This window comes from Actinomyces haliotis (assembly GCF_015355765.1).
Lineage (GTDB): Bacteria > Actinomycetota > Actinomycetes > Actinomycetales > Actinomycetaceae > Actinomyces > Actinomyces haliotis.
This window is the reverse complement of the sequence record NZ_JACWNA010000002.1, coordinates 167447-225117: the sequence shown is the minus strand read 5'-3', so window position 1 is coordinate 225117 and position 57671 is coordinate 167447. Positions and strand designations below refer to the sequence as shown.

Here is a 57671-nt window from a genome sequence, read left to right as displayed (position 1 = left end):
CGCCGTCATCACGACCGGCCTGGTCAACATCCGCCGCTTCTCGCAGCGCGCGGTCGAGACCCTCGTCGTCGGAGAGCTCCTCGACCGGGTCGTCACCCTGCGCGACTCCGGGGACTCCGTGACCGTCCGCGACGTCGCCATCGAGCGCGACCGGGAGAAGGACTGGAAGGTGACGCGCCTGTTCGTGCAGCGCGCCTCGTCCGGCCCGCTCGGCCTGCGTCGGGGCGAGACCTTCAACGTGCGTCCCGACGAGGTGACGGGCCTGGCCGGATCGACGGCCCAGCAGGGCGCGACGGCGCTGCTCGCCACGATGGAGGACCTCAAGCCCGCCGACCTCGCCGACGTGCTGTCCGACCTGCCGCTACCCCGTCAGGTCGAGGTCGCCGCCGAGCTCTCCGACGAGCGCCTGGCCGACGCCGTCGAGGAGTTCTCCGACGACGACGCCGTCGCCCTCATCTCCGCCCTCGACACGGCTCGAGCGGCCGACGTGCTCGACGCGATGGAGCCGGACGACGCGGCCGACCTCGTCGGCGAGCTCCCCCAGGAGAAGGCGGCCGAGCTGCTCGGACTCATGCAGCCCGACGAGGCGGAGGACGTCCGTCGCCTCATGACCTACGACGAGTACACGGCCGGCGGCCTCATGACGACCGAGCCGATCATCCTGCCGCCCGAGGCGACCGTCGCGACCTTCCTCGCGCACGCCCGCAAGTCCGAGGTGCCGCCGGCCCTCGCGGCCGTCGCCTTCGTGTGCCGCCCGCCCCTGGAGGCCCCGACGGGCCGGTTCCTCGGGATGATCCACCTCCAGCGTGCGCTGCGCGAGCGCCCCCAGCGCATGGTCGGCTCCATCGTCGACAACGACCTCGAGCAGATCGGGCCGGACGACTCGATCGGTACCGTGACGCGACTGCTCGCGACCTACAACCTCACCGCCTACCCGGTCGTCGACGACTCCGGGCGCCTCCTCGGCGCGGTCTCCGTCGACGACGTCCTCGACCACCTCATGCCGGCCGACTGGCGCGACAACGACGACGAGGTGACCGACGAGACCATCGAGAGGAACGCCAATGCCTGACTCCTCGCTCGACCAGCCCCTGGCCAAGGGCCGCTCGCGCTGGATGCGCTGGACGAACCCGTCCCGCGGCGCCGCCTCCAAGTCGGACACCTCGGGTCGCGTCGCCGAGGCGATCGCGCGATTCTCGGGCACGCCCACCTTCCTCATCTGGCTGACCGTCTTCGTCTTCGTCTGGATGGCGTGGAACAGCTGGGGCCCGGAGTCGCTGCGCTTCGACAAGGCCTCGCTGGGCTTCACGGCCCTCACGCTCATGCTCTCGCTCCAGGCGTCGTACTCGGCGCCCCTCATCCTGCTGGCCCAGAACCGCCAGGACGACCGTGACCGCGTCATGGCCGAGCAGGACCGTCAGCGCGCCGAGTCGAACCTCCAGGACACCGAGTTCCTCACCCGTGAGATCGCCTCGCTGCGCCTGGCGATGAACGACGTCGCGACCCGTGACTTCGTGCGCTCCGAGCTGCGCGACGTCATGGAGGAGATCCTCGCTGAGGAGCGCCGCTCCCGCGAGGAGATCGTCGGTGAGATCGTCGAGGAGCTCGCCGACGAGGACGACGACGAGCCGCGCGCGGACACCGTCGATCCGCGGCAGCAGCCCGGCACCGCGGACGACCGGGTCTGAGGAGCCCGTCCCCGTAGTGCCTGGCGCCCCTCAGTGCTTGGCGAGTGAGGCGATGGCCTGGTTGACCGCCTGGGCGTAGATGGCGCCGCCCTCGGGGCCGGGGTGCACCTGGTCCTGGGCGAGCAGGTCCTCATGGCCCTTGATGGCCTCGTCCCAGGCCGCGACGGCGACCCGGTCGGGGTGCTCGGCGGCGAAGGAGCGGATCTCATCGTTCGCACCGGGGATCCAGGTGGTGCGGGCCGGTCCGTAGCCGGTCACGAGGATGAGGTCGCGGTCCTCGCCGATCGCGGCCAGCAGCGCGTTCAGCTGGTCCTCGGAGACGCCGGCGTTGGTGGCGAGCCCGACGACCACGTACGTGCGGGCGCCGTAGGCGGCGTCGGCCGCGGCGAGCGTCTGGAGGGCCGCCGTGTAGTTGCGCGAGACCTTGGCGTCGACGCCCACCCCGGGGAAGAGCGCCTCCATCGAGGGCGCCGAGGCGAGGGCCACGGAGTCGCCGATGACCTCGACCTGGTCGCCCGGCACGGCGGCGCCGTCGGCCGGGACCTGGCTCGGGGCGGGCGTCGCGGTCGGGGTGGCGCTCGCGCCGGGCGAGGCTGTCGCGGAGGGGGCCGGGGTGGCCGACGGCGGGGCGCTCGGGGTACCGCTCGCGGAGGCGGTGGCCGACGGCTGGGCGCTCGGGGTCGCCAGGGCGAGGGCGCCGGCCTCGATGGCCTGCTGGGCGCTCGACTCCCGCGGCTGCGCGGCGAAGGCGAGGGCGACGAGCATGACGACGACGGTGACGGCGGCGCTGAGTGAGACGAGGCCGCGGCTGGTCATCCCGCGGGCGGAGCGCAGCCACGCCGCGACGCCGTCGCGCCGGATCGGGGTCTCGATGAAGCGGTAGGACAGCTCCGCGACGACGACGCTGACGACCGTGACCGAGGCGGCGACGGCCCCCGGAGAGGTGGCGGCCGGGGCCGCGTAGAAGGCGAGGACCCACAGCGGCCAGTGCCACAGGTAGAGGCCGTAGGAGCGGGTCCCGAGCCAGCCCAGCGGCTTGGCCTCGAGGATCCGCGGCAGGATCGCGGCTGGGCCGGGTGCCTCGGCGACCTCGCGGGTGAGGGACTGGAGGATGAGGGCCGTCAGGACGGAGGCGAGGGCGAGCCAGCAGGTCGTCTGGAAGGGGCCCGCGCCGCGCGCGCCGTCGTCGGCGACGCGACCGACCACGAGGAGGCCGGCGAGCCCGACCCAGCCGAGGGCCCCGCGCAGGCTCCTCGCGCGCGGGGGCGCGGCGGGGAGCTCGGGGTCGAGGGCGCGCCCGTGCCACAGGGCCAGGGCGGCTCCGAGCATGAGCCCGAAGGCGTGGGCGTCCGTTCCCATGTACGTGCGCGAGGACGAGGCGCCGTGGGCGGCGAGCACGCCCGCCCAGACGAAGGAGGCGACCGACAGGACGAGGGCTCCGACGGCGGCGCGCCTCGTGGCCCGGCGGTCCGTGCGGCCGGCGAGCAGGAGGATGAGGACGAGAGGCCAGACGACGTAGAACTGCTCCTCGACCGCGAGCGACCACACGTTGGTCAGAAGGAGGGGCTGGGCCTGGTCGAAGTAGCTCGAGCCGGCGGCGATCTCCACCCAGTTGTAGACGAGGGCAGCGGCGCCGAGAACCTGGCGGCGCACGCCCAGGAGGACGTCCCCGCCCAGCGCCGCGGCGAGGGACACGACGACGACGACGGCCAGGAGCAGCGCCGGGACGATGCGCCGCAGGCGGCGGCTCCAGAAGCGCTTGAGGTCGGTGCGACCCGTGCGGCGCCGCTCGTCGACGAGGAGGGTCGTGATGAGGAAGCCGGAGATGACGAAGAAGGCGTCGACGCCGACCATGCCGCCGGCCATGGCGCGCGGGAGCAGGTGGTAGACGAGGACGAGGGCGACCGCGACGGCGCGCAGGCCGTCGACGCCGACGATCCGTCCCCGGCGGGGGCCCGTCGGGCGGGGCGCGGCCCCGCGTCGCGGGGGCCGGGCGGCCGGCGGTCGCACGGCCGTGCGCGTGCCGGGGCGCCCGGTCCTGGCGCTGGCGACGCCGGGGCGGCGTCCACTCGTGCCGCGGTTCGGGACGGGCGTCGTGGCGCGGGCGGAGCCGCTGCCGTCGGAGCCCGCGCGTGCTCGGGCGGCGCGCTGGGCGCGGAGGGCGGCCGCGGAGCGGGCGGCGCTGCCCGGCTCGCGGCTGGTGGAGCCGCCGGTCCGGGGGCGGCCGGGTCGGGGCTCGTGGGTGGAGGTCATCGACGTGGGGGTGCTTGTCTCGTGAGTCGGGGCGGCGCTGCCGTCGCTGTCGTCGTGGTACTAACAACCCTATGCGTCCCCGGCCCGGGATTCTCTCAGCCGAGAGGACGACTCGCCCGCCACGTGCTCCTCACCACGACGGAGGGCCTCTGGGCCACCCGTAGGATGGGCTCATGTCCATCCCCACCGAAGAGCAGGTACGCGAGGCTCTCACCCGCGTCATCGATCCGGAGATCCGGCGGCCCATCACCGATCTCGGCATGGTCGAGTCCGTCGAGATCAGCGACGACGGCGTCGTCACCGTCGGGGTCCTCCTCACGGTCTCGGGATGTCCGCTCCGGGACACGATCACCGCGGACACCCGCAAGGAGGTCGGCGCCATCGACGGCGTCACCGACGTGCAGGTCCGTATGGGCGTCATGAACGACGAGCAGCGAGCCGAGCTGCGCACGCGTCTGCGCGGAGGCGCCGCTGAGCCGGTCATCCCCTTCACGAAGCCCGGCAGCCTCACCAAGGTCTACGCGGTCACCTCAGGCAAGGGCGGCGTCGGCAAGTCCTCGGTCACCGCGAACCTCGCCGCGGCCCTGGCGGCGCAGGGTCTGTCCGTGGGCGTCGTCGACGCGGACATCTACGGCTTCTCGATCCCCCGCATGCTCGGCGTCGACCAGGTCCCCACGCAGCTCGACGGCATGATCGTCCCGCCCGTGGCGCACGACGTGAAGGTCATCTCGATCGGCATGTTCGTCGAGGACAAGCAGCCGGTCGTCTGGCGCGGCCCCATGCTGCACCGCGCCGTCCAGCAGTTCCTCTCCGACGTCTTCTGGGGCGACCTCGACGTCCTCCTCCTCGACCTCCCGCCCGGCACCGGCGACGTCACCATCTCCGTGGCGCAGCTCCTGCCGAACGCCGAGATCCTCGTCGTGACGACGCCACAGCAGGCCGCTGCGGAGGTCGCGGAGCGCACGGGGCTCATCGCGACGCAGACCCACCAGAAGGTCGTCGGCGTCATCGAGAACATGTCCTACATGCCGCAGCCCGACGGCTCACGGCTCGAGATCTTCGGCTCCGGCGGCGGCCAGGCCGTGAGCGAGTCCCTCTCGGCGACCCTCGGCTACGAGGTGCCGCTGCTCGCGCAGCTCCCGCTCGACATCCGGCTGCGGGAGGGCTCGGACACGGGCACCCCGGCGACGGTCGCCGACGGCGGCAAGCCGGCGGCGGACGCCCCGGCGGCGCTCGAGCTCTCGCGCGTCGCGCAGCAGCTCGGGCACGTGAAGCGCGGCCTTTCCGGCATGCGGCTCGGTGTGAGCCCGGTCAACAGCTGACGTCCCGCGCCCGGGAGGGCGACCTGGCGGCACGGGACGAAGGACGGGGCCCGCCCACGAAGCGATTGGTGGGCGGGCCCCGTCCTCGTGCTCGGGGAGAGAGGCTGACGGCTCGTCGGCCTCTCAGGCGTCGACGCGGGCGCGGGCTGCCTCGGCGCGGGTCCGCGCGGCCTCGTTGGCAGCGCGCACGATGTCGCGCGGCGAGACGGGGCGCACGCGCTCCGCCGAGGCTCGTGGAGCGCCGTCAACCGGCGCGACGAGTGAGGAGGGGACGACGGGAGCGGTGCGCTCGGGAGCCGGGTCGGCTGGGGCGCCGGCACCGGTTCCGACGAGGACGCCATGGGGCGCGGGAGCGGCTGCCTCGACCTGCTCAGCACCATCGGCCTCGGCGGTCTCACCCGCTCGGTCCGCGAGGGCGTCCTCGATCGTGTCGGTGGGGTCGAGGATCCCGGCGACGTCCTCGACGACGTCGCCGGCGGACTCCGCGGCGCCGGCGAGGAAGACGCGGCGCTCCGGGTCCTCGACCTCGTCGTCATCGTCGGCGGCGGCACGCGGCCCGCCGGACTCGTCCCCCGCAGCCTCGATGGCGGCCTCGGGCTCACCAGCACCCGTGGAGTCCTCGGTGGAGGTCTCGTCCTGGGCGGTCGCGCCGGTGCGCGCGGCCGTCTCCGCGTCCGTCACCCCCGCGACACGGGCGGCTTCCTCGGCGGTGGCAGCGTCGGCAGCGTCCTCGCTGGTGGCGTCACGGGCGTCACCGGTGGCGGCGACGGCAGCGGCCGCGCCGGTCGCCGTGGCACCCGACGCCACGGCACGGGCGGCACGCGTCTCCTCGGCCTTGTCGTCGATCATCTGCTTGAGCGACTTGTTGGTGGTACCGGCGTTGACCTCCGCGTTGACCTCCCCGGCGGCCTCGTCGGCGCTGCCGCGGGCGGCGTCGACGACCGACTTGATGGGGTTCTCGAAGTCCTTGCGGATCGCGTCGATGTCCTCTCCGAGGGCGTCACGGACGATCTTGCGCGGGTCGTAGTTGCGCGGGTCGAGGTCGGAGAGGTTGATGTCCGCGAGCTCGGGGCCGACCTCCTCAGCGATCTGCTGCTTGGCGTTGTCGAGGAAGAGACGCAGCTGACGCACCCACTGCGTGACCGTGCGGGTGTACTCGGGCAGGCGCTGCGGGCCGACCACGATGGCGATGACGAGGAGGATGACGAGGAACTCGCCACCGGAGATGCCGAACACGCGGCAAGTATAGGGAGCGGCCCGCGCGGCGGACGTGCGCCGTCCCACGCCGCCCGCGTGCGCATCGCCACGGCACCATGCGCCCGCCCGGGACGCGGACCTGGAACAATGAGCGCGCAGCCGACGCGCGCCGCGCGCGGCCCGGCACGGCGCGTCGAGCCAGGACGCAGGTTAGGAAAGGCCACATCGTGAGTGCTGACAAGACCCTCAGCTGGTCCTACACGGAGGACTTCGCCTCGGAGGGCGAGCCCGCCGCCCAGGCACGGGTGCGCGGTGTCGAGCTGGGCACGGATCCTGTCTCCGTCGGCACGGGTGCCGCCCTGCGCATGCTGACCGCCGCCGTGGGCGCCCGCTCCGTCGCGGAGATCGGCACAGGCACCGGCGTGTCAGGTCTCTGGCTCCTGGACGGCATGGGCCCGGCGGGTGTCCTCACCACGATCGACGTCGAGGCCGAGCTCCAGCGCGAGGCCCGTCGTTCCTTCGAGGCCGCCGGGTACCCGTCGTCGCGCACGCGCCTCATCCAGGGCCGAGCGGCCGACGTCATGCCCCGCATGGCCGCCCGCTCCTACGACATGGTCGTCCTCGACATCGACCCGGAGGAGGCCGCCGAGCTCGCCGAGAGCGCCATTCGCATGCTCCGGGCGGGCGGAGCCCTGGTGGTGACGCACGCCCTTCAGAACGACCACGTCGGTGACCCCGCGCGCCGCGACGCCCAGACCGTCGCGGCCCGCGAGCTCGGTCGCCGTCTGCGCGAGCGGGAGGACATGCTCACGACGCTCCTGCCCGTCGGCGACGGCCTCCTCGTCGCGGTGCAGGCCGCCTGAGAAGCGGACCACGCCGCCGGACGTCGGCCTGAGGCCGCCCTGCCGGCACGACGAAGGACCGGGTCCCTCACGGGGGACCCGGTCCTCTCTCGTACCGTTCCGCCTCACGGGCGGCGGCTCCGCGCGACGCGTCAGTGGCGCGTGACGGCCGTGGCGCTCAGATCTTGACGGAGGACAGAGCCTCCTGGAGCTCCTTGATCTCGTCCGGGGTGATCTCGACGACGAGGCGGCCGCCGCCCTCGAGCGGTACCCGCATGATGATCGAGCGGCCTTCCTTGACGACCTCGAGCGGCCCGTCTCCGGTCCTGGGCTTCATGGCAGCCATGGGCTCCCCTTTCGGTGCGTTTCCGCGGATCCTCCCCGCGCTACCAGGTGGATCTTACCGTATGGAACCCGCAAGCAGCGGGCAAAGGTGGCCGACTCCATTCAGGTTCAACCACTTTGCTGACGCCACGGCACGATCCAGTCGAGCGCCTCACTCCATCGCGTCGGCGGCCTCCACGGCCTGAGCGGCGGCCTCGGCCGCCGCCTGCGCCGCGGCGTCGGCACGAACCCGCCTCGCGGTGCCGACGACGAGCTCGACGGCCTCCTCAGCGGTGTCGACGACGTGGAGGAGGTCGGGGTCCTCCGGGGAGACGGTGCCCGCCTCGACGAGCGTCGAGCGGATCCAGTCAACCAGGCCGCCCCAGTACTCCCGTCCCACGAGGACCACGGGGAAGGAGAGGACCTTGCGCGTCTGGACGAGGGTGAGAGCCTCGAAGAGCTCGTCCATGGTCCCGAATCCGCCCGGCATGACGACGAAGCCGTCGGAGTACTTGACGAACATCGTCTTGCGGGCGAAGAAGTAGCGGAAGCTGACGCCGAGGTCGACGTACTCGTTCATGCCCTGCTCGTGCGGGAGCTCGATGCCGAGGCCGACGCTGACGCCGCCCGCCTCCTGGGCACCCTTGTTGGCGGCCTCCATGGCGCCGGGACCGCCTCCCGTGATGACCGCGTAGCCGGCGTCGGACAGTCGGCGGCCAATCTCCTCGGCGACGGCGTAGGAGGGGGCGTCGGGGCTCGTGCGCGCCGAGCCGAACACGCTGACCGCGGGCCCGAGCTCTGCGAGCGCGCCGAAGCCCTCGACGAACTCGGCCTGGATGCGCATGACGCGCCACGGGTCGTTGTGGAGCCAGTCGGTGTCGTCCCGGCTGGCCAGGAGGCGCGCGTCGGTCGTCTGGGCGGGGATCTGGGTGCCGCGCAGCAGCACCGGACCCTTGCGGTAGGACTCTCTCTTGGTCATAGGGGGAATGATCCACCCGTCGCGGGCGTGCTCCCTGAACAACACCCGGCCGCCGGGTGAACGCGGCCGCCCCCGCCGCGAGCGCGAGCTCAGGAGAGCCAGTCGCGCAGGACCTCGGCCACGCCGCGCACCTGGCCGACGGGGCAGTGCTCGTCGTCGGTGTGGGCGAGGAGGGCGTCGCCGGGGCCGAGGTTGACGGCCGGGATCCCGGCTGCGGAGAAGCGGGCGACGTCGGTCCACCCGTACTTGGGACCGACCGCTCCCCCGCGCCGGCGCACCGCGTCGATGAGCTCGGCGGCGAGCGGCGAGTCGAGGCCGGGGCGGGCGGCCGGGCTGAGGTCGTCCAGAGTGACGGTGACGGGACCGGTGCCGCCGTCGATAACGGGGTCGGTCGCACCGTCGTCGCCGCTCCCGTCGACGGGCAGGCCCGCGAGGACGCGCTTGGCGCGGGCGAGCGCGGCCTCGGCCGGGAGGTCCGGAGCGAAGCGGTAGTTGACGGCGATCCTGCACGACGGCGGGATAGTGTTCGCGGCCACGCCACCCTCGATGAGGGTGACGTTGAAGCCCTCGCGGTAGGCGAGGCCCTCGACGTCGACGGTGCGCACGGGCGCGGCGGCGGCGCGACCGATCAGCACGCCCGCGGCGTGGACGGCGTTGGCGCCCACCCAGGCGCGCCCGGAGTGGGCGGCACGACCCGGCACGTCGAGGATGAGGCGGAGGGTGCCGTTGCAGCCGCCCTCGATGTCGCCCGCGGTTGGCTCGCCGAGGACGGCGAGGTCCGCCGTGAACCAGTCGGGGTGGGCGTCGAGCGCACGGCCGAGTCCGTTGAGGGAGGCCTCGACCTCCTCGTGGTCGTAGAGGACCCAGGTGACGTCGCGGCGCGGGGCGGTGAGGGTGGCCGCGAGGTGGAGGATGACGGCGTCGCCGCCCTTCATGTCGACCGAGCCGCGCCCCCACAGGACCTCCGCGCCGTCGCGGGTCTCGAGGCGACCGGGGACGTTGCCCTCCGGCTGGTCGGGCGTGACGGCGACGGGCACGGTGTCGAGGTGCCCGGCGACGATGACGCGCTCTGCGAGGCCCAGGTTGGTCCGCGCGACGACGGTGTCTCCGTGCCGCAGGACCTCGAGGTGGTCGTAGGTCCGCAGAGCAAGCTCGACGGCGTCGGCGAGCCCGGTCTCCTCCCCGGAGACGGAGCGGACGTCGACGAGACCGCGGGCGATCTCGACGGGGTCGCCGTCCAGCGCGGGCAGGACGACGGGGGCGCTGGCGGGTCCGGGGCTCTCGGGCTGCTCGCTCATGCGGCCAGGGTACGGTCGGTGCCGTGACCTCTACTCAGGACGACAGCATCCGGATCCTGCGCGAGGACGACCCCGAGCACGCCCGGCTCCTCGCGGAGGGCTGGGAGGTCGTCGCGGAGTCATGGGGCGCCCGGCTCCGCCTCGGCGACGACGCCGACCTCTCCCTCCTCCTCGACGCGGTGGCAGTGGCCCAGGACGACGGCTACTCCGTGGAGCGGCTGCACGCCCAGGACGCCGAGGACCTTCGCACGCTTCAGGCCGCCGTGCTCCCCGACTACCCCGCCACGCCTGCGACACCCGCGACACCCGCGCCGGACGATCTCGAGGAGCTTCTGCGCACTGACCGCTGGCTCGCCTTCGGCGCCCGCGCCGCTGACGGGTCCCTCGCCGCCTTCACGACGATCGAGCATCTCGAGGACGAGGACCGCTGGGAGGTCGACCGGACCGCCGTCGCGCGCAAGCACCGGCGCCACGGCCTCGCGAAGGCCGTCAAGGCGCTCAGCATCCTCACGACCTACTCACTGGGAGCACGCGTGTGGGGCACCGGCGGGGCCGCGGTCAACGCCGGCAGCCTCGCCATGAACAAGGCGCTCGGCTTCGAGCTCGAGCCGCTCTGGCACTCGCTCCGGCGACCGGGAGCCTGAGTCCCGGACCTCAGTCCTGGCCGCCGCGGTGGGAGACCCGCTCGCGCCACATCGCCCACGGTCGCGCGCCTTCCCACGCCTCGACCGGGCGCATGGGAGTGAAGCCGAGGCGCTCGTAGACGCGTCCCGACTCGGGGGTCGAGGACTCGAGGTAGGCGTCGTCGTCCTCGGCGTCGATGATCGCGAGCCGGTAGCGCATGAGCGCGGTGCCGATCCCCCGGCCTCGGTGCTCGGGGGCGACTCCGAGGACCTTGAGGTACCAGGACGGCCGCTGCGGGCGGTGCGCCGCCACGACGTCGTCGGTGCGGGCGGCGCGCAGCGCGCCGGACAGCCCCAGGGCGCGCACGTAGCGCGGCAGGGTGCGCGCGTGACCGCGCAGGCCGACGTGGGTGCCCGTGGGGCAGATCCACACCCCGACCCCGACGATCCGTCCGTCGATCCGGGCGACGTCGACGGTGCCGGAGGGCAGCGGCCCGTCCTCGAGGATGCAGGCGAAGAGGCCGGCGGAGCGCGAGGGTGGCACGGGTCCGTGCAGGCCCAGCGTGGCGCGCAAGGGCGCGTCGTCCTGGAAGGCCTCGGCGAGGACGCGGGCGGCCTCGGACGCGTCCGCGGGTGCCGCGGGCGTGACGGAGCAGGCGGAGGCAGGGACCTCCGCACTCAGGCAGTAGGGCATAACTGAACCCTATGCCGCACTGACTGATCCGGGAGACCAGGATGTGAGGTCACGAGATGATCACGATCCCGCCCGGTGCCCAACCCCTCGCGTCAGCGCACGTGGAGCTGGCGCGCCGCCTCCGTGAGCGTGCCGGACAGGGACGGGTAGACGCTGAAGGCGTTCATCATCTGCTCGACGGTGAGGCGGTGCGTGACCGCCAGGGTGACGGCGAGGATCTGCTCGCTGGCCCGGGTGCCGACGACGACGCCGCCGAGGACCTCCCCCGTGCGGCGCTGCGAGAAGAGCTTGATGAAGCCCTCGTTGAGGCCGAGCATCTTCGCCCTCGGGTTGCGCGCGAGCGGGACGGTCGTGGAGACGGCGTCGTACTCGCCGGTGGAGGCCTCGGCCTCGGTGATGCCGATGGCGGCGATCTCGGGGACGGTGAAGACCGCCTGGGCGACGGTCTCGACGGCGAGCGGGGCGACGGCGTCGCCGAGGGCGTGGCGCATGGCGGTGCGCCCCTGCATGGCGGCGACGGAGGCGAGCGGGAGGACGCCGGTGCAGTCGCCGGCGGCGTAGACGCGGTAGGCCGTCGTGCGCGAGACCCGGTCCACCCGGACGTGGCCGGACTCCGTGACGCCGACGCCCGCCTCCTCCAGGCCGATCCCGTCGGTTGCGGGGACGGCGCCGACCGCCATGAGGCAGTGCGATCCCGAGACGACCCGTCCGTCAGCGAGGGTCACCTCGACGCGCTCGTCCTCGGTCCCCTCCCCCACGACCCGGGCAGCCTGGGCACGAGCGCCGGAGAGGACCTCCATGCCTCGGCGCCGGAAGCCGGCCTCGACGAGGTTCGCGGCGTCCGCGTCGACAGTGGGGAGGACCCGATCGCGGCTGGAGACGAGGGTGACACGGGAGCCGAGCGCGAGGTAGGCGCCGGCGAACTCCGCACCGGTCACGCCGGAGCCGACGACGATGAGGTGCTCGGGGAGCTCGGCGAGGTCGTAGAGCTGGGTCCAGGTGAGGATCCGCCTGCCGTCGGGCGCCGCGTCCGGCAGGACGCGCGGGCGGGCGCCGGTGGAGACGAGGACGACGTCGGCGAGCAGGTCGCGCTCGACCCCGGCCTCGCGGCCGTCGCCCTCGGCGACGTGGACGGTGCGGACCCCCTCGTCGTCGAGCGTCCCGAGACGACCGCGGCCGCGGATCACCTCGATGCCCTTCTCGGCCATGCGCGCGGTGAGGTCGCGCGACTGGTCACCGGCGAGACCGCGCACCCGGCCGTTGACGGCCCCGAGGTCGACGTGAGCGACCTGCTCGCCGTCACCGACGGTGATGCCGAGCTCGTGGGCCTGCTCGGTGGTGGTGAGCCACTCGGCGGTGGCGATGAGGGTCTTGGACGGGACGACGTCCGTGAGAACGGCGGAGCCGCCGATGCCCTTGGCCTCGATGAGCTGGGTGCGCGCCCCGAGCTGGGCCGCGACGAGGGCGGCCTCGTAGCCGCCGGGGCCGCCGCCGAGGATGACGACCCGCAGGCCCTGGCGCACGGGCGAGGCGCCGGGGTCGAGGTCGGTGCGACGCAGGCTCGGGGCGCCGGCCGGGGCACCGGCGACGGCGGCTCCCGCCGGGCGCGAGCGCTCCGCCCCCGTCTCGGAGGCGTCAGGGGCGGTCGGTCGACCGGTGCCGGCGCTCTGCGTCGTCGTCGTGCTCGTGCGTGCGTCGTCGGGGTGCTGCGTGCTCATCCTCACATCATGCCTGCTGCACGCGCGCCGGGGGGCGGGACGACGCCCCCACGAGGCCCGCCGCTCTCGCCCCGGGCCGCATCCGAGACTAACCTCGCCCGCCTGTGATGAGCACATAAGTATGCGGTCGATGCTCGATCTACTCAAGCTGAACGGCGACGAGGTGACGGGGACGCCGGTGCCGTGAGCCACGGCACGCGCGCGGACGAGCACGCGGAAACGTTGCGAGCGCGCGCCGCACCTGTGGTCACCACCACCCATGAGCACGGTCACGACACACGCGATCCGCGTCGTCGTCCCGGTAGCGTCGGATGCATGACCCAGTCCCCCGAGGCCGCTCTCAACGCTGACCAGACCTCTCTCATGAACGCCGTCAACGCCTGGATCGACGAGGATCCCGACGCCGCCACCCGTGACGAGCTCCGTGCCCTCCTCACCACCTCCCAGGCCGGCACCCCCTCCGAGCGGGAGGCCGCCACGGCCGAGCTCGCCGACGCCTTCTCCGGAACGCTCCAGTTCGGCACCGCCGGGCTGCGCGGCCGCCTCGGCGGCGGCCCCAACCGCATGAACCGCGTCGTCGTCATCCGCGCGGCAGCCGGCCTGGCCGCCTACCTGCGCGAGACCCTCGGAGAGGGCTTCACGGTCGTCATCGGGTACGACGCCCGGCACAACTCCGACGTCTTCGCGCGCGACACCGCCAGCGTCGTCACCGGGGCCGGGGGCAGGGCGATCCTCTTCGACCGCTGCGCCCCCACCCCGGTCCTCGCCTTCGCCCTGCGCAGCCTCGGCGCCGACGCCGGCGTCATGGTGACCGCCTCGCACAACCCGCCTCAGGACAACGGCTACAAGGTGTACCTCGGTGGCCGCGCCGTCACCGACTCCGGCCAGGGCGCCCAGATCGTCCCGCCCTACGACGGCGAGATCGCCTCCCGGATCGCCGCCGTCGGCGCCCTCGCCGACGTCCCCATGCCGGAGTCCGGCTGGGAGACCATCGGCACCGAGCTCATCGAGGAGTACACGGACGTCGCCTCCCGCGTCGCGCGCACCGGCGCCGCCGCCCCGCTCAAGATCGTCCTCACCGCCATGCACGGCGTGGGCGGCGAGATCTGCCGCGAGGCCCTGTACCGCGCCGGCTTCGACGACGTCGTCGTCGTCCCCGAGCAGTTCGAGCCGGACCCGGACTTCCCCACCGTTTCCTTCCCGAATCCGGAGGAGCCCGGCGCCCTCGACCTCTCCCTGGCACTGGCAAAGGAGGTCGGCGCGGACCTCGTCCTCGCCAACGACCCCGACGCCGACCGCTGCTCCGCGGCCGTCCCCGACGAGCACGCCCCCGGCGGCTGGCGCCAGCTCACCGGTGACGAGGTCGGCTCCGTGCTCGGAGAGCAGGCGGCCGAGCTCGCCTCCTTCACCGGCACCGGGATCCTCGCGAACTCCATCGTCTCCTCCCGGCTCCTGCGCCGCATCGCCCAGGCGCACGGCCTCGGCCACCGCATCACGCTCACCGGCTTCAAGTGGATCAGCCGCGTGCCGCACCTCGTCTACGGCTACGAGGAGGCCCTCGGGTACTGCGTCGACCCGCTGTCCGTGCGGGACAAGGACGGCATCTCCGCCTCGGTGCGCCTCGCCGTCCTGGCGAGCGTCCTCAAGCAGCAGGGGCGGACGATCACGGACCTCCTCGACCGCCTCGCCCGCGAGCACGGGCTGTACGCGACGAGCCCGCTGAGCGTGCGCGTCGAGGACCGCTCCTTCATCACCGACTCTATGGAGCGCCTGCGCGCCGGCGGCGCCCCTGCCCGCCTGGCTGGCTCCCCCGTCGTCGACGTCTTCGACCTCCTCGACGGCGCCAGCGACGGGAACGGGAAGCAGCTCCCGCCCACGGACGGCCTCATCTTCAAGACCGCCGACGACGACCGCGTCGTCATCCGCCCCTCCGGCACCGAGCCCAAGCTCAAGTGCTACTGCGAGGTCGTCGTGCCGGTGGACGCGGAAGACCCGGTCGAGGTCGCGCGTCGCACGGCCGCCGAGCGCCTCGAGGAGATCAAGTCCGACCTGCGCGGCGTGCTCGGCATCGCCTGAGCACCTGAGACGGACGGCCCGGCCCGGGTCAGTGATCGCTGACCGGGGCCGCGCCGTACCTCACCGAGGTCGGTTGAGCGAGGACTCAGCCCTCGAGTCCCTCCAGGATCGCGACGCTCGCGGAGACACCGAGGCGGCTCGCACCGGCCTCGATCATGGCGAGGGCGGTCTCAGCGTCGCGGATGCCGCCCGAGGCCTTGACCCCGAGCCGGTCGCCGACGGTGGCGCGCATGAGCTCGACGGCGTGGACGGAGGCGCCGCCGGCCGGGTGGAAGCCCGTCGACGTCTTGACGAAGTCGGCGCCGGCCCGTTCGGAGGCCTCGCACACGGCGACGATCTCGTCGTCGGTGAGGGCGGCGGACTCGATGATGACCTTGAGGAGGTGCTCCCCCACGGCCTCCTTGACGGCCCGGACGTCCGCCTCCACGGCGTCGTAGTCATGCTCCTTGACCTGCTTGAGGTTGACGACCATGTCGACCTCGTCCGCGCCCTTGGCCACGGAGTCGGCGGCCTCGGCGGCCTTGACGCTCGTGGCGTGCGCGCCGGAGGGGAAGCCGCACACGGTGGCGACCTTCAGTCCCTCGGGGACCTCGACCGGCAGCTGGTTCGGAGAGACGCACACGGAGAAGGTGCCGAGCTCGGCCGCCTGCGCGATGAGCGCGGCGACCTGCTCACCGGTGGACTCGGGCTTGAGGAGGGTGTGGTCAATGATGGCGGCGACGTCGCTGCGCTGGCTCATGGGGTTCCTCTCGGGTCGGGGTGGTGACGCCGGCCGGGGCGGGCCGGGCTCTGGGTGAAGGCTACGGGTTCAGCGTCCCGCGGCGAGACGCACGAGCTCGCGGCACACGCGGTAGGACGCCGCGAAGGAGGGCAGCGGCAGGAGCTCGGCGGCGGAGTGGAAGTTGTGGGCTCCCGTGAACACGTTGGGCGTGAAGATCCCCTGCGTCGAGAGCCAGGAGCCGTCGGTTCCGCCGCGCATGGCGAGCGGGATCGGGGCGATGCCGAGGCGCTCGAGCGCGGTGCGCACGTGCGTCAGGGCGTGCTCGTTGCCCGGGGTACGGGCGTCGGCGAGGTTGGCGTAGACGTCGTCGACCTCGAGCGCGAAACCGGCCCGGGGATGGGCCGCGGCGACCTCGTCGACGATCCGTCGCAGCCGGTTCTTCTTCTCCTCGTAGCCGGCCCGGTCGTGGTCCCGGATGGAGATGGTGAGCGTGCACGTCGACTGGTCGCCGACGACGTCGTGGACCCAGACGTAGCCCTCCCGGTCCTCGGTGTGCTCGGGGGTCTCGAGCGGGTCGAGGCGGGCGATGAGCTCCGAGGCGATGAGGATCGGGTTGACGAGGACGCCCTTGCCGCTCATCGGGTGGGTGGCGACGCCCGCGACCCGCAGGGTGCAGGTGGCGGCGTTGAAGGTCTCCTCGACGACCTCGCCGATCTCGCAGGAGTCGAGCGTGTAGGCCCAGGCGACGTCGAAGCGGCCCAGGTCCATGGTGCGCACGCCGCGCAGGCCGATCTCCTCGTCGGGGACGAAGGAGAGGACGACGTCGCCGTGCGGCTCCCCCTCCCCTGCCGCGTCGGCGGTGAGCAGGTCGCAGGCGAGCTGCATGACGGTGGAGACGCCGGCCTTGTCGTCGGCGCCGAGCACGCTCGTGCCGTCGGAGACGAGGATCCGCTGCCCGGCGTAGCGGGCGAGCTCGGGGTGCTCGGTCAGGCGGATCCGGGCGCCCGTGGCGGGGTCCTGGATGAGGTCTCCGCCGTCCGAGACGCCGTCGTAGTCGACGGCACGGGCGCGCACGACGGGGCTCAGGCCGGAGTCGACGGTGTCGAGGTGGGTGCAGAAGCCGATGGCCGGGGCGCTCGGGTCCGTGGCAGGGACCCGAGCCGTGAGGACGCTGGTCTCCGAGAGGTGGACGTCGGCGGCGCCTGCTGCCGTGAGCTCGGTGGCGAGCAACCGGGCGAGCTCGCGCTGCCCCTCGCTCGTAGGCAGCTCGGTGCGTGATGCGTCGGACTGGCTGGGGATCGCGCTGTAGCGCAGGAACCGGCCCGCGAGGGCGTCCTCGAGGGCGGCCCCGGTCGGGGCGCCGGCGATCGGTGCCCGTGCCGGTGCCGGGATTCCGTTCCCGTCCACCTCACTCACGCGGTCATCCTGCTGCGCCACGGCTCAGCCGATCCGGTCGAGGACGACACCGGCCTCCCGGCGGGCGACGGCGTCAGCGGAGGCCTGGGAGCCGGGCTCGGAGATGGTGAGCCCGCCCGCCAGGGCCTCGAGCGCGCGGCCGAAGCGCTCGGGCGTCGCCGTGTGGAGCGTGAGGAGCGTCTGCCCCTTGCGGACGGTGTCGCCCGGCTTGGCGTGCATCTCGACGCCCGCGACCGCCTGGACCGGGTCCTCCTTGCGAGCGCGCCCGGCTCCGAGGCGCCATGCGGCCACGCCGACGCTCAGCGCGTCGAGCTCGGTGAGCACGCCGTCGTCGGGGGCGGTGACGGTCTCGGTCTCGGGCGCGACGGGCAGGGGCGCGTCAGGGTCGCCGTCCTGGCGGGCGATCATCTCGTGCCAGACGTCCATGGCGCGGCCGTCGGCGAGGGCGGCACGCAGCTCGGGCTCCTCGACCGGGTGGCCGGCGGCGGCGAGCATCTCGGAGGCGAGCGCCACGGTGAGGTCGACGACGTCCTTCGGGCCGCCGCCGGCGAGGACCTCGAGGGACTCGCGGACCTCGAGGGCGTTGCCGGCGGTGAGGCCGAGCGGGGTCGACATGTCGGTGAGGAGCGCGCGGGTGGTGGTCCCGGCGTCCTTGCCCAGGGCGACCATCGTCTCCGCGAGCTCCCGGGCGTCAGCCATCTCCTTCATGAAGGCGCCGGAGCCGACCTTGACGTCGAGGACGAGGGCTCCAGTGCCCTCGGCGATCTTCTTGCTCATGATCGACGAGGCGATGAGCGGCACGCAGGAGACTGTGCCCGTGGTGTCGCGCAGCGCGTAGAGCTTCTTGTCCGCGGGGGCGAGGCCGCTTCCGGCGGCGCAGATGACGGCGCCGGGGCCGTCGACGCCGAGCATCGCGTCGATCTCGTCGTTGGACAGGGCGGCCCGCCAGCCGGGGACCGACTCGAGCTTGTCGAGGGTGCCGCCGGTGTGCCCGAGGCCGCGACCGGAGAGCTGGGGAACGGAGACTCCGAAGACCGCGACCAGCGGGGCGAGGGGCAGGGTGATCTTGTCCCCGACGCCGCCGGTCGAGTGCTTGTCCGCGGTGGGTCGGCCGAGGCCGGAGAAGTCCATGCGCTCGCCGGAGCGGATCATGGCGTCGGTCCAGCGGGCGATCTCGGCGCGGTCCATCCCGTTGAGGTAGATCGCCATGGCCAGGGCGCTCATCTGCTCGTCGGCGACGACGCCGCGGGTGTAGGCGTCGATGACCCAGTCGATCTGGGCGTCGGTGAGGCGGGCGCGGTCGCGCTTGGCGGCGATGACGTCGACGGCGTCGAAGGGCTCGACGGCGGGGGTGGTGGTCATGGTTCTCCTCAGTGGTGGTCTGCGGTGGCGGCGCCGGGGACCGCGGCGAGGTCGCCGTCGGTGAAGCGGCCGGGAAGGACCTCGTCGATGGTCATCGTGCCCGCGGGCATGGCGAGCAGCATGCCGGGGGCGGCGTGCTCGGAGAGGACCTGGCGGCAGCGGCCGCACGGCGAGCAGGGCTCGCCGCGCCCGTCGACGCAGGCGAAGGCGACGAGGCGGCCTCCCCCCGTGCGCACGAGCTCGGAGACGAGGCCGCACTCAGCGCACAGCGCGACGCCGTATCCGGCGTTCTCGACGTTGCAGCCGGACACTAGGCGGCCGTCGTCGACGAGGGCCGCGGCTCCGACCCGGAAGCGCGAGTACGGGGCGTAGGCGTGCTCCATGGCCTCGACGGCGAGGGCGCGCAGCCGCTCCCAGGTCACGTCGTCGATGGGCGGGACGTCCTGTGCTGCTGTGGTCACAGGACCATCATCGCGCAGCGCCCCGATCGCTCGCGATCCTGAGCCCACCCGCGCGCGTCGCCGCGCGGCCCCGGCACCGCACCATGGCCTCGTCATGAGGATGTACCAATCTCGGCGCGGAGAACAGCCGATCTCGGCGGGGAGGGCGACGGCCGCCCCCGCGGGTGCGGGAGCGGCCGTCACGGGACCGTGCTGGAGCGCCGGTCACGGGTAGGGGACGCCCTCCGCGGCGGGGGCGCGCACCTTCCCGACGAAGCCGGCGACGGCGAGGATCGTCACGATGTAGGGGATCATGAGGATGAAGTTCGACGGGATCGGGGTGCCGACGACGGACAGGGTCTGACCAACGGAGGTCGCGAAGCCGAAGAGCAGCGCCGCGTAGAGCGTGCCGACCGGGTTCCAGGCTCCGAGGATCATGGCGGCCAGGGCGATGTAGCCGTTGCCGGCGGAGATGTCCTTGGTGAAGGACAGGCCGGAGCCGATGGTGAAGAAGGCTCCGCCGAGGCCGGCGAGCGCGCCGCCGAGCATCAGGTTGTTGACGCGGGTGCGCATGACCTTGATGCCCACGGTGTCGGCGGCCTTGGGGTGCTCGCCGACCGCGCGCATGCGCAGGCCCCAGCGGGAGCGGAAGAGCATGAAGGAGAGCACGGCGACGGCCGCGTACATGAGGTACACGAGGATCGTCTGCTTGAAGAGCACGGGGCCGATGACGGGGATCTGGGCGAGGCCCGGGATCAGCAGCGTCGGCAGGTGCATGGCCTGGTTGAGGTTCTTCGAGTCCGTCAGCACGGTGGAGAACAGGAAGCTGGTCAGGCCGGACACGAGGACGTTGAGGACGACGCCGACGACGACCTGGTTGACCCGGTACTTGAGGCCGAACAGGGCCAGGAGCAGGGCGACGAGGACGCCGGCGAGCGGTGCGGCGAGAAGTCCCACCCAGGGACTGCCGGCGGCCGAGGCGACGACCGCGCCGAGGAAGGCCCCGCCGAGCAGCTGGCCCTCGATGGCGATGTTGATCGTTCCGGAGCGCTCTCCGACGACGCCGGCGAGCCCGCCGAAGACGAGCGGCACGGAGAGGGCGAGGGTCGAGGACAGGATCGTCACGAGCGGCATGACGGTCGAGCGGCCGGCACCGGCCCACGTGAGGAAGGCCAGGACGAAGGCGAGACCGAGGACGACGCCGACCCAGGTGGCCACGCGGCGGCGGGCGACGGCCCGGACCCACGCGAAGGCGGTCGCCGCCAAGGCCAGGACGAGCATCGCGAGGATCGTGCCGCGGGCACCGACGGTGACGTCGGAGATCTGGAAGAAGTCGGCGCTGGTCGCCACCTTGAAGGATGTCGTTCCGTGGGCGGTGGCGGCCATGAGGGCGCAGAGGAGGGAGACGACGACGCCCGTGACGGGCACCTTGAGGGCGACGGGCTCGCGGACCTCGCCGGCGGTGACGGCCGTCGAGCCGCTGGTCGTGGTGGCGGTGGTGGCGCTCATGACTCAGGCCTCCTGTCCGGCGGTGGTCGGGGTGGCGGCGTCGTGGGACGAGGCTCGCGCGGCGTCGCGCTGCTTGCGCTTCCACGAGCCCGGCGCGGGCAGGTGGTAGATCGCGCGGACGAGCGGCGGGGCGGCGATGAAGAGGACGATCGTGGACTGGAGGACCAGGACGATGTCGATCGGGGTGCCGGTGGCCGCCTGCATGGTCGTGCCTCCGGCGGTGAGGGCTCCGAAGAGCAGGCCGGCCAGGACCGTGCCGAGCGGGGTCGAGCGGCCGAGGAGCGCCACCGTCATGGCGTCGAAGCCGACGGTTCCGGCGATCGAGGTCGTGAGGTAGTGCTGGGTGCCGAGGACGGGACCGGTGGCGGCGAGGCCGCACAGGGCGCCGGAGACGATCATGACGAGGGCGGTCACCTTGGGCACGTTGATGCCGGCGGTGCGGGCCGCGTCGGGGTTGAGACCGGTGGCGCGGAACTGGAAGCCGATCTCGCTGCGCTCGAGGAGCCACCACACGAGGACCGCCGCGAGGAGGGCGACGACGAAGCCGAGGTGGAGGCGGAAGGAGTCGCCAAGGAGGAGGGGGTACTCGGCGTTGTCGGCGACGGACAGCGACTTGGGGTTCGCGTTGCCCTTGCCGATGAAGGCGTCGGTGGTGAGGACGTGCGCCAGGAGGAAGGTGGCGATCGAGTTGAGCATGATGGTCGTGATGACCTCGCTCGCCCCTGTGGTCGCCTTGAGAACGCCCGAGATGCCGCCCCAGATCGCGCCACCGAGGATGGCGCCGATGATGGCGACGAGCAGGTGCACGCCCGCGGGCAGGTTCCAGGCGAAGCCGGCGTAGCCGCCGAGGATCGCCCCGAGCATGATCTGGCCCTGGCCGCCCACGTTGAACAGGCCCGCGCGGAAGGCGACGGCCATGCCGAGCCCGGCGAGGATGAGGGGCGTGGCGACCGTGAGGGTCTCCGTCATGGGGCGCCACATGCGGGCCGTCGTCGTGGCCTGCCAGTCGAAGATGCTGCCTCGGACGAGCGCGGTGTAGGCCTCGGAGAGCGAGGTGCCCGCGGCGTTGAACCAGTCACTCGGTCGGGCGAAGAAGTAGGTGGAGGCGGCCCGCACGTCCGGGTCCGCGATGAGGATGAGGACGGACCCCACGATCATCGCGGTGAAGACGGCGAGGACGCCCATGAGGACGCTCGACTCTGCGATCTGACGGAGCACGGGCGGCCTGGCCTCTCGGTGCTCGTCGGCGGTGCCGGCGGCCGGCGCGGTGGTGGCCTGGCTCATCGGTTCTCCTCGCTCGTGGTGGGTGCGGTGGTCGCCTCCGCGTCCGTGGCGGCGATCGCCGCCTCGGCGGTGGTGCGGCCCGGGTCCTCGGTCGCGGTGCGGGCCCCGGAGCCGGCGACCGCGCCGTCGGCGTCGGCGTCGGTGACGAGCTCGGACTCGTCGATCCCGAGGAGGGCGGCTCCGCCGGCCGCGCCGGTGGACTCGGCCTCGGGGTCCGCCGCGGAGGCGTCGGTGTCCGTGCGGGACAGGGCCTCCTCGAGCGGGACGCCGGCCATCATGAGGCCGAGGACGTCGCGCGGGGTCTCCGGGCCGACGATCCCGACGACGCGGCCGTGGTACATGACGGCGATGCGGTCGGAGAGGGCGTACACCTCGTCGAGCTCGCTGGAGATGATGAGGACGGCGGTGCCGTTGTCGCGCTCCTCGACGATGCGCTTGTGGACGAACTCGATGGAGCCGACGTCGAGGCCGCGGGTCGGCTGGGAGGCGACGAGGGCCTTGAGCGGCCGGGAGAGCTCGCGGGCGAGGATCGCCTTCTGGGCGTTGCCGCCGGACAGGGTGGAGATCGGGTCGCCGACGTCGTTGACGCGCACGTCGAACTCGTCGCGCAGGTGCTCGGCGTTGGCGCGCACCTTGGCGGGACTGATCGAGGGGCCCGCCCCGAAGGCCGGGTCGTCGTAGCGGTCGAGGATCATGTTCTCCGCGATGGAGAAGCCGGCGACCATGCCATCTGCTGACCGGTCCTCGGGGACGAAGCCGAGCCCGGCGCCGAGGCGCTGGTGGACGGACAGGTGCGTGACGTCGCGGCCGCCGAAGGCGACGGCCCCCGCTGCGGGGGCGGTGAGGCCGAGGATGACCTCGCCGAGCTCGGTCTGGCCGTTTCCCTGGACGCCGGCGACGCCGAGGATCTCCCCGTCGCGGACCTCGAGGCTGACGTCGTCGAGGAGGGGGACGCCGTCGTCGACGACGGTGACGTCCTTGAGCTCGAGGCCGACCTCACCGGGCCGGGCGGGGGCCTTCTCCACGGAGAGGGAGACCTCGTGCCCGACCATGAGGCCGGCGAGCTCGGTCGCGGAGGCGGTCGGCAGCGCGGTGCCGACGACCTTGCCGCGGCGGATCACGGTGATCGTGTCCGCGACCTCGCGGATCTCGCGGAGCTTGTGGGTGATGAAGACGATGGAGGTCCCTGCGGCCTTGAGCTCGCGCATGATGTCCATGAGCTCGTCGGTCTCCTGGGGAGTGAGCACGGCGGTGGGCTCATCCAGGATGAGGACCTTGGCGTCGCGGGAGAGGGCCTTGATGATCTCGACGCGCTGCTGGACGCCGACGGGGAGGTCCTCGATGTACGCCTCGGGGCGGACGTCGAAGCCGAAGCGCTCCGAGATCTCCCTGACCCTGGCGGCGGCGGCCCTGGCGTCGATGACGCCGGCCGCCCTGGTGGGCTCGTAGCCCAGGGCGACGGACTCGGCGACGGTGAAGACGGGCACGAGCATGAAGTGCTGATGGACCATGCCGATGCCGGCGGCCACGGCGTCACCGGGCCCGCTGAAGGTGACGGGCTCGCCGTCGATGAGGATCTCGCCGCCGTCGGGCCGGTAGAGCCCGTACAGGACGTTCATGAGTGTGGACTTGCCGGCTCCGTTCTCGCCCAGGAGGGCGTGGATCTGGCCGGGCTCGACCGTGATGTCGATGTGGTCGTTGGCCACGAGCGGTCCGAAGACCTTCGTGATCCCGCGGAGCTCTAGGCGCACGGGGGGCTCGCTTCCGTCGGCTGTGCAGGGGGGGGTGAGAGAGATGGCTGGGCGGCGGGCCCGAGCGGACGGCCGGGAGAGAGCACAGGTCGCCCGTGTGCCCGTGGGGCGTCCCTCCGCACCGAGGCCGACTGACGCCGCCGCACCGGGCGGGGTGGCGGCGTCAGCCAGCGTCTCAGTGCGTCATGCGCGAACGTGCTGGGGGCGCGTCAGGACGGGTCGTAGGGGGTTGAGACCTCGAGCTTGCCGTCGATGATCTGCTGCTGCAGGTCCTTGACCTCGGTCTGGACGTCCTGAGGGACCTTGGAGGACCAGTCGTTGTAGTCGGCGATGCCGACGCCCCCGTTCTTCAGGGTGCCGATGTACGGGTCGGCGGTGAACTTGCCCTGCTGGGCCTGGTCGACCGTGTCGTAGACGGCGGTGCCGATCTCCTTGACGATGGAGGTCATGATGATGCTGCCGTCGGAGGTGGACTTGTAGCCGTCAGCGTCGACCCACACGACGCCGTTGTCGCCCCCGGCCGCCTTGACGGAGGAGAGGGTCCCCAGGCCGACGGGACCGGCGACCGGGAGGATGATGTCGGCGCCCTGGGAGAGGAACTGCTCGGTGAGCTGCTGGCCCTTGGTGGTGTTGGAGAAGTCTCCGACGAAGGAGCCGGCGTCGGGGTTCTTGCTGTCCCAGCCGAGGACCTGGACGTCCTTGCCCTTGTCCTCGTTGTACTTGGCGACGCCCTGCGCGAAGCCGTCCATGAAGATCTGGACGGTCGGGATGGCCTGACCACCGTAGGTGGCGACCTTGCCGGACCTCGATGTCCCGGCCGCGGCGTAGCCGGCGAGGTAGGCGGCCTCGGAGGTCTTGAAGATGAGGGGCCTGGCGTTCTTGAGGCCGTCCTCGGTGAAGCTCGAGTCGATGAGGGCGAACTCGATGTCGGGGTTGGCCTTGGCGGCCTTCGTCATGTCCTCGGCGAGGTTGAAGCCGACGCCGATGATGAGGTTGCAGCCCTGCTGGACGAGCGAGTCGACGTTGGTCGGGTAGTCCGCGGCCGACTGGGACTCGACGGCGATCTCCTTGACGCCGAGCTCGGACTTGGCCTTGTCGAGGCCCTCCTTGCCGGATTGGTTGAAGGACTGGTCGTCGAAGCCGCCCTCGTCGGAGACCATGCAGGCGGTGAAGTCGGAGGAGCCGGCCTTCGCGCCCGAGGAGGAGCTGGAGGAGGAGTCGGAGGGCGCGGAGCCGCAGGCGGCGAGGGAGAGCGCGGCGGCGAGGCCGAGCGCCATGGCGGAGTAGGTCTTCTTCTTCAACGGGGTCTCCAAGGGGGATGAGCTGACCGCCCGCCGGGGTGGTCGGGCGCGTTCGCTGACAGGATAGACGGTCCGCGTTAACGCGACGACGCCCCATCGTTACCTTGCGGTCACAGTCCTCCTCGTGACGCCGCGCACGTGGTGTACCCCACTCCCGCCGGTCGCCGATCCACCCGCGAGACCTCTCCGCGGGTGCGGGTACGGGTACGGGCGACGCCCGTACCGGCGCCGTCAGCTCCGCCACTCACAGCAGGGCGTCGCGCCCCTCCGCCTTGAGACGGTCGACGACGCCCTTGACCTGCTGCCCACTGGCCGGCGTCGTGATGAGGAGCGCGTCGGGCGTGTCCGCGACGACGACCCCGGGCACGCCGAGGAGGACCACCTTCCGGCCCGTCGTCGAGGCCACCAGCGCGCCGTCGGACCCAACGGCCTCGACGTCGGCCGCCGGTCCGCCCTCGGCGGTGGCGTCGAGAACCGCGACGCCCGCGGTGGGGCCCTCCGTGCGCGGCGCGACGAGCTCGGACAGGGCGTCGAATCCGCCCACGTCATCCCAGCCCATGGCGGCCGGGACGGTGGCCACTCCCCCGGCGGCCGCGACGGGCTCGGCGATCGCGTGGTCGATGGCGATCTTCTCGAGGCCGGGCCAGGTCGCCGCGAGGACCTCCTCACGCTCGGGCCCGTCCCAGGCGGCGGCGATGGCCTCGATGCCCGCGGCGAGCTCCGGCTTCTGGGCGGCGAGGTGGTCGAGCAGGACACCGGCGCGGGCGACGAACATCCCGGCGTTCCAGCGGTAGTCGCCGGTAGCGAGGTACTCCGCGGCCGTCGCGGCGTCGGGCTTCTCGGTGAAGCCCAGGACGCGGCGCCCGTCCGGGGCCCCGGCGACGTCGGTGGGCTCGCCGGCGTGGATGTAGCCGAAGGCCGTCGACGGGCCGGTCGCCTCGATGCCGATGGTGACGACCCATCCCTCGCGGGCGAGCGCGGCGGCCTGACGCACGGCCCCCTCGAAGGCGGTCTCGTCGGCGATCGTCTGGTCCGCCGCGAAGGAGCCGACGATGGCGTCGCGTCCCTCGCGCTCCGCGATGACGGCGGCGGCGAGGCCGATGGCGGCCATGGAGTCGCGCGGGAGGGGCTCGGTGAGGAGGTTCTCGCGCGGGACGCCGGGGAGCTGGTCGGCGACGGCGGCGACGTGGGCGAGGCCCGTGACGATCGTCGTGCTCGCCGCGACGGGCTCGAGGCGCGCGACCGTGCCCTGGATGAGGGTGCGCCCGGCACCGGTGAGGTCGAGGAGGAACTTGGGGTGGTCGCGGCGGCTGAGCGGCCACAGACGCGTCCCGGCTCCACCGGCTGGGATGATGGCGTGAATGGGTCGGTCGTCGGACGCTGCGGCGGCGCCCGCCGCGGTCTGCTCGCTCGTGGTGCTCACCGGGTCAGGGTAGACGACGAGCGCGCCCGCACCGACGGGTGCGGGCGCGCTCGGTCCGTCGCGGCGCGCGATCAGTCGCCCAGGTAGCGGCGACGAGCCGCCTCGAGGTTCTTCCTGGCGCGGTTGTAACGCCACCGGTTGACGCGCGACCCGAGCCGGGAGGCGTCGGCGGGCTCGCCGTCGACGGCGCGGCCGTTCTCGTCGAGCTCGACGGGCGGGACGTAGTCCGGGTGGGCGGTGGTGTCGACCTCGACCGTGCCGGAGATCGACTGACGCGGCCACGCGAGGGTCTCCGGCACCGAGAGGGTGACGTAGTTCGGGCGCTGGGTCGCGTGGACCTCGTCGGGGTGGTCGATGTTCTGAGGACGCGGCGGGTTCGCCATCCAGGCGCTCACGTAGAGGACCACGCGTGCGGCCAGGTGGAGCCAGAGGATGAGGACGATGATCGCGGCGAAGGAGGCGAGCAGCGGGTTGTCGGTGACGCTTCCGACGGCGCTCGTCCCGAGCTGGCGCAGGACGCCGAAGCCGATCGCGGCGATGACGGAGCCCCAGACATAGTCCTTCTTGGGCGGTCGCACGCCGCACACCCAGATGATGAGGGCGAAGGTGCCGGCGTCGAGGAGGAAGGAGACTCCCAGGGTCAGGATCGTGCCACCGGGCCCGGAGATCCATCCGGGCAGCGAGCTGATGGCGCTGGCGAGCGTGTTCGTCACGATCGAGGCCAGCGCCGTCGCGACGACGGAGACCATGATGACGAGGAAGCCGATGAGGTTCCACAGCTGGTTCATCACGGCGTTCTCCGGCAGCCGGACGATGCCGAACATGGCGCGCACGCCGGACTTGAGCGCGCCCATGAGGCCCATCGCGGAGTAGATGAGGGCGAGGATCGCGATGATGGACCCGATGTTGAGCGCGGAGCTCACCTGGAGCTGGTCCATCGTGACCAGGCCGTTCCCGGAGCCGTCGTCGATGACGCCGGGGAGCATCGCGTTGATGGCGTTCATGACGGCGTCGCGGACGTGGGGGTTCCGGCCGATGGTGGCCATGAGGAAGCTGATGCCGATCGCGAGGGCCGCGAAGGAGGAGAAGAGTCCCGTGTAGGCGATGCCGCCGGCGATGAGGGCGCCGCGGCCCGTTCCGTAACGGGCGAGGAGCCGCCCCACGCGGGACCGGTTGTACCGGTCCACGAGGCCCATGGCCTTGCCGCCGACGCCACCGGAGGGGTCGTTGCGCTCGTCGGCGCTGACCTCGTCACCGCGCGCGTTGGCGGGGACGTCGATCTTCGCGGCGCCCGCGGCGGTGGCGCCGGTGCTGGTGCTGTCGTCCGCGTCCGTCCGGTCGTCCGCGGCGGCACGGGCGGCCGCGACGCGGCGGCCCTCGTCGCGGGAGTCGAGCGCGGAGGCGCCCTCGAGGTCGGTGCTCGGGTCGCCGGGGCGCTCGTTGTCTGCGGTCGAGGCGGTCATGGTCCTCCTGGGTCGGTGGTGGGTGGTCGATGGCGCGGGCGGTCAGGGAGTCGGTGAGCCGGACAGGGGGACGGTGCGCAGGAGGTCCCAGCTGCCGTCGTCGGCGAGGGCTCGCAGCTCGAGCCGGTCGACGACGAACTCCGCGGTGATGCTCTCGCCCGCGGCCGCCGCGGCGTCGAGAGCCTCAGAGCCGACCTCGTGGGCGAGGGTGACGTGGGGGTGGAAGCGGAAGCGCAGGTCGCGGGCGAGGGGGCCGTGCTCGTCGCGGACGGCGCGCTGGAGCGCGTCGAGGTCCTCGCGGCCACGAGCGACGTCGAGGTAGACGACAGGGCTGGCGGGGCGGAAGTCGTCGGTTCCGGCGAGCTCGACGACGAAGGGCGGCGTCCGCGAGGCGACGGAGGCGACGTGCTTCTCGGCCACCTCCACCAGCTCTTGCTGGACGAGGGTCGGCGGGAGAACGGTGACGTGGGGGCCGATGCTGCGGGCGAGAGGGTCGCCGGCCGTGGCGCGCACGAGCCGGACGCGGGACGCCCAGGGCTCGGGAACAGGGACGGTCACGCCCAGGACCCGCTGCTGGGGCGACGGCGTCGGGAGATCCATGGCTCGTCTCCTCCCAGGGTTCGGGCGCGTTCGGGGTCACCGCGGAACGGAGCCCCGTCGGCGCCCGCCGGGACGCTGAGCACGTTCCGACGGCGCTCCAAGGGTATCCCCACCTGGGCACTTGGTCCCGACACCGCGGCGACGCGCCTGCGCCCACGACGACGGTGCCCGCGCTGTCACCGCGCCCGTGAGGCCCGGCGGCTCTGGCGTGACGGGCCGCGGACGCGGCGCCGCGTCCGCGGCCAGCGCCCTCGCCGCGGCCTGAGCCCGCCCCGTGCGCCGAGGGCGTGGAACGAAGAGGCGCTCCACGCCCTCCGCGGGTGCGAGAGGGTCAGGCCAGCTCGATCCGCAGCCCCACGGCGCCCTGCGTGGGCGAGGCAGGGACCTCGATCCGGCCCGAGGACTCGTCGAGGGCCAGGCTGCGGCCGTCCGAGCCGAGCAGGGTTACGGCGCCAACCGGACGGTCCACACGCAGGCTGGTTGCATCCAGCTCTCGCCCCTCTGCCGGGATCCCGAAGGCGTAGAGGGCCGTGCCCGCCTCCTGCGGCTTCTCCGTGAGGTACCAGCTGATTGCCCCGTCCAGGGACTCGACCTGCGGCGGGTCCTCAGGGACCCGGGTGCCGTAGACGCCCTCGCCGCACGCGGTCATCCAGGTGCCGATTCGCTCAAGCGAGTCGCGGACCGAGTCGGGCATGTGGCCGGTGGCGTCAGGCCCGATTCCCAGAAGGTAGTTGCCTCCACGAGCAACGATCCGCACGAGGTTCGCGACGATCTCCTCGACGGGCTTGGAGGCCTCGTCTCGGGACATCGCGCACCACTCCCGCTGGAGTGTCATGCAGGACTCCCACGGGTAGTGGAGAATGTCGTCGGGGATCTCCTGCTCGGGGGTGCGGTAGTTCTCGAACGGACCGTGGACCTCACGGTGCACGATCATGAGCCCGGGATCGTGCGCACGCAGGGTGGCGGCGATCTTCTCCATCCCGATCGGTTCGTGAGGCTCGCGCACCCATCCGGCGTCGAGCCAGACCATGTTGAAGGGTCCGTAGCCCTCGACGACCTCCTCGAGCTGGTCCCGCGTGAAGTCCTTGAACCTCTCCCAGGCACGCGGCCTGGCCGCGATGTCGTAGTTGTGAAAGCGGTCGTGGATGGGCAGCGCGCGGTCCCAGTACTCCGTGCGCGACCAATCGGCCAGGGAGAAGTAGGCGCCCATGGTGAGGCCCTCCTCCCGGAAGGCGTCGCATACCTCACGCAGTACGTCGCGGCGCAGGCCCGAGGACTCCGAGGTCGACTTGAGGTTCGTGTAGTGGGAGTCGTACATGCAGAAGCCGTCATGGTGCTTCGTCGTGAAGACGCAGTAGCGCATGCCGGCGTCGGCGCAGAGCCTAGCCCACTCGGAGGCGTCGAACTCCTCACCGACGAAGGTCCGGGCCTGGTCGTAGTACCAGTCCTGGTAAGCGGCGTCGGTGCCGTTCCAGTCGGCGGGCGGGTCTGTGAACCATCCAAGGTCGTCGCGGTGGAGCGACCACGACCCTCCCTGGCCTATGGCGGAGTAGATGCCCCAGTGGATGATGACGCCGAACTTCATGTCGCGCCAGGCCTCGAGGTTCGCCCGCACCTCGGGCTCAATCGGCCAGGTGTAACCCGGGTCCGGGGAGCCGCCCAGGGCGCCTGCCGCCTCGAGGGCGGCGGGTGTGAGGTTGTCCTCGCTCATACCTTGATCGCCTCGACCCTCTCGGCCGCCGCGTCACGCAGGCGCTGGTTGACCGCCTCGACGTCGACGAGGGTGACGATCCCGGCGATGACGATGACGATGATCGTCGGGAGCCAGAGGTAGGCGAACTGCAGCATGGTGATGACCGATTCGGGCTGATCGACGGCCTTCCCGGCGGTCGTGGAGACGTAGCCCGCCGCACTGAGGAGCCAGCCGGTCAGGGCGGTTCCGAGCCCGCCTCCGAGCTTCGTACCGAGGGAGGTGCAGGAGAACATGAGGCCGTCGAGGCGCTTGCCGGACTTGAGATAGGTGTGTTCGCTGGCCTCCGCGATGAGGGCGGTGAGGGTGCCCTGGAGAGCGGAGGTGCCGAGCATGGCGATCGCGGTGAAGACGAGCATGACGGGCACGTTGGTCATGTAGCCACCGATGATGATCCCGATGCGGGCGACGATGGCGATGCCGTAGCCCCACAGGGACACCTTCTGCATGTTGCCGACCTTGACGACGATGAAGGGCAGGCTGAGCAGGGCGACCATCTGCGGGATGTTCGACGCCCACGCGAAGGCGCCGAGCAGCTTCGGGTCGTGCAGCACGTAGGTCATGAAGTAGATGCCCATGCCGTTGAGAGCGCCGAAGAGCTGCATCATGATGAACATGACGACGAGCAGCACGTAGTACTTGTTGTGGATCAGGAGGCCGAGCGCCTCCTTGAGAGGGACTGCGGAGTCAGCCTCGCCGGCCCCCTCGTCCGCGAGCTCGGCAGGAGTCAGCTCACGGACCGAGAAGACCGCCAGGGTGTTGGAGAGGAGTCCGACGACGGAGTAGATGATCGCGATGTTGCGCCACGCGTCAGCGCCGCCCCCCATGGCCTCGACGGCGCCGACGGTGGCGGCCTGGATGGCGAGGCTGGTGCCGAAGGCGAAGACGAACCGGATGGACCCCATCTGCACGCGCTCGTTGGGGTTCTTCGTGATGAGGGCCGTCAGGGCGCCGTAGGCGATGTTGTTCGCGGTGTAGAAGACGGCGTTGAGCAGCGTGTACGCGATGAAGAACCACGCGTACTTCGCGGTGTCGCCCAAGGAGGTCGGGATCGCGAAGATGGCGATGATCATCGCCGCGCACCCGAAGAACGCCCAGAACATCCAGGGGCGGGCCTTGCCCATCCGGGATCGTGTCTTGTCCATGAGCACGCCGAAGATGAAGTCGGACACGCCGTCGAACAGCTTCGACAGCATCATGAGGGTTCCGACGACACCTGCGTTCATTCCCTGGGCGTCCGTCAGGTAGATCATGACGAAGAACGACAGGAAGGCGTAGACGACGTTGCCGGCGATGTCGCCGGTTCCGTAGCCGACCTTGTTGTACCACTTGAGGTACTTCTTCTCGTTCACGGGGGCTCCTCTGCGTTGAGGCGGGTGGGGGTGTTCGGAGAAGGACTGCTAGAGAGGGGGCCGGCGGGTCAGCGACGGCGCGGCACGAGGGTCAGGTCGGCGGCGAGGTCCACGTCGGTGACGCGATAGCGCTCGAGGAGGGCGGGGCCGCAGCTGTTCGAGCCGATGCCCGCGTGCGCGACGTCGAGGCACAGGACCGTGGAGCCGCACTCCGTGAGCTCGTGGTCGTGGGCGGTCATCGTCAGCTCCTCCTGCGTGTACGGCAGAGCGCTGAAGGAGAAGGGCTCGGGTGAGAGCACGTCGAGCGCGAGGGCGTCGCCCGTGAGCGTGACGGTGTCGGTCCCCCAGTGGGACCCGTTCTCCTGGGGACGCACGTAGTGCTCCACCTGATCGCTCACACTCGATTCGTAGTGCCCGTAGCGGGCGCCGCGGTGCTTGTCGACGTAGCTCTCCTGCGGCCCGTACCCGAGGTAGTCGACCCGGTCGAGGTCCCGCGGGAGGAACAGGCGCAGCCCCAGACGGGGAAGCGGGGGCATCTCCGCCTCACGGTGGAGGTCGAGGTGCACGCCGACGGCGCCGTCGGCCGTGAAGCGCCAGGAGACCTCGCCCCGCAGGACGGGCTGGACGGTCGGGGCGACAAGGCCCACCTCACAGGTCACGAGGACCTCCACCCCGTTCTCCTCGACCCGGCACCCGTAGGCGCGCGTCGCCGTCTGGTCGTAGTGAGCCCGCTGCCACTCCACCTGGACGTGCCGGTCGTTGTCCGTCGGGGCCCGCCACACGTTGAGCCCGGTCGGCGCCGTGAGCAGCGGCGAGCCTCCCACCGTGGCGGAGCGGAGCATGCCGGTGCGGGGGTCGATGACGTGCTCGAAGCCCTCGGCAGTGACCGTCACGGCGTCCTCGTCGTCGCGCACAGTGACGGCGGCGGTCGGCGCGGGAGCCTCAGCACGCTCCCGCAGGGCCGCTGGACGCGGGTCGGTCGTCGGGACGACGAGCTCGTCGAAGCCCAGGAGGTGACCGGCCTCGAGGAGCGAGGTGTCGGCAAGGAGCCGGTACTCCAGCGTGAGGCGGCAGCGCCCGGAGGAGGGGACCGCCTCCCTGAGGGTCGTCGGCAGGGCCACGCGGGTCACGCCGTGAGGCGGCAGCGGCTCGGTCAGGTCCACCGGTGACGTGGCCACGACGTCGCCGTCGACGCTGAGCACGGCCGTGACGGAGGCGTGGTCCCGCAGGTCGGTGAAGTCCAGGACGTTGTGGATCGTCACCGTCCCGGCCTGAAGGTCGGCCGTCGTGACCCGCGCCGGCCGCTGGACGTTCCACAGCTCTGCGAGCCCCGTGTGGGGGACCCGCTCAGGGGAGACGAGTCCGTCGACGCAGAAGCTGCCGTCGTGGACGAGCTCGCCGTGGTCGCCGCCGTAGAGATGGACCGGGCGTCCGTCATCAGTGGTCCCGGCACGGACGGCGTGGTCGCACCACTCCCAGACGAAGCCGCCGCACATGCGGGGCTCGTCGAGGATCATCTCCCAGTACTCCTCGAGGTCCCCGGGACCGTTACCCATCGAGTGGCAGTACTCGACGAGGATGAGCGGCTTGTCGGGCTCGTCCGCCAGGTAGTCGCGCACCTCGTCGAGCGTGGGGTACATGCGCGAGTAGAGGTCGATGCTGCGGTAGTCGTAGCGCCGGTCCCCGGAGCGGTAGAAGGCGGACTCGTAGTGCGTGACGCGCGTGGGATCGGTCTGCTTCATCCACAGCAGGGCCGCCTCGAAGGTCCATCCGTAGGCGCACTCGTTGCCGGCGGACCAGGAGATGATCGACGGGCGGTTGCGCTCACGCAGGAGGCACAGGCGCACGCGGTCCAGGGTGGGCTCGATCCACCTGGGGTTGTTGGCGATGCGCTCGTTCCAGTGCTCGACGACGTTGTCCCAGGAGCTGTCGGCGAGGTACTGGGTCTGGGTCCCGTGACTCTCGTTGTCCGCCTCACTCATGACGTAGAAGCCGTACTCGTCGCACAGCTGGTAGAAGCGCGGGTCGTTCGGGTAGTGGGAGGAGCGCACGGCGTTGACGTTGTGCCGCCTCATCAGGCACAGGTCGCGCCGCATGTGCTCAAGGTCGACGACGGGCCCCGTCACGGGGTCCGAGTCGTGCCGGTTGACGCCGCGCAGGGTCACCGGCCGCTCATTGAGCAGGAGGACCGCCCCGTCCGTGCGAACGGTGCGGATACCGACGCGCTCGAGGACCTGCTCGTGCGGCGCCGAGATCCTCAGGTCGTAGAGGTAGGGGTCCTCCGCGCTCCACAGGTGCGGGTGGGGAACCGGCAGCACGCACTCGAAGGGGTGCTCGTCGTCCTCGCAGGGCACGAGCTCCCCGTGAGCGACGGGGTGGCCCTCGGCGTCACTGAGGGTGAGGGCGACGGGCACCTCCTGCCCGCGGAACGATCCGCGCACCCGGACCTGCGCACCGCCGCCGGTGACGGGCGTGGTCACGACGTAGTCGACCAGGACGTCGCGCGGACGGTCCAGGAGGTAGACGTCCCGGATGATGCCGCTGGTGCGGAACTTGTCCTGGTCCTCGAGGTAGGTTCCGTCGCACCACTTGAGCACCAGGACCGCGAGCTCGTTCTCGCCTTCGTGGAGGACGTCGGTGACGTCAAACTCGCTGGTGGCGTGGGTGACCTGGGAGTAGCCGACGTAGGCCCCGTTCACCCAGACGTAGAAGCAGGAGTCCACCCCCTCGAAGACGAGGGAGGTCGTCGGAGCGTCGGCGTTGGTGACGTGATCGAACGCGGTGACGTACGCGGCGGCCGGGTTGTCCTGGGGAACGTAGGGCGGGTCGAGCGGGATCGGGTAGCGGACGTTGGTGTACTGGTGGGAGTCGAGCCCCTGGTACTGCCACGCGCCCGGGACCTGGTGGGCGACGAAGCCCTCGCGCTCGGCGCCGGTCTCCCAGAACCTCTCCGTGAGCTGGTGGACGGAGGGCAGGTAGAGCACCTCCCAGGTTCCGTTGAGGCTCTGGAGACGGTCCGACCGTTCGCGATCGACGACGTCGCGCTGGAGCCCTGGGGAGTCGGGGACGTAGTAGGCGCGGGCGGGCAGGGTGTTCTCGTGGAGGATCTCGAGGTCCTCCCAGTAGCGGGGAACGATCGCCATTGGCGTTCCTCTCGGCCGAGGCGGCAGCCACCCGAGCGGCAGCGCTGCCATATCGATGACGAGGTGCCGCCACGCCGTGGCGACGTCATCATTCTGAGTTCGTCTCTTCCTCAAAGTCAAGCGTTAAAGAGGGAAAGCCCTACCTGATGGACGATGGCGACGTCATCACTACCGGCGTCTCGACGACGCCGGGGCCCGCCGCGTCACGGTCCGCCCTCGCTACCGGGGAACTATGGTCGGTCCATGCCCACCCCTCCTGCGCGCCCGAGCAAGGCGGGGCGCCCCTCCTCGATCAACGACGTCGCCCGGCTCGCCGGCGTCTCTCCTCAGACCGTCTCGCGCGTCTCCCGCGGCTCGAGCAAGGTCCGGCCGGACACGCGGGCCAAGGTCGAGAACGCGATGCGGCAGCTCGGCTATGTCCCCAACCGCGCCGCCCGGGCACTGCGGTCGGGCTCCTACCACACCATCGGGGTCCTCACCCAGCAGGTGGAGCGCACCGGTGAGGCCCGCACCCTGTCAGGCGTCCTCAGCGCCGCTCGAGACCGGGGCTTCGCCGTGACCGTCACCCAGGTGGCGCACCCCGAGGCCGAGGAGGTGCACTCCGCCGTCACCGACCTCGTCCGCCAGCCCGTGGAGGGGCTCGTCATCGTGCAGTCCGGCCGTGCGACGGCCGAGCACCTGGCGCTGCCGCCCTCCCTCGCGGTCGCCTCCTCCGACTCCGCGCTCGTGGGCTACTACCCCTCGGCGTCAGCGGACCAGGTCCACGGCGTGCACGAGGCCGTCGACCACCTCCTCGACCTCGGCCACCGCACCGTCCACCACGTCACGGGCCCGGCGGACGCGCCGTCGGCCGTGCTCAGGCGGAGCGCGTGGCGCGCCCGGCTCGAGCAGCGCGGCCGCGCCGTGCCTGAGCCGGTCATCGGCGGCTGGGCCGCACAGGACGGTTACCGCGCGGGCCAGGACCTCGCGGCCCGCCCGGACGTGACGGCGGTGCTGTGCGCCAACGACGAGGTCGCCGTCGGACTCATCCGCGCGATGCACGAGCACTCTCGCGACGTGCCGCGGGAGGTCTCCGTCGTCGGCTTCGACGACCTGCCCCTGGGCGAGTTCCTGGCACCCGCCCTCACCACCGTCCGCATCGACTTCCACCGCGCGGGGACGACGATGGTCGACCTCATCGCGGAGCAGATCGAGGGCGGGGTCGCTGACGGGATGCGACGGCTCACCATCCCCACGGAGCTCATCGTCCGAGCGTCCACGGCGCCGCCGGCGCACGGGTGACGAGCGTTCACGGGCCGTGCCCATCGTGGTTATGGTCCTCCCATGCGCGAGACCACGAGCACCGCCGCTCACACGCCCCCCGTCTTCTCACCCGCGTTGTCCGACGAGGAGGGCCCACGCCTGGCCACCGACCTCTTCCGGGAGGCCTTCGACGCCGAGCCCGACGGCGTCTGGTACGCACCGGGGCGTGTCAACATCATCGGCGAGCACACGGACTACAACGGCGGACTCGCCATGCCGATCGCCCTGCCGCACCGCGCCTTCCTCGCCCTGCGCCGCCGCGACGACCGCACGGTCCGCCTCGTGTCACCGCAGACCCGTGACTCCGTCGACGTCCTCAACCTCGACGTCATCGGCCCGAAGGGCACGCGCGGCGAGGTCCGTCACTGGAACGCCTACGTCGCCGGCGTGGCCTGGGCCCTCGAGCAGGACGGGCTCGGCCCGCTCCCCGGCTTCGACGCCGCCCTCTACTCCTGCGTGCCGCTCGGTGGCGGCCTGTCCTCCTCCGCCGCTCTCGAGTGCGCGACCGCCGTCGCCCTTGACGACGTCGCCTCGCTCGGGCTGGCCGGGACGCCTGACGAGCCCGACGAGGCCGGCCGGGCACGCCTGGTCACGGCCTGCGTCCGCGCCGAGAACGAGGTGGCCGGCGCCCCCACGGGAGGGATGGACCAGTCCGCCTCGATGCGCTGCGGCGCCGGGCACGCCCTCAAGCTCGACTGCCGCGACGGCTCCACCCAGCAGGTCCCCTTCGACCTCGCGGCCGCGGGCCTGGCCCTCCTCGTCATCGACACCAAGGCGAAGCACTCCCTCGTCGACGGCCAGTACGGCGCGAGGCGCGCGGCCTGTGAGCGCTCCGCCGAGCTGCTCGGCGTCGACCTCCTCGCGGACGTATCGACCACGGGCCTCGACGCGGCCCTGGACCGGCTGCGCGCCTCCGGGGAGAGCGACGTCGAGGTTCTGGTGCGCCGGACCCGTCACGTCGTCACGGAGATCGACCGCACGCGTCGGCTCGTCGACCTGCTCCAGGACGGGGCTCCGCTCGCCGGGGACAAGCTCGCTGAGGCGGGCGCGCTCATGAACGGCTCCCATGACTCGCTGCGCGACGACTACGAGTGCACCTGCCCCGAGCTCGACGTCGCCGTCGACACCGCCCGGGAGCTCGGCGCCCACGGTGCCCGGATGACCGGGGGCGGCTTCGGCGGCTCGGCCATCGCCCTCGTGGACGTGGACCGCGTCGACGAGGTGGCCCGCGGGATCGTCGCCGCCTACGCGAGGCACGGCTTCAACGAGCCGGCCTTCCTCGACGCGACGCCGTCGGCCCCTGCCGGCCGCCTCGTCTGAGGTCGTCCCGGGGCGCGACCGTCTGTTCACCGCCTCACCGCTCGGCCGCCTGATTCTTGGACATCAGCCGGTCGAGCGGTGCACTGACGGTCGACGGCGTCACAGAGGGCGTAGTCGACGGTGAGGGGCGCGTGGTCGGACCAGCGTCCGTCGTAGCTCGTGGCCCTTCCGACGACGGCGCTGCTGGCGGCGGCTGCGAGCCCCGGGGTGGCGACCTGGTAGTCGATGCGCCAGCCGGCGTCGTTGTCGAAGGCCTTGCCGCGCTGGGACCACCAGGTGTACGGCCCCTGCGCCTCAGGGGCGAGGGAGCGGACGACGTCGGTCCACCCTTGAGAGAACCAGCCCTCGAGGTGGGCGATCTCGACGTCGAGGACGCCGGAGACCTTGTTGTGGTTGGGGCGCCAGTTCTTGATGTCGAGCTCGGAACGGACCACGTTGAGGTCCCCGGCCATGACGACCTCGCGACCTCCGGCGGCCTGCGCGGCGAGGAGCTCGCTCATGCGGGCGTCGACGAGCTCGAGGTGGGCGAGCTTCTGGGTGCCGACCTGCCCGGAGTGGAGGTAGGCGGCGATGACCGTGAGCGCCGTGGCCGGGTGGCCCTGCTCCGCGTCCGCCGTGGGCTCGAGGTCGACCTCGAGCCAGCGCCCCGAGTCGACGTCGGGCTCCTCGACGCCCTCGGGCGCGACTCCGCGTCGGACCTCGCCCAGGCGGTACCCGGCGCCGTCGCGGACGGCGACGCCGACGCCGGCGCGACCCTTGATCCGGCAGGGCCAGATGACCGACTCGTACCCGGGCAGGAGGGCGGAGGCGGTCGCCTCGTCGGCGCGGACCTCCTCAAGGAGGAGGACCTCGGGCGCCGTGGCGGCGAGCCACTCCCCCATGCCCTTGCGGGCGGCGGCACGGATCCCGTTGACGTTGACGGTGGTGATGCGCATGGCGTCAGGGTACGTGCCCCGGTGGAGGCCTCCCGCCTCCCGCCTCCGGCCAGGAGGACGCGGACAGGCCCCGCCACCGGTGGTGGCGGGGCCCGTCGGTGCTCGGCTCGGCCGGGGGTCGCACCTCCCCGGACCGTGCCGAGCGGTCCGCCTGTCAGCGGACGAGCGGCGCGTCAGTGGGCGCGGCGGCGGGTGAGGACGCCCGCGCCGACGAGCACGATGGCGGCGCCGAGGATCGCGAGGGCCGCGGTCCCGGTGTGGGCGAGCGGCCCGGAGCCGCGGCCGGTGCTGCTCGACGCGGCAGCCTTGCCCTTCTCGGTGCTCGTGGCGGACCCGGCCCTGCCGGAGCCGGACGACGTGCCCTCCGCGGAGCCGGCGGAGGCGGCCGTGGCGTCGGCGGTGCTGGTGTCACCGGGGACGGCGGTCTCGGAGGCAGTGGCCTCGTCGGAGAAGGTGAGTCCTCCGGCGGGGAGGAGGACGGTCGAGTCGAGCTGGCCGTCGAGGACGTCGGCGAGGGCGATGCGGACGTGCGCGGTCTTGCCGACCGTCACCGGCTGGGAGCACTCGAGCCTGGAGGTGAACCCGTTCATCTCCGTGTCGATGTCGCCGAGGTCGTGCCCCGAGACGTTCGCGGTGTAGTACTGGGCGTTCGTCGTCGCGTTGACGGTCGCGGCCGACACGAGGTCCTTGGTGCCCGGGACGAGCGCGCACTCGGTGCCGTCCACCGTGATGGACAGGACGTCCCCGTAGCCCTGGGACTCCCAGGCGCCGTTATTGGGGTTGCCCGCGGCCGAGCCGCCGTCGCCGGCGTACTCCTCGGAGCCGAACTGGTAGGCGAGGTTGAGGACCTTGCCGGTGGGGACGACGTCGAACTCGAGGGTCGTGGCGTCGTAGGTGTCGTCGCCGACGAGCGTGCTCAGGGCCGCGTCGCCGTCGCCACCGAGGTCGCCGGTGGTGTCGAGGGCCTGGTTGGGGCCGAGGACGCTGGAGTACTCGAAGTCGGTGTCCGAGTCGGCCTGGGGGTCCGCGGCGATGAGGGAGCCGGTGGACAGGGCGACGGAGTCCTGTGAGAAGTACTTGCTCGGCAGGCCGGTGACGCGACCGACCTGGACGTCGACGCCGGTGACCTTGGCGTTGCTGACGGTGGCGTCCCCGGCGATAGCCTGGGCGAGGCTCTGCGCGTTGGTCGTCGACGCGTCGCGCAGCGTCGAGGCGCTCTGGCCGTCCGACGCCACGGCGGGCGCCGCGAGCGCGAGCGAGGCCGCGATCGCGGCGACGGCGGGCAGGAGCGCCCTGCCGCGGCGCGCGGTGGGAAGGGAGTTGTTCACGGTTGTCTCCGATTGTCATCACGGCACCACTCACCCTCCGCGCCGTAGCGTGGAGGACAAGGACGGGACCATGGGATCTGCGCGGTGGGGTGGAGAGCCCGGCAGCTCACGAAGAACGTGCTCACTATGACCTCTCCGTGACACGACCACAAGTGACGAGGATCAAGTTCATCCTGGCAACCGCGTTCGTGCGGTCCGCACGGGACCGCACGATGCGACTCGACGGCCGCGGTGCTCCGGATCCGGTGCCGACGTTGGTCACGAAGCGGTTACGGTTTCCGACGGAGAGCCCGCAGTGACCGCAGCCTCTGCAGTCGCTGCAAGCGTGCCGACGCCTCGTCGCCCGCACGACAGCGCACGAGGGTGCCCTATCCCCTCTCAAGCAAAGGAGCCGACCGTGTCCCAGGTCGTCCACCGCAGGTCCTGGCGAGCCAGCGCCTTCGCGGCCCTCTCACTGTCACTGATCCTCACCGGCGGCACCGCCATGGCCGCCGAGGCCAGCCCCACCCCCACCGCGAGCGCGTCCGCCACGGCGTCCGCCTCGTCCTCCCCCAGCGCCGAGGCCACCGCCTCGGCCTCCGCCAGCGCCACGGCGTCGGACGAGGCCGCGGCCCAGGCCGACGCCGCCGAGCAGCCAGTCGCAGCCGACGGCTTCGTCCCCGAGCACGAGGGCTGGCCGAACGCCACGAAGCACTCGCAGCAGGCCTACTCCACGACGGCTGACTACACCGCCAAGTGGACCCGTGCTGACGCCATGCAGATCCAGCGCCTGTCCAACCCGGACGCTGCGGCCGGCGAGTCCTCGCTGCCGGAGTACCTCACCATGCCGGAGATCTCCAACGGCTTCCCGGCCACGAACGCGGACAAGGTGTGGGTCTGGGACACCTGGACGCTCACCGACGACCACGCCAACCAGATCTCCTACAACGGCTGGGAGATCATCTTCTCCCTCGTCGCTGACCGCAACGCCGGTTACTCCTTCGACGACCGCCACACTCACGCCCGCATGGGCTTCTTCTACCGCAAGGCCGGCACGACGACCAGCTCGGCCGGCGGCGCGAGCTCGTCGAACGGCGGCTGGATCTACGGCGGCCACGTCTTCCCTGACGGCGCCTCCGGCTCGGTCTTCGCGGACCAGTCCTACTCCCACCAGACGGAGTGGTCCGGCTCGGCCCGCCTCATGCCGAACTCGAACAAGATCCGCATGTTCTACACGGCGGTCGCCTTCTACCGCAGCCCCACGTCGGACGCGGGCTACGTCATGAGCGACGGCGTCGACTACAAGCCGCAGGACCCGCACATCGTCCAGTCCGAGGGCCGCATCCACGCCGACGCGAACGGCGTGTGGCTGACCGGCTTCCGCGTCCAGCACGACCTGCTCACGCCCGACGGCAAGTACTACCAGTCGCGCTACCAGAACCAGTACCTCTCGTTCCGCGACCCCTTCACCTTCGTCGACCAGACGAACACCTCGGACAAGAACACCTACATGGTCTTCGAGGGCAACACCGCGTACACCCGCGCCGGTGAGGACAAGTCGATCGTGGCCGCCCACGGCCAGAACACGACGTCGGCGACCTGCAAGTCCGAGGACCTGGGCTACCAGGAGGGCGACCCCGAGGCCGAGTCCCTCGACGACGTCAACGCCTCCGGCGCCTACTACCAGCTCGCCAACGTCGGTCTCGCCGTGAGCGAGAACAAGGCGATGACAAAGTGGAAGTTCCTCCCGCCGATCCTGTCCGGCAACTGCGTCAACGACCAGACCGAGCGTCCGCAGATCTACTTCAAGGACGGCAAGTCCTACCTCTTCACGATCTCACACCGCTCGACCTACGCCTCCGGCGTCACCGGCCCTGAGGGCGTCTACGGCTTCGTCGGCGACGGCATCCGCTCCGACTACCAGCCGCTCAACGAGGGCACCGGCATCGCGCTGGGCAACCCGGTCAACCTCAACTACGCGGCCGGCTCGCCGTACAGCCCTGACTGGAACCAGAGCCCGTACGCGTTCCAGTCGTACTCGCACTACATCCAGCCCGGCGGCCTCGTGGAGTCCTTCATCGACTCCATCGGCGGCAACCACGACGGCAACCCGGTCCGCGGCGGCTCGCTCGCCCCGACCGTGAAGCTCGACATCAACGGCGACACGACCAGCGTCGACCGCAGCTACGGCACGAACGGACTCGGCGGCTTCGGGGACATCCCGGCCAACAAGTCGTACGACCCCGGCTACGACAAGCGCTGACCCGATGCGCCCGGCCACCGGCCGGTCCTGAAGGAGACGGGGCGCCCCGCAGGAGAGATCCTGCGGGGCGCCCCTCGTCGTGGCCCGAGCGGTCGAGAGCTCAGTCCCGCCCCATCGACTCCCGCATCGTCGTGAGCCTCCCCGAGGTGACGGTGACCGTCCCGTCAGCACCCACAGCGACGTCCTGGGCACCGGCGTCGTTGAGGACGAGCATGGTCGCCGCGGGGGCGCCATCGTCGACGAACACCTCGAGGCTCGAGCGGTCGAGCAGGATCCGCAGCCGGACGCGGTCGTCCACCGGCTCGTAGTCGACGAAGCGGGCCAGGGCGAAGTCCGTCTCCGGGCTGTTGGAGCCGGAGACGGTCGTAACGCCGGACGCCTCCCGGTTGAGGAAGAGCTGCTTGGCCGCGCGGTCCACGCCGACGAGGACCTCCTGAAGGGCGCCGTCGACGGTGCCGCGGGCCACGCTCACCCAGGCCTTCGTCGCCTTCGAGACGTCCAGCTCGAGGGTCATGTCGAGGCTGCGACCGACGCCGATGACCGTCGAGTCGTCCGTGACGGAGGTGCCGGAGACGTCGAGGACGTCCCCGTGGTAGGCCTCGACCTCGGCGACGGGAGTCTGGGCGAGGACCGTCTCGCCACCGACGGTGACGAGGGAGAGCTCTCGCGGGATGCTCATCTCGCCGTGCCAGTCTCCCGTCGGCAGGTCGTAGGGGTAGCTCCAGTTGCCGGCCCAGGCCATCCAGACCCGGCGGCCGGAGAGGTTCTCGAAGGACTGCGCCGCGTAGAAGTCCTGGCCGCCATCGGTGATCCGCACCGTCGTGTCGACGGGGCTGAAGGTCGTGCCGTCGAAGTCGCCCAGGAGGTACTGGGCGGTCGACCCGCCCGTCTCGTCGGAGGCGCCCACGGAGACGTGGAGGACCCATCGGGTGGCGCCGGAGGGATCCTCGAGCGGGAAGAGGTCGGGGCATTCCCAGACCGCCGAGTGCAGGCCGGTGTCGGCACCGACGTCGGTGGCGTGCTCCCAGCTCAGCAGGTCCGTGGAGCGGTGGATCTCGACGTGGTCGCCGGCGGCGATGACCATGACCCAGGCTCCGGAGTCCTCGTGGCGGAAGACCTTGGGGTCCCGGAAGTCGGTGCGCCCGTCATTGGCGATGACGGGGTTGCCGTCGTAGCGGCTCCAGGTGGAGCCGCCGTCCGCGGAGAAGGCGACGGAGGGCGCCTGCCCGCCCTCCGTGGAGGTGTAGAAGGCGAGGATGCCGCCGCCCTCGACGAGCCCGGAGACGTTGTCGGCGTCGACGACGGCGCTACCGGACATGGCCTGCCCGAGGTCGTCGTGCTCGAGGGCGACGCCTCGGTCCTTCCAGGCCATGAGGTCGCTGGACGTGGCGTGGACCCATGTCCCCCAGGTCTGGTGGAAGAGGTGGAAGGTGCCGTCGTCGGCGAGGAGCCCGTTGGGGTCGGCCATGTCCCCGCTCGCCGGGCTGTAGTGGTACAGGGGACGGTACGGGTCCGAGGCGTCGTAGGCGGTGGGCTCGAGCTCGGTCACGGTGGCTCCCGAGCTGGTCGTCGGCGAGGCGCTGGACGTGGCTCCGGAGCCGCCGCCGGAGCTGCCGGTGCAGGAGGCGAGAACGGCACTGCCCCCGAGGACGGCCGCCCCGCCGAGGAGCCCCTCCAGCAGGTGGCGCCGGGAGGGGCCGTGCCGCCCGGCGTCAGGCAGCACCGCCCCCGTGCCCCGGTGGGCGACGGTCTCGCGGGGTCCGGGTGACGCGGGAGCAGCCGGGCGGGAAACGGTTCTGGAGTCGTCAGGGTACGGCACCTCGTCAGGATATCGGGGGGCCGTCTCCCCGCCGCCCGCGACGCCGGCCGCTTCACCTGCGAGGATGGGGGGCATGAGCACATCCCGCAGCGCGTCCTCCCCCGGCTCCGCGACCCGAACGATCCACGCCCTGGTGTCCGGCCGGGTCCAGGGGGTCGGCTTCCGGTGGTCGTGCATGGAGGAGGGTGAGCGCCTCGGCCTGGTGGGCGAGGTGCGCAATCTCGACGACGGCGACGTGGAGGTCCTCGCTCAGGGGCCCACCGAGGCCGTCGGGTCCCTCATCGGGTGGCTCCATCGAGGGCCGCGGTGGGCGAGCGTCTCCCGGGTGACCGTCACCGACCTCAGCCCCGAGGCCGTGCAGCGGACGGCCTTCGTCATGGGCAACTGAGGATCGGCACCCGCCGGGGTGGGTGCAGGATGACCCCATGACCTCCCAGAGCCCTCCAACCTCCTCCGCCGCACCGTCGAGCCCCGCGTCGCTCGACGCTCTCCGCGCGCGCCGCGCCTCTGGGGCGCGGCTCATCGTCATCGGTCTCGTGGCCCTCGTCCTGGGTGCCGTGGCCCCTGTGCTCGCACAGGCGCAGGCTCTGTCGAGCGTCTCGACGATTCTCTGGGTGGCCTCGATGCCGCTGTGCCTCGCGGGTGCCGGGATCCTTACGGCCGGCGTCATGCGGCTGCGGTCGGCGCGCGCGGCCGCTGAGACGGACTGGGGCTGAACGGGCCGAACCCCTTCAGGAGCACGCCGGGGGCGGGGAGGAGCACGATGGTGCTCCTCCCCGCCCCCGGTGTCTTGCTCTCAACAGGCTCCGTCGTGGCTGCGGGCCGCGGTCGTGCCCTGCGCGGTGCGAATTCCGAGCCGGACGGCGGAAGCGCTGCTCCGCTGGGCCGAGTCGCCTCGCGGCGCGGCCGTCAGAGCCGTCGCTGAGGTGCCGAGCGGCTCCGCGTCAGGCACGACGGCGAGCCGTCGTGAGCACGCCACCGCCGATGAGGAGCGCGCCCGCCGTCCCGAGGAGAATCTCGGTCATGGCACCGGTGTGGGCGAGGGAGGAGTCGCCGACGGCGCTGCTGGAGGTACCGGAGGCGGCAGGAGCCGCTTCGGAGCCCGTGGCGGTCGCCTGCGAGCCCGTGCTCCGGGCACCCGTGCTCGAGCTGCCCGCGCCGTGGGAGCCCGTGACGGTGAGCGTCGTGCAGCCCGCGGCGGGGACGGTGCGGCCCGCGGTGGTACCGGTGGTGCTGCCGGAGCCGGTCGTCTCGGTGGACGAGGTGGTGGCAGCCGTGGTGCAGTCCTGGCCCTCGTCGGTCGAGGTCGACGGGGCCGTGGACTCGGAGCCGGCGGGGGTGGTCGGCTGCTCGGCGGCCGGGCTGGCGGGGGCGGAGGGGCTGGCCGACTCGGAGGGCTGGTCAGCGGGAGTCGTCGCGCAGTCGGTCGCTCCGGGGGTCGGCACGATGACGGTGGTGCCGTGTCGGTGCGTGGTGGGCGTGGGGACGGTCGAGCAGTCGTTGGTCGGCTCGGTCGTGGCCGGCGTGGAGGGCTCGGTGCTGGGCTCGGTCGTGGCCGGCGTGGAGGGCTCCGTGGAGGGCTCCGTGGAGGGCTCCGTGGACGGCTCGGTCGAGGGCTGGTCATCCGGGATGACCGAGCCGTTGCCGGGGGTGGCCGGAGTCGTGGTCGGCGTGCTGGGCTCGGTGGAGGGCTCGGTCGTGGCGGGCGTGCTCGGCTCGGTGCTGGCGGGCGCGCTGGGCTCCGCCGACGGCTCCGTCGAGGGCTGGTCATCCGGGATGACCGAGCCGTTGCCCGGGGTGGTCTGCTGCACGGCGGGGGTGCTGGGCTCGGTCGAGGGCTGGTCGTCCGGGATCATCGAGCCGTTGCCCGGCACCGTGACGGGGGTCGACTGGCTCGTGCCGGAGCTCGCGGAGTCATCATCGATGTTGGAGACGCTCGCGAGGGCGGGAGCCGCCGACACGGTGAGGGCGACGGCGGTGACGCCGGCGATGCTGAGGGAGCGACGAACGAGGCTAGTACGGGCTGACATGGGGTCCTCTCAAGGCCTGTGGGGGCGGGGTGACGACGTCGAATCACGTCGTGCGGAGACGAGAGAACGTTATGAATGAGGGTTGGGTAAGAGCACGGGTTAATCAAGCAATACACCCCGAGCACCCCCGGAACCCGCCCGGGAGACTCACCCCCACCCCCTCACGACCGAGATCCCACCGTGATCGCGTCGCGATCCCGCTGTGACCTGAATCCGCATGCGCCCGGTGCGGATCACCCGTGGGTATCGGCGCGCTCCCGCCCCGGGTGCGCCGTAGTCCTTTCATCCCACTCCGCATGCGGGTCCCGCAGTGTCCCCCTCACCTCACCTCACCCATCCCCCGCAGGGTGCATGCCCCGGAACCCGCGGAATGACGCCCCTGGAACCCTGGTTCCGTGGAGCGGGTGAACCCCTCCCCCCCCCCGGAGAAACGCGGGGGCCCGGCACCCTCCCGGGTGCCGGGCCCTCGCACGGCCAGCGCGTCAGACGCTCAGCACAGCTCAGTCGGCAGCGGCCTCACGCTCGGCGGTCTCGACGACGTTGGCGAGCAGGAGCGCGCGCGTCATCGGTCCGACCCCGCCTGGGTTCGGCGAGAGCCACGACGCGACCGCGTCGACGCCGTCGGCGACGTCGCCCATGATGCGTCCCTTGCCGGTCTCCGGGTTGACCACGCGGGAGACGCCGACGTCGAGCACGACGGCGCCGGGCTTGACCATGTCCGCGGTGATGATGCCCGCGGAGCCGGCCGCCGCGATGACGACGTCGGCCCGGGAGACGTGCGCGGCGAGGTCCTTCGTGCCCGTGTGGCAGACGTCGACGGTGGCGTTGACGTCCTTGCGCATGAGCAGCAGGCCGATCGACCGGCCGACGGTGACGCCGCGCCCGACGACGCACACGTCCTTGCCGGCCAGGTCGATGCCGTGGCGGGTGATGAGCTCGATGCAGCCGCGGGGCGTGCAGGGCAGGGGCGAGGTGATCGACTCGCTGCCGCGCAGGACCAGGCGCCCGAGGTTGGTCGGGTGGAGGCCGTCGGCGTCCTTGTCCGGGTCGATGCGCTCGAGGATCGCGTTCGCGTCGATCCCCTTGGGCAGGGGCAGCTGGACGATGTAGCCGGTGCACGCCGGGTCCGCGTTGAGGCGGTCGACCGCGGCCTCGATCTCGGCCTGGGTGGCGGTGGCGGGCAGGTCCTCGCGGATGGAGGTGATCCCGACCTCCGCGCAGTCGGCGTGCTTGCCGGCGACGTACTTGACGCTGCCGGGGTCCTCGCCGACGAGGACCGTCCCGAGCCCAGGGGTGACGCCGTGCTCACGCAGGGCGTCCACCCGCTCCTTGAGCTCGGCCTTGATCGCGGCCGCGGTGGCCTTCCCGTCGAGGACCTTGGCCGGCCCCTCCCAGGGGGCCCTCACTGGGCGAGCCCGGGGTAGAGCGGGAAGGCGTCGGTGAGCGCCTTGACGCGGCCCTTGAGGCTCGCGAGGAGCTCGTCGTCGGCCTTGCCGGCGGCGCCGGCCACGAGGGCGGTGGCGATGACGTCGGCGACCTCGGTGAACTCGGTGGCGCCGAAGCCGCGGGTGGCGAGCGCCGGGGTGCCGATCCGCAGGCCCGAGGTCACTCGCGGCGGGCGCGGGTCGAAGGGGACGGCGTTGCGGTTGACGGTGATGCCGGCGGCGTGGAGGAGGTCCTCGGCCTGCTGGCCGTCGAGGGCGGAGTCGCGCAGGTCGACGAGGACGAGGTGGACGTCGGTGCCGCCGGTGACGAGGGTGATCCCGGCCTGCTTGACGTCGTCGCGCAGGAGGCGCTCGGCGAGGATGGCCGCACCCTCGACGGTGCGCTGCTGGCGGTCGCGGAACTCGTCCGTGCCGGCCACCTTCATGGCGACGGCCTTGGCAGCGATGACGTGCATGAGGGGTCCGCCCTGCTGGCCGGGGAAGACGGCGGAGTTGAGCTTCTTGCCCCACTGCTCGCCGCGGCTGGAGAGGATCATGCCGGAGCGGGGGCCGCCGATGGTCTTGTGGACGGTGGTGGAGACGACGTCGGCGTACGGGACGGGGCTCGGGTGCAGGCCCGCCGCGACGAGACCGGCGAAGTGCGCCATGTCGGTCCACAGCGCGGCGCCGACCTCGTCCGCGATGGAGCGGAAGGACTCGAAGTCGAGGTGGCGCGGGTAGGCGGACCAGCCGGCGATGATGACCTTGGGGCGCTCGCGCAGGGCGGCCTCGCGGACCTGGTCCATCTCGATGCGGTGGGTGGTCTCGTCGACGCCGTAGGCGGTGGCGTTGTAGAGCTTGCCGGAGAAGTTGATCTTCATGCCGTGAGTGAGGTGCCCGCCGTGGGCGAGCGAGAGGCCGAGGATCGTGTCCCCCGGGCTGGCCAGCGCCGCGAGGACGGCCGCGTTGGCCTGGGCGCCGGAGTGGGGCTGGACGTTGGCGTAGTCGCCGCCGAAGACGGCCAGGGCGCGGTCGATCGCGAGCTGCTCGGCGACGTCGACGACCTCGCAGCCGCCGTAGTAGCGCTTGCCCGGGTAGCCCTCGGCGTACTTGTTGGTCAGGACGGAGCCCTGTGCCTGGAGGACCGCGCGCGGGACGAAGTTCTCCGAAGCGATCATCTCGAGGGTCTCGCGCTGACGGGCCAGCTCGCCGTCGAGGACGGCGGCGATCTCCGGGTCGAGCTCGGACAGGGGCATGTTGTTCAGAGCGGTGCTAGCGGGACCGGTCATGGTTCTCCTCGTGTCTGCGCGGCGAGCGCCGCGGGGGCGTCGACCTCGGCCCAGGCGGGCGACCAGGTGCTTCCGGAGCGGCGGCGCGCGGGTGACCCGGGCGCCTGCCGGTCGGCGCTCCCCGGTGGTGGTCCACCTTCGCCAGTCGCACCGACGGCGCCATGCTACCGCCGCTGTGACCGGACCGTCATCGACCGTACCGAGCGCTAGGCGAATGGCCCTCGGTGGCCGCTTACAGAACCCGAGTGCTTCCACGGCGGTCGCCGTGCTACGGCCGAGAATTACTGGAACCTCGCCGGCGCCAGGAGGTACACGCATGCTGGACGGCGATGAGTACTGGGCGCCGGCCGAGGGACACGTCGCCGACACCGGGGCACAACTCACCGAGGCGGAGAACGTACCCCTGGGCGACCGACCACTCACGCGCACTCACCCATGCCGCCACCGCGACGAGGGTCAAGATCGCAACCCCAACGTCGAGCAGAGACTCGAGGGCTTCCAGGAGCGCCAGCTCACTCGCAATCAACAGCAGAATCCAGGAAGACGCTCGACGCATGTACCCGACGACCTCGTCACGAAAGACGCTCAGACCAGTGAGCAACGGGGACGACGGTGAGAACTCGCTGCAGCGAGACTGCACGAGCCAGACTAGATCCGCCTCCAGCTGAGCTGCCCGCGGAGCCGTTGCGGTCAGGGCCAGGCCCAGCCTTCGAAGCAATGACACACGCCGAGTCCGCTCGCGTTCGGCCCTCTCGTTCGTCCGGTGGATGGCGTCGGACCGTCGCGCTTCGGCGAGCGCACTCCGCACTCGGTAGAGGGCGGATACAGAGACCAGATTCTCAACAGCCTGCATCCCCGTCCCAAGCACGCTGAGGGCAGCAATCACAACACCGGCGCTCACGAAGTCATTCGATCACCTCGGCACGACAACCTTCACCGGTCGACGGCTCGACCGCTCAACGTCACGAGAGATCGCGACCCGAGCACATGCGCTTCGAGTCCGGTAACGTCGGTACCCTCCCCACCATGACCACCGACACCGACAGCGCACGCACCGCCACCGCGCCCACGGGCGCGCAGCACCTCGTCGTCACCCTGTCCTGCCCGGACCGGCCCGGCATCGTCCACGCGGTCACCGGCGCCCTCGCGCGCCGCGGCGGGAACATCACGGAGTCCCAGCAGTTCGGTGACCCCGAGACCGGGCTGTTCTTCATGCGCGTCACGGTGCTCACCCGCGTCCCGCGCGCCGAGCTCGAGGCCGACCTCGACGAGCTCGCCGACCAGTACGCGATGACGTGGTCCGTCGACGAGGCGGAGCGCCGCGTCCGTACCCTCCTCATGGTCTCCAAGGAGGGGCACTGCCTCTCCGACCTCCTCTTCCGCGCCAAGAGCCAGGGCCTGCCCATCGAGGTCGTCGGAGTCGTCGGCAACCACGAGACCCTCCGCGACGTCGCCGAGTTCTACGGGGTCCCCTTCCACCACGTCCCCGTCACGAAGGACACCAAGGAGGAGGCCGAGGGCGAGCTCCTCGGGCTCGTCGAGAGCCTCGACGTCGAGCTCGTCGTCCTGGCCCGCTACATGCAGATCCTCTCCCCCGCTCTGTGCGAGCGGCTCCACGGCAACGTCATCAACATCCACCACTCCTTCCTGCCGTCCTTCAAGGGCGCCAAGCCCTATCAGCAGGCCCACGACCGCGGCGTCAAGCTCATCGGCGCCACCGCCCACTACGTCACCCCGGACCTCGACGAGGGCCCGATCATCGAGCAGGACGTCACGCGTGCCTCGCACACGGACTCCGCCCTCGCCCTCCAGCGCAAGGGGCAGGACGTCGAGCGCCGAGTCCTGGCGCAGGCCGTCAAGTGGCACGCGGAGCACCGCGTCCTGCTCAACGGCTCGCGCACCGTCGTCTTCGCCTGACCCGCACCCACCGAAGGAGCCCGCCATGAGCACCGACCACAACCCCACCGGCCCGACCACCGCTGACCTGCTCGGCAACGCCGAGCGCTACGCCGCCTCCTTCTCCCCCGTGCCCGGCGGCGCGAAGGTCGCCGTCGTCGCCTGCATGGACAACCGCCTCGACGTCACCCGGCTGCTGGGCCTGGAGAACGGCGACGCCTACGTCATCCGCAACGCCGGCGGCATCCTCACCGACGACGTGCGGCGCTCCCTCGCGATCGCCCAGAACGCGCTCGGGGTCCAGGAGATCGTCCTCATCCACCACACGGACTGCGGCATGTCCGGCCTAGCGGACCAGCCCTTCGCGGACTCGCTCACCCAGGCCACCGGGCTGCGGCCCACCTGGCGTCCCGGCGGCTTCACCTCCGCCGAGCAGGACCTCCGCGAGATGCTCGCCGGGCTGGCCGCCGACCCGCACGTGCCCGGGGGCGCGAGCGCGCGCGGCTTCGTCTACGACGTCGCCGACGGCAGCCTCACCGAGGTCGAGCGCGGCTGAGGCGCCCGGAGCCGGACCGGCAGCCTAGATGTTGGTGGCAGACAGGTTCATGACAGTCGGGCGGTTGGGGGGTTGCCGCCCAGTGCGCTGTGGCCTCGTGCAGTGTTGTAGAACTCGAGCCAGGGGGCAAGGGCGTCGCGGCGTTCCTGGTTCGAGGTGAACGCCCTGCGGTAGGCCCACTCGGTGGCCAGGGTGCGGTTGAACCGCTCGACCTTGCCGTTCTGCCACGGGCAGTGCGGCTTGATGAACTTCTGCCTGGCACCAACCTGGGCGACGGCGGCAGCGAAGGCGCCCGAGTGGCGGTAGACGAAGGCGTTGTCGGTGATGACCCGCTCGATGTGCTCGATGCCGTGATCCGCGAAGTACTTCGCGGCCCGCAGCACGAACCCGGCGCAGGTGTCGGCCTTCTCGTCGTCATGGATCTCGCTGTAGGCCAGTCGGCAGTGGTCATCGACCATCGAGTGGACGTAGTCGTAGCCGATCCGGCCCCGCCGGCACTTGTCGGCCTGGGTCGCGGCCCGTCCCAGCACGCGCCACCCGCCCCCGTCGGGGATCTTGCCGAGCTTCTTGACGTCAACATGGACCAGCTCGCCTGGCCGCTCGCGCTCGTAGCGGAGCGTCGTGGCCTGGCTGGAGCGGATCACCTCCCCGGTGATGGGATCCAGGCACGCCAAAGGGGGCATGTCGTGACGGCGCAGGATCGCGGTGACCGTACGCACCGGGACCCCTGTCGCGGCGCTGATCGAGGCCGGCCCCTGCCGGTGCTGCCGGCGGTGCGCCAGCACACGCTGCTCGGTGGCGGCGCTCGTGCGCCTGGGCATCGTGTGCGGCCGGCTCGACCTGTCGTACAGGCCCGCGTCCCCCAGCTCGTCGTAGCGCTTGAGCCAGTGGTGAGCGCACTGGCGGGACAAGCCCATCGCCTTGGCGGCGTGCGCCACCGGCCAGCCCTGGGTGCGGACCCGTTCAACCAGCAGCCGCCGACCGTTGACATTCAGCCGGGCCTTAGAGTGAGCCATGGGGGGACCTCCGTTTGTACGTGTGAGCGTCGACAAGCCACACACAACGGGGGTCCTCCCCTTCACGTCAACCCGACCGGTGTCACCAACCTACCTGCCACCAACACCTAGAGTGCGAGCATGTCCGACACCACTGGCACTGATACCTCCCGCCGCGCGGGAACCGGCCCAACGGGCTGGCACGTCCTTCTCCTCGCCTCGCTCGACCGCTCCCGCGAGCGCCTCGCCCGCGCCCTCGACGGTGTCAGCGCCGAGCAGGCGAGCGCACGCCCCGTCGACGAGCTCGCTCCGCGCATCGACTCCCTCGCCTGGCTCGCGTGGCACACCGCCCGCGAGATCGACCTCCAGGTCTCGGCCCTCAGCGGCTCCGAGCCGCTGTGGACGGCCGCCGACTTCGTGGGCCGCTTCGCCCTGCCCCTGCCCACGGACACCGAGGACTGGCACCACACGCCCGCCGAGAGCGCGCAGGTGACGGTCACGGACACGACGCTCCTCGATGACTACCTCGACGCCGCCTACGCCCTCGTCCGCGAGTACGTCGAGGGGCTCACCGAGGCGGACCTCGACGAGGCCGTCGACGAGTGGCAGAACCAGCCAGTGACCCTCGGGGTCCGGCTGTCGTCCGTCATCGACGACGCAGCCCAGCACGCCGGCGCCGCCGTCTCCGCCCGCCGGCTCCTCGGACTCCCGGGCTGAGGCGCCGCCTCACGACGTCGAGCGGACCGGCACCCGTCGCAGGGCGCCGGCCCGCTCATCGTCGGGGCAGGTAGTCGCTCAGTCGACGCCGAGGAGTGACGGGGTGACGTCCCGCAGGGACCGGACCAGGCGGACGCTGCCGTCGTGGGGCAGGAGCGGCGCGTTCCCGATCTGGATCGTGGCGAGGCCGGCGGCGCGGGCGGAGGCGAGCCCCGTCGCTGAGTCCTCGACCACGACGCAGCGGCGCACCGGGACGCCGACGCGCTCGACGGCGGTGGAGTACGGCTCATGGCTCGGCTTGGGCGCCAGACCGTCCTCCCCGGTGACGAGGACGGTGATCGCGTCACCCAGGGCCCCGGCCACCGCCTCGACGAGACGGCGGCGGGAGGCGGAGACGATCGCCTGGATGACGCCGCGGCTCGCCAGCTCGGCAGTGATCTCCTGGGAGCCGTCGACGAGCGGCGGCTGGGAGACGACGAGGTCCCCGACCTCGACGTTCATCGCGTCGGTGACCTCGTAGGCGACGGGGTCCTCCGCGGAGGCCGCGGCTCCCGTGGCCGCGATGAGCGCCCGGGTCCCGGGCTCGGAGGCGCCGGCCAGCGAGGCGAGGACGGCACGGGTCACGGTGCCGCCGCGCTCCTCGCACAGACGCGTGAAGGCGGCGTCCCACAGGGGCTGGGACTCGATGAGGGTGCCGTCCATGTCCCAGAGGACGGCGAGGGTGGAGGTGTCGTGGCCGTCGGTGCTGGGGACTCGCTCAGTGCTCACGGCCGACAGGGTAGCGGCCTCAGACGGCCACGAGGCGTCCGCGACGCAGCACGGTCATCGGTCGCAGGTCGTCGTCGGTGACGACGACGTCGGCGCGCAGGCCGGCCTCGAGCGCCCCGACGGAGGGGGCCCCGATGACGCGGGAGCCCTGGACCGAGGCGCAGTACACGGCGTCGACGAGGTCGACCCCGCCGCGCCACGTCGTGCGGACGACGTCGATGAGGTGCGCGGTGCCGCCTGCGATCGCGCCGGCCCCGGAATCGTCTGCCAGGCGCGCGACCCCGCCGGAGACGGTGACGGGCCGGGATCCCAGGACGTAGGAGCCGTCCGGCATGCCGGCGGCCGCCATGGCGTCGGTGACGAGCACGATGCTCTCGCGGCCGAGCATCTCGAACACGTCGAGGACGAGCGCGGGGCTGAGGTGGACGCCGTCGCCGATCATCTCGACGACGCAGCGGCCCTTGGCGGCGGCGGCGAGGAGCTCCGGGACGGGACCGGGAGTGCGGTGGTGCATGGGCCGCATGCCGTTGAAGAGGTGGGTCGCCGTGGGGACGTCGCAGCGGACGGGCTCCCCCGCGTCGCGCTGGTCGTCGAGGCGGGCCGAGGCGTCGGCGAGGGCGGCGCGCACGGGGGCGGCCTCGGAGTCGGTGTGGCCGAGGCTCGGCAGGGCACCGCCCTCGATGAGGGCGGCGATGACGCCGTCGTCTCCCGTGGTGCCGGGCTTCTCCGGGGCGATGGTCATCGTGGCGACATGGCCTCCGCCGAGCTCGAGGAGCTCGCGGACCAGGTCGGCGTCCGGGTCCGTGATGCAGCCGGGGTCCTGGGCCCCGCAGCGCTCCACGGAGATGAAGGGGCCCTCGAAGTGGATGGCGGCGAGCTCGCCCGCCTCGGCCAGGGCCGCGAGGGTGCGGGTGCGCTCGCGCAGCACTTCCGGCGACGCGGTGACGCAGGAGGCGACGAGGCTCGTCGTGCCGTGACGCCGGTGCTCGAGGACGGCGGTCATGGCCTGCTCGGGGGTCTCCGCGTTGGGGAAGGACTCGCCGCCGCCGCCGTGGCAGTGGACGTCGACGAGACCGGGGAGGAGGTAGCCGCCCTCGGGGGCGGGCGTGGCAGCGCCGACGGCGTTCCCGAAGCCGGCGCGGTCGGCGTCGCGGGCGTCCCCGACCCAGGCGATGTGCTCGCCGGTGACGACGACCGCGCCCTCCTCGATGACCTCGACGGGGGTGACGACTCGACCGGTGAGGGCGGCGGTGCTCATGGGCGCGAGCATAGGCACGCGCTCTGAACGCGTAACGTGCATGTCCGCTCAGACAGCCGCTCTCCAATCCGCAAGCTGTGGGCCCGTCGGCAGACCGAGGGGCCGTCGTCCCCACGATTTGCCACGCAGCCCACAGTTTGGACCGAGGGGGCGGCGCGAGCTCAGCGGGCGAGCCGCCGCTCCATCCGGCTGACCGCACGCTCGACGTCCTTCTCGAGTCGCGAGGACACCCGGGCGTCAGCCGCCCAGAGAGGCTCCGACCGGGCGGGGCGGACGGCGACGACGCGCCCGTGGTCGACGAGGAGGGGCCGGAACATCCCGTTCATCGACGGGCAGATGAGGAGCTCCCCGGCCGCGTCAGTGAGCGACAGGCGGTCCTTGTAGCCGACGTGGAGCTCGTCGAACGCGCCGAGGTAGAGCGTGGACTCCGCGGCGCGCCGCGACGACTCCAGCAGGTCCGGAAGGTCGGCGCGCCCGTAGAGCACGTCGGTCCCCGCGCGGCCGCGCGGTGCGGCCTCGGTACCCGCACCGAGCACGGTGACGGTGCCGCGCAGGCCGCCCTCGGCCCGGTAGCGCGTGAGCGGCGCGTGAGAGTGCTCGGCGTCGACGGCGTAGTCCGCGGCGTTCGTGAGCTCGACGGCGTCCTCGAGCGCCCGGCGGCACTCCGTGGCCGGCAGGGTCGTCCAGCGCGAGAGGTCCGCGGCACTGATCGGCCCGTGGCTCGTGGCGTAGCGACGGGCGATCTCGGCGACGGCGGCGCGGTGCCCCTCGGTGCCGTGGGCAGTCCCGGCGGCCCCGCCGGGCCCGCTGCTGGCGGGCGGGAGCTCCTCGGCGGAGACGATGAGGTGCTCGTTGCCGCGCCGCGGCCCCTGAACGAGGTGGCCGGTGGCGTGCAGGGCAACGACGAGGTGGCGCTTGGCGTAGGTCTCGGGCATACCGGAGGCGATGAGCTCGGGAAGGATCCCGTCGGCCTCCCAGACCTCGAAGAGCTCCGCGCGGGTGAGCCCGGGGCGCCCCTCACCCGCGGCAGCGGTCAGGGCGGCTCGCGCGGCGGCGGCGGCGCGGGCGAGCCCGGCGGAGCCGTGGCCGAATCGCTCCTCGTCGACCTTCATCCAGCCGGAGAGCCGGTGGACGAGCGCCTCGCGCATCCAGTGGTGGTCCTCGGCGGTGGTGACGTGGACCGTGCCCCGCATGGGCCAGGAGCGCACGAGCGCGGACTCCTCGAAGGCGGCGTCCACGTCCGCGCGGGTGACGCTGCGAGGGGTCCGGGCGAGGATCGCGTGCGGGATGGCCGAGACCTGCTGGCCCTGGATCGCGAGCTGCCGCCGGACGGCCTCAACGGGGGTCGCGGCGGCCGTGGCGGGCACGAGGCCCTGGGCGACGATTCGCAGGTAGGACAGCTCGCGTGGCTCGTGGACGGGCGGGGCCGCGGCCGCGGCGCGCGCGGTCTCGAGGACGGTGGAGGGCACGGCGGTGCTCCTTGTGACGGTGGGACTGTTGTCGGGCTGGCCCCGGCGCGGCTGAGTGGCGCCAGGCGCGGTGCTGCCAGACGGGCGCGCTCAGAACAGGCGGGTCGTCGGGTCGTCCATGCCCCGCATGGCGTCGTAGTCGAGGACGACGCAGCGGAAGCCTCGGTCCTCGGCGAGCACGCGGGCCTGCGGCTTGATGGTCTGGGCCGCGAAGACGCCTCGCACGGGCGCGAGGAGCGGGTCGCGGTCGAGGAGCCGGACGTACCGGGTCAGCTGCTCGACGCCGTCGATGCCGCCGACGCGCTTGACCTCGACGGCGACGCTGCCGCCGGACGGGTCCTTGACCATGAGGTCGACGGGGCCGACGGGCGTGGGGTACTCGCGGCGCACGAGGCGGTAGCCCTCGCCGAGGACCTCGGGCTGCTCCGCCAGGAGCTCCTGGAGGTGAGCCTCCACGCCGTCCTTGGTGAGGCCCGGGTCGACGCCGAGGTCCGTCGTCTGGTCGGAGAGGACCTCGAAGAGACGGATGACGAGGAGGTCGTCGCTCTTGCGGGCCCGGACCTCCCACTTCGAGGCGACGCCGGCCTCGAGGTCCTCCTCGTCCGGCTCGACCTCCTTCATGGTGGCCGGCGGGCTCATCCAGTTGAGCGGCTTGTAGGAGCCGCCGTCGGAGTGGACGAGCACGGAGCCGTCCGCCTTGACCATGATGAGGCGGGTGGCCCGGGGCAGGTGGGCGTCCAGGCGCCCGGAGTAGTCCACGGAGCAGGAAGCGATGACGACGCGCACCGGGGCAGCCTACCGGGCGTCGCCGTCGGGTCCAGCCAGCACCCTATGGGCGCCCGGACCGCGGGCGGCTCAGAAGAGCGTCGGCTGGTGGGGCGCCGCGGACTCGAGCCAGGCGACGAGCGCCGAGTGCGAGTCCTCGAGCATGGCGAGGTCGTAGTGCCTCCCGGCGCAGTCGAGCTCGACGTCGACGATCCGGCCGTTGGAGCCCCGGTGCCGCAGCTCCCCGAGCTCGATGTCCGGGCGGAGGAAGCGCAGCCGCGGCCGCCAGGCGAGAGAGACGAGCCGGTACCACTCGATGTCGTCGTCGCCGAAGACGCCGATGCCGCTCGCCCAGCCGCGCTGGCCCGTGCGGCGCAGCGCGAGCTCGAAGGCGCCGACCCGCCCGGCGAGGCGACGGAGCCTGATGAGGAGGGCGACGGCCAGAACGAGGATAACGACGGCGGCGCCGCCCAGCGCGTCCCAGACCATCACCGGCTCCTCACTCCATCGCGCCCGAGTTGGTCTCGGTCACGTCCTCGAGCACCGTCTGGACCATCTCGCCTGAGGCGTGGGCCGCGGCGACCTCGTCACCGGCGAGGTCGACCGCGACGGTGAGGGCGTCGTGGTCGAGCGAGCAGAAGCCCCCCTCGACGGCGATCGTCACGGTCTCGCCGGAGGGCGTCGTCAGCCGGACCTCGCCGTCGGAGACGACGGCGAGGACGGGCTCACGCCCGGGCAGGATGCCGATCTCGCCGTCGAGCAGGGGGACGGAGACCTGCGTGGCCTCCCCCTCCCAGGCGGTCCCGCCGAAGCGGGAGACGATCTCGACGCTGAGGTTGCCTGCCACGGGGCTCACGCCTTGGACAGCTCGTGGGCCCGGCGCTCCAGGTCCTCGATGCCGCCGCAGTTGAAGAAGGCCTGCTCGGGCAGGTGGTCGTAGTCGCCGTCGGCGATGCGCTTGAAGGCCTCGACGGTCTCCGCGACCGGCACGGTGGAGCCGGGGACGCCGGTGAACTTCTCGCCCATGTA

The 57671-nt window shown here is 72.1% G+C and carries 49 protein-coding genes (2 of these 49 running past the window's edge); 14 read left to right on the top strand and 35 right to left on the bottom strand.

The window, feature by feature from the left end; all coding sequences use genetic code 11:
- Positions 1–1072, top strand: the 3' portion of a protein-coding gene (locus IXW69_RS02400) for a magnesium transporter MgtE N-terminal domain-containing protein (RefSeq protein WP_323745130.1). It extends 230 nt beyond the left edge of the window; only the last 1072 of its 1302 coding nucleotides appear in the window; the start codon falls outside the window, past its left edge; it ends in the stop codon at positions 1070–1072.
- Positions 1065–1688 (top strand): DUF1003 domain-containing protein, encoded by a 624-nt coding sequence (locus IXW69_RS02395; RefSeq protein ID WP_194784777.1) that lies wholly within the window; start codon positions 1065–1067, stop codon positions 1686–1688. The genes IXW69_RS02400 and IXW69_RS02395 overlap by 8 nt, the downstream gene beginning before the upstream one ends.
- A gap of 30 nt (positions 1689–1718) precedes the next feature.
- Here the strand turns inward: IXW69_RS02395 and IXW69_RS02390 are convergent, their stop codons facing one another.
- On the bottom strand, positions 1719–3941 hold the full coding sequence (locus IXW69_RS02390) for an acyltransferase family protein (RefSeq protein ID WP_228524516.1): 2223 nt from the start codon (positions 3939–3941) through the stop codon (positions 1719–1721).
- A gap of 173 nt (positions 3942–4114) precedes the next feature.
- Here IXW69_RS02390 and IXW69_RS02385 point away from each other — a divergent pair, with 173 nt between their 5' ends.
- On the top strand, positions 4115–5263 hold the full coding sequence (locus IXW69_RS02385) for an Mrp/NBP35 family ATP-binding protein (protein ID WP_194784776.1): 1149 nt from the start codon (positions 4115–4117) through the stop codon (positions 5261–5263).
- Positions 5264–5386: 123 nt separating this feature from the next.
- Here the strand turns inward: IXW69_RS02385 and IXW69_RS02380 are convergent, their stop codons facing one another.
- Positions 5387–6499: a twin-arginine translocase TatA/TatE family subunit gene (locus IXW69_RS02380; protein WP_194784775.1), complete on the bottom strand. Its 1113-nt coding sequence runs from the start codon at positions 6497–6499 to the stop codon at positions 5387–5389.
- A 188-nt stretch (positions 6500–6687) separates the two neighbouring features.
- Here IXW69_RS02380 and IXW69_RS02375 point away from each other — a divergent pair, with 188 nt between their 5' ends.
- Positions 6688–7323 (top strand): O-methyltransferase, encoded by a 636-nt coding sequence (locus tag IXW69_RS02375; RefSeq protein ID WP_194784774.1) that lies wholly within the window; start codon positions 6688–6690, stop codon positions 7321–7323.
- Between the two features lie 157 nt (positions 7324–7480).
- Here IXW69_RS02375 and IXW69_RS02370 read toward each other — a convergent pair whose 3' ends face one another.
- The 3 genes from IXW69_RS02370 to dapE form a co-directional block, all read right to left on the bottom strand.
- Positions 7481–7648 (bottom strand): DUF3117 domain-containing protein, encoded by a 168-nt coding sequence (locus IXW69_RS02370; protein ID WP_194784773.1) that lies wholly within the window; start codon positions 7646–7648, stop codon positions 7481–7483.
- A 150-nt stretch (positions 7649–7798) separates the two neighbouring features.
- Positions 7799–8605 carry an LOG family protein gene (locus IXW69_RS02365; protein ID WP_194784772.1) on the bottom strand — a complete coding sequence of 269 codons (807 nt, stop codon included), beginning with the start codon at positions 8603–8605 and terminating at the stop codon, positions 7799–7801.
- 89 nt (positions 8606–8694) lie between these two features.
- Positions 8695–9903: a succinyl-diaminopimelate desuccinylase gene (gene dapE, locus IXW69_RS02360; RefSeq protein ID WP_194784771.1), complete on the bottom strand. Its 1209-nt coding sequence runs from the start codon at positions 9901–9903 to the stop codon at positions 8695–8697.
- A 23-nt stretch (positions 9904–9926) separates the two neighbouring features.
- On the opposite strand from dapE, the gene IXW69_RS02355 reads away from it, so the two are divergent.
- Positions 9927–10547, top strand: coding sequence for a GNAT family N-acetyltransferase (locus IXW69_RS02355; RefSeq protein WP_194784770.1), 621 nt, complete (start codon positions 9927–9929; stop codon positions 10545–10547).
- Between the two features lie 10 nt (positions 10548–10557).
- Here IXW69_RS02355 and IXW69_RS02350 read toward each other — a convergent pair whose 3' ends face one another.
- Complete coding sequence (locus IXW69_RS02350; RefSeq protein WP_194784769.1) at positions 10558–11220, bottom strand: GNAT family N-acetyltransferase; 663 nt, start codon at positions 11218–11220, stop codon at positions 10558–10560.
- 92 nt (positions 11221–11312) lie between these two features.
- Entirely contained in the window at positions 11313–12938 is a 1626-nt protein-coding gene (locus IXW69_RS02345; protein WP_194784768.1) for an NAD(P)H-quinone dehydrogenase, read from the bottom strand.
- A gap of 315 nt (positions 12939–13253) precedes the next feature.
- Here IXW69_RS02345 and IXW69_RS02340 point away from each other — a divergent pair, with 315 nt between their 5' ends.
- Positions 13254–15014: a phospho-sugar mutase gene (locus tag IXW69_RS02340; RefSeq protein ID WP_194784767.1), complete on the top strand. Its 1761-nt coding sequence runs from the start codon at positions 13254–13256 to the stop codon at positions 15012–15014.
- Positions 15015–15099: 85 nt separating this feature from the next.
- On the opposite strand, the gene deoC is transcribed toward IXW69_RS02340, so the two are convergent.
- The 14 genes from deoC to IXW69_RS02270 form a co-directional block, all read right to left on the bottom strand.
- Positions 15100–15753, bottom strand: coding sequence for a deoxyribose-phosphate aldolase (gene deoC / locus IXW69_RS02335; RefSeq protein WP_194784766.1), 654 nt, complete (start codon positions 15751–15753; stop codon positions 15100–15102).
- A 69-nt stretch (positions 15754–15822) separates the two neighbouring features.
- The gene (locus IXW69_RS02330) at positions 15823–17151 is read right to left on the bottom strand and encodes a peptidase T (protein WP_323745126.1); all 1329 of its coding nucleotides are present in this window, start codon (positions 17149–17151) and stop codon (positions 15823–15825) included.
- Between the two features lie 24 nt (positions 17152–17175).
- Positions 17176–18513, bottom strand: a complete 1338-nt coding sequence (locus IXW69_RS02325; protein WP_194784765.1) for a thymidine phosphorylase — start codon at positions 18511–18513, stop codon at positions 17176–17178.
- Positions 18514–18521: 8 nt separating this feature from the next.
- A complete protein-coding gene (locus IXW69_RS02320) occupies positions 18522–18974 on the bottom strand; it encodes a cytidine deaminase (RefSeq protein ID WP_407646514.1) in 453 nt (150 codons plus the stop codon).
- A gap of 204 nt (positions 18975–19178) precedes the next feature.
- Positions 19179–20462, bottom strand: a complete 1284-nt coding sequence (locus IXW69_RS02315) for an ABC transporter permease (protein ID WP_194784764.1) — start codon at positions 20460–20462, stop codon at positions 19179–19181.
- A 3-nt stretch (positions 20463–20465) separates the two neighbouring features.
- Positions 20466–21746 (bottom strand): ABC transporter permease, encoded by a 1281-nt coding sequence (locus IXW69_RS02310; protein ID WP_194784763.1) that lies wholly within the window; start codon positions 21744–21746, stop codon positions 20466–20468.
- Positions 21743–23497 carry an ABC transporter ATP-binding protein gene (locus IXW69_RS02305; protein WP_194784762.1) on the bottom strand — a complete coding sequence of 585 codons (1755 nt, stop codon included), beginning with the start codon at positions 23495–23497 and terminating at the stop codon, positions 21743–21745. The genes IXW69_RS02310 and IXW69_RS02305 overlap by 4 nt, the downstream gene beginning before the upstream one ends.
- Before the next feature lie 209 nt (positions 23498–23706).
- Positions 23707–24774 carry a BMP family lipoprotein gene (locus IXW69_RS02300; RefSeq protein ID WP_194784808.1) on the bottom strand — a complete coding sequence of 356 codons (1068 nt, stop codon included), beginning with the start codon at positions 24772–24774 and terminating at the stop codon, positions 23707–23709.
- 268 nt (positions 24775–25042) lie between these two features.
- Complete coding sequence (locus tag IXW69_RS02295) at positions 25043–26221, bottom strand: mannose-1-phosphate guanylyltransferase (protein ID WP_194784761.1); 1179 nt, start codon at positions 26219–26221, stop codon at positions 25043–25045.
- Between the two features lie 71 nt (positions 26222–26292).
- A complete protein-coding gene (locus IXW69_RS02290; RefSeq protein WP_228524514.1) occupies positions 26293–27684 on the bottom strand; it encodes a YihY/virulence factor BrkB family protein in 1392 nt (463 codons plus the stop codon).
- Between the two features lie 42 nt (positions 27685–27726).
- Positions 27727–28284: a 2'-5' RNA ligase family protein gene (locus IXW69_RS02285; RefSeq protein WP_194784760.1), complete on the bottom strand. Its 558-nt coding sequence runs from the start codon at positions 28282–28284 to the stop codon at positions 27727–27729.
- Positions 28285–28615: 331 nt separating this feature from the next.
- On the bottom strand, positions 28616–29995 hold the full coding sequence (locus IXW69_RS02280) for an alpha-L-fucosidase (protein ID WP_194784759.1): 1380 nt from the start codon (positions 29993–29995) through the stop codon (positions 28616–28618).
- Positions 29992–31386 (bottom strand): MFS transporter, encoded by a 1395-nt coding sequence (locus tag IXW69_RS02275; RefSeq protein ID WP_194784758.1) that lies wholly within the window; start codon positions 31384–31386, stop codon positions 29992–29994. The genes IXW69_RS02280 and IXW69_RS02275 overlap by 4 nt, the downstream gene beginning before the upstream one ends.
- 68 nt (positions 31387–31454) lie before the next feature.
- Positions 31455–34529 carry a glycoside hydrolase family 2 TIM barrel-domain containing protein gene (locus IXW69_RS02270; protein WP_194784757.1) on the bottom strand — a complete coding sequence of 1025 codons (3075 nt, stop codon included), beginning with the start codon at positions 34527–34529 and terminating at the stop codon, positions 31455–31457.
- A gap of 243 nt (positions 34530–34772) precedes the next feature.
- On the opposite strand from IXW69_RS02270, the gene IXW69_RS02265 reads away from it, so the two are divergent.
- Positions 34773–35810, top strand: a complete 1038-nt coding sequence (locus IXW69_RS02265; RefSeq protein ID WP_228524512.1) for a LacI family DNA-binding transcriptional regulator — start codon at positions 34773–34775, stop codon at positions 35808–35810.
- 42 nt (positions 35811–35852) lie between these two features.
- On the top strand, positions 35853–37151 hold the full coding sequence (galK, locus tag IXW69_RS02260) for a galactokinase (protein WP_194784756.1): 1299 nt from the start codon (positions 35853–35855) through the stop codon (positions 37149–37151).
- A 26-nt stretch (positions 37152–37177) separates the two neighbouring features.
- Here galK and IXW69_RS02255 read toward each other — a convergent pair whose 3' ends face one another.
- Positions 37178–38086: an exodeoxyribonuclease III gene (locus IXW69_RS02255; protein WP_194784755.1), complete on the bottom strand. Its 909-nt coding sequence runs from the start codon at positions 38084–38086 to the stop codon at positions 37178–37180.
- A 173-nt stretch (positions 38087–38259) separates the two neighbouring features.
- Positions 38260–39414 carry a choice-of-anchor L domain-containing protein gene (locus IXW69_RS02250; protein ID WP_323745125.1) on the bottom strand — a complete coding sequence of 385 codons (1155 nt, stop codon included), beginning with the start codon at positions 39412–39414 and terminating at the stop codon, positions 38260–38262.
- 397 nt (positions 39415–39811) lie between these two features.
- Between IXW69_RS02250 and IXW69_RS02245 the strand changes: the two genes are divergently transcribed.
- Positions 39812–41656 carry a glycoside hydrolase family 68 protein gene (locus tag IXW69_RS02245; RefSeq protein WP_323745124.1) on the top strand — a complete coding sequence of 615 codons (1845 nt, stop codon included), beginning with the start codon at positions 39812–39814 and terminating at the stop codon, positions 41654–41656.
- Between the two features lie 100 nt (positions 41657–41756).
- On the opposite strand, the gene IXW69_RS02240 is transcribed toward IXW69_RS02245, so the two are convergent.
- Positions 41757–43379 (bottom strand): glycoside hydrolase family 32 protein, encoded by a 1623-nt coding sequence (locus tag IXW69_RS02240; protein ID WP_194784754.1) that lies wholly within the window; start codon positions 43377–43379, stop codon positions 41757–41759.
- A 169-nt stretch (positions 43380–43548) separates the two neighbouring features.
- Between IXW69_RS02240 and IXW69_RS02235 the strand changes: the two genes are divergently transcribed.
- Both IXW69_RS02235 and IXW69_RS02230 read left to right on the top strand, forming a co-directional pair.
- Positions 43549–43863: an acylphosphatase gene (locus tag IXW69_RS02235; protein WP_194784753.1), complete on the top strand. Its 315-nt coding sequence runs from the start codon at positions 43549–43551 to the stop codon at positions 43861–43863.
- A gap of 37 nt (positions 43864–43900) precedes the next feature.
- Positions 43901–44191, top strand: a complete 291-nt coding sequence (locus IXW69_RS02230; RefSeq protein ID WP_228524510.1) for a hypothetical protein — start codon at positions 43901–43903, stop codon at positions 44189–44191.
- Positions 44192–44419: 228 nt separating this feature from the next.
- Here IXW69_RS02230 and IXW69_RS02225 read toward each other — a convergent pair whose 3' ends face one another.
- The 3 genes from IXW69_RS02225 to glyA form a co-directional block, all read right to left on the bottom strand.
- Entirely contained in the window at positions 44420–45505 is a 1086-nt protein-coding gene (locus tag IXW69_RS02225; protein WP_194784752.1) for a hypothetical protein, read from the bottom strand.
- 500 nt (positions 45506–46005) lie between these two features.
- Positions 46006–46911, bottom strand: a complete 906-nt coding sequence (locus IXW69_RS02220) for a bifunctional methylenetetrahydrofolate dehydrogenase/methenyltetrahydrofolate cyclohydrolase (RefSeq protein WP_194784751.1) — start codon at positions 46909–46911, stop codon at positions 46006–46008.
- On the bottom strand, positions 46908–48218 hold the full coding sequence (gene glyA, locus IXW69_RS02215) for a serine hydroxymethyltransferase (RefSeq protein ID WP_323745123.1): 1311 nt from the start codon (positions 48216–48218) through the stop codon (positions 46908–46910). The genes IXW69_RS02220 and glyA overlap by 4 nt, the downstream gene beginning before the upstream one ends.
- A gap of 1026 nt (positions 48219–49244) precedes the next feature.
- Here glyA and purU point away from each other — a divergent pair.
- Positions 49245–50135, top strand: a complete 891-nt coding sequence (gene purU, locus IXW69_RS02210) for a formyltetrahydrofolate deformylase (RefSeq protein WP_194784750.1) — start codon at positions 49245–49247, stop codon at positions 50133–50135.
- 25 nt (positions 50136–50160) lie between these two features.
- Positions 50161–50670: a beta-class carbonic anhydrase gene (locus tag IXW69_RS02205; protein ID WP_194784749.1), complete on the top strand. Its 510-nt coding sequence runs from the start codon at positions 50161–50163 to the stop codon at positions 50668–50670.
- 47 nt (positions 50671–50717) lie between these two features.
- Here the strand turns inward: IXW69_RS02205 and IXW69_RS02200 are convergent, their stop codons facing one another.
- Positions 50718–51686, bottom strand: a complete 969-nt coding sequence (locus IXW69_RS02200; RefSeq protein ID WP_194784748.1) for an IS481 family transposase — start codon at positions 51684–51686, stop codon at positions 50718–50720.
- 120 nt (positions 51687–51806) lie between these two features.
- Here IXW69_RS02200 and IXW69_RS02195 point away from each other — a divergent pair, with 120 nt between their 5' ends.
- On the top strand, positions 51807–52382 hold the full coding sequence (locus IXW69_RS02195; RefSeq protein ID WP_194784747.1) for a mycothiol transferase: 576 nt from the start codon (positions 51807–51809) through the stop codon (positions 52380–52382).
- A 78-nt stretch (positions 52383–52460) separates the two neighbouring features.
- On the opposite strand, the gene IXW69_RS02190 is transcribed toward IXW69_RS02195, so the two are convergent.
- The 7 genes from IXW69_RS02190 to atpD all read right to left on the bottom strand — a co-directional run.
- Positions 52461–53150 carry an HAD family hydrolase gene (locus IXW69_RS02190; RefSeq protein WP_323745121.1) on the bottom strand — a complete coding sequence of 230 codons (690 nt, stop codon included), beginning with the start codon at positions 53148–53150 and terminating at the stop codon, positions 52461–52463.
- Positions 53151–53169: 19 nt separating this feature from the next.
- Entirely contained in the window at positions 53170–54408 is a 1239-nt protein-coding gene (locus tag IXW69_RS02185; RefSeq protein WP_194784746.1) for an N-acetylglucosamine-6-phosphate deacetylase, read from the bottom strand.
- A 161-nt stretch (positions 54409–54569) separates the two neighbouring features.
- A complete protein-coding gene (locus IXW69_RS02180; protein WP_323745120.1) occupies positions 54570–55877 on the bottom strand; it encodes a DNA glycosylase AlkZ-like family protein in 1308 nt (435 codons plus the stop codon).
- Positions 55878–55967: 90 nt separating this feature from the next.
- On the bottom strand, positions 55968–56663 hold the full coding sequence (gene nucS / locus IXW69_RS02175) for an endonuclease NucS (protein ID WP_194784745.1): 696 nt from the start codon (positions 56661–56663) through the stop codon (positions 55968–55970).
- 69 nt (positions 56664–56732) lie between these two features.
- Complete coding sequence (locus IXW69_RS02170) at positions 56733–57131, bottom strand: DUF2550 family protein (protein WP_194784744.1); 399 nt, start codon at positions 57129–57131, stop codon at positions 56733–56735.
- 10 nt (positions 57132–57141) lie between these two features.
- Positions 57142–57489 (bottom strand): F0F1 ATP synthase subunit epsilon, encoded by a 348-nt coding sequence (locus tag IXW69_RS02165; RefSeq protein WP_194784743.1) that lies wholly within the window; start codon positions 57487–57489, stop codon positions 57142–57144.
- Positions 57490–57494: 5 nt separating this feature from the next.
- A protein-coding gene (gene atpD, locus IXW69_RS02160) for a F0F1 ATP synthase subunit beta (protein WP_194784742.1) crosses the window boundary here: on the bottom strand, positions 57495–57671 show its 3' end. 1269 nt of this gene lie beyond the right edge of the window; 177 of the gene's 1446 nt are visible here — the last part of the coding sequence; the start codon falls outside the window, past its right edge — the gene reads right to left on this strand; its stop codon occupies positions 57495–57497.

Excerpts from the sequence above, each read along its gene's own strand:
- IXW69_RS02395 (WP_194784777.1), top strand. The coding sequence starts at position 1,065 with ATGCCTGACTCCTCGCTCGACCAGCCCCTGGCCAAGGGCCGCTCGCGC.
- IXW69_RS02390 (WP_228524516.1), bottom strand. The coding sequence starts at position 3,941 with ATGACCTCCACCCACGAGCCCCGACCCGGCCGCCCCCGGACCGGCGGC.
- IXW69_RS02385 (WP_194784776.1), top strand. The coding sequence starts at position 4,115 with ATGTCCATCCCCACCGAAGAGCAGGTACGCGAGGCTCTCACCCGCGTC.
- IXW69_RS02370 (WP_194784773.1), bottom strand. The coding sequence starts at position 7,648 with ATGGCTGCCATGAAGCCCAGGACCGGAGACGGGCCGCTCGAGGTCGTC.
- IXW69_RS02365 (WP_194784772.1), bottom strand. The coding sequence starts at position 8,605 with ATGACCAAGAGAGAGTCCTACCGCAAGGGTCCGGTGCTGCTGCGCGGC.
- dapE (WP_194784771.1), bottom strand. The coding sequence starts at position 9,903 with ATGAGCGAGCAGCCCGAGAGCCCCGGACCCGCCAGCGCCCCCGTCGTC.
- IXW69_RS02350 (WP_194784769.1), bottom strand. The coding sequence starts at position 11,220 with ATGCCCTACTGCCTGAGTGCGGAGGTCCCTGCCTCCGCCTGCTCCGTC.
- IXW69_RS02345 (WP_194784768.1), bottom strand. The coding sequence starts at position 12,938 with ATGAGCACGCAGCACCCCGACGACGCACGCACGAGCACGACGACGACG.
- IXW69_RS02340 (WP_194784767.1), top strand. The coding sequence starts at position 13,254 with ATGACCCAGTCCCCCGAGGCCGCTCTCAACGCTGACCAGACCTCTCTC.
- deoC (WP_194784766.1), bottom strand. The coding sequence starts at position 15,753 with ATGAGCCAGCGCAGCGACGTCGCCGCCATCATTGACCACACCCTCCTC.
- IXW69_RS02325 (WP_194784765.1), bottom strand. The coding sequence starts at position 18,513 with ATGACCACCACCCCCGCCGTCGAGCCCTTCGACGCCGTCGACGTCATC.
- IXW69_RS02315 (WP_194784764.1), bottom strand. The coding sequence starts at position 20,462 with ATGAGCGCCACCACCGCCACCACGACCAGCGGCTCGACGGCCGTCACC.
- IXW69_RS02310 (WP_194784763.1), bottom strand. The coding sequence starts at position 21,746 with ATGAGCCAGGCCACCACCGCGCCGGCCGCCGGCACCGCCGACGAGCAC.
- IXW69_RS02300 (WP_194784808.1), bottom strand. The coding sequence starts at position 24,774 with ATGGCGCTCGGCCTCGCCGCCGCGCTCTCCCTCGCCGCCTGCGGCTCC.
- IXW69_RS02290 (WP_228524514.1), bottom strand. The coding sequence starts at position 27,684 with ATGACCGCCTCGACCGCAGACAACGAGCGCCCCGGCGACCCGAGCACC.
- IXW69_RS02285 (WP_194784760.1), bottom strand. The coding sequence starts at position 28,284 with ATGGATCTCCCGACGCCGTCGCCCCAGCAGCGGGTCCTGGGCGTGACC.
- IXW69_RS02280 (WP_194784759.1), bottom strand. The coding sequence starts at position 29,995 with ATGAGCGAGGACAACCTCACACCCGCCGCCCTCGAGGCGGCAGGCGCC.
- IXW69_RS02270 (WP_194784757.1), bottom strand. The coding sequence starts at position 34,529 with ATGGCGATCGTTCCCCGCTACTGGGAGGACCTCGAGATCCTCCACGAG.
- IXW69_RS02265 (WP_228524512.1), top strand. The coding sequence starts at position 34,773 with ATGCCCACCCCTCCTGCGCGCCCGAGCAAGGCGGGGCGCCCCTCCTCG.
- galK (WP_194784756.1), top strand. The coding sequence starts at position 35,853 with ATGCGCGAGACCACGAGCACCGCCGCTCACACGCCCCCCGTCTTCTCA.
- IXW69_RS02255 (WP_194784755.1), bottom strand. The coding sequence starts at position 38,086 with ATGCGCATCACCACCGTCAACGTCAACGGGATCCGTGCCGCCGCCCGC.
- IXW69_RS02235 (WP_194784753.1), top strand. The coding sequence starts at position 43,549 with ATGAGCACATCCCGCAGCGCGTCCTCCCCCGGCTCCGCGACCCGAACG.
- IXW69_RS02230 (WP_228524510.1), top strand. The coding sequence starts at position 43,901 with ATGACCTCCCAGAGCCCTCCAACCTCCTCCGCCGCACCGTCGAGCCCC.
- IXW69_RS02225 (WP_194784752.1), bottom strand. The coding sequence starts at position 45,505 with ATGTCAGCCCGTACTAGCCTCGTTCGTCGCTCCCTCAGCATCGCCGGC.
- glyA (WP_323745123.1), bottom strand. The coding sequence starts at position 48,218 with ATGACCGGTCCCGCTAGCACCGCTCTGAACAACATGCCCCTGTCCGAG.
- purU (WP_194784750.1), top strand. The coding sequence starts at position 49,245 with ATGACCACCGACACCGACAGCGCACGCACCGCCACCGCGCCCACGGGC.
- IXW69_RS02205 (WP_194784749.1), top strand. The coding sequence starts at position 50,161 with ATGAGCACCGACCACAACCCCACCGGCCCGACCACCGCTGACCTGCTC.
- IXW69_RS02200 (WP_194784748.1), bottom strand. The coding sequence starts at position 51,686 with ATGGCTCACTCTAAGGCCCGGCTGAATGTCAACGGTCGGCGGCTGCTG.
- IXW69_RS02195 (WP_194784747.1), top strand. The coding sequence starts at position 51,807 with ATGTCCGACACCACTGGCACTGATACCTCCCGCCGCGCGGGAACCGGC.
- IXW69_RS02185 (WP_194784746.1), bottom strand. The coding sequence starts at position 54,408 with ATGAGCACCGCCGCCCTCACCGGTCGAGTCGTCACCCCCGTCGAGGTC.
- IXW69_RS02170 (WP_194784744.1), bottom strand. The coding sequence starts at position 57,131 with ATGGTCTGGGACGCGCTGGGCGGCGCCGCCGTCGTTATCCTCGTTCTG.